57 protein-coding genes and 1 tRNA gene (1 of these 58 only partly in view) are annotated in these 56775 nt (G+C 66.6%); 35 read left to right on the top strand and 23 right to left on the bottom strand.

From position 1 onward, the window contains the following. Both LR393_RS08640 and LR393_RS08635 read right to left on the bottom strand, forming a co-directional pair. On the bottom strand, positions 1-446 hold the start of the coding sequence (locus LR393_RS08640; RefSeq protein ID WP_231483014.1) for a formylglycine-generating enzyme family protein. Its footprint begins 520 nt before the window's first position; the window shows 446 of its 966 coding nt (coding positions 1-446); it begins with the start codon at positions 444-446; its stop codon lies off the left edge, out of view. Between the two features lie 56 nt (positions 447-502). Next, positions 503-1048 (bottom strand): nucleoside 2-deoxyribosyltransferase, encoded by a 546-nt coding sequence (locus LR393_RS08635; protein WP_231483012.1) that lies wholly within the window; start codon positions 1046-1048, stop codon positions 503-505. Positions 1049-1642: 594 nt separating this feature from the next. Between LR393_RS08635 and LR393_RS08630 the strand changes: the two genes are divergently transcribed. The 5 genes from LR393_RS08630 to LR393_RS08610 are packed head-to-tail and all read left to right on the top strand — an operon-like array spanning position 1643 to position 7143. After that, a complete protein-coding gene (locus LR393_RS08630; protein WP_231483008.1) occupies positions 1643-2674 on the top strand; it encodes an ABC transporter substrate-binding protein in 1032 nt (343 codons plus the stop codon). A gap of 10 nt (positions 2675-2684) precedes the next feature. After that, complete coding sequence (locus tag LR393_RS08625) at positions 2685-3266, top strand: hypothetical protein (RefSeq protein ID WP_231483006.1); 582 nt, start codon at positions 2685-2687, stop codon at positions 3264-3266. A 26-nt stretch (positions 3267-3292) separates the two neighbouring features. Further along, positions 3293-4060 carry an ABC transporter ATP-binding protein gene (locus LR393_RS08620; RefSeq protein WP_231483004.1) on the top strand — a complete coding sequence of 256 codons (768 nt, stop codon included), beginning with the start codon at positions 3293-3295 and terminating at the stop codon, positions 4058-4060. A gap of 11 nt (positions 4061-4071) precedes the next feature. Further along, the gene (locus tag LR393_RS08615; protein ID WP_231483002.1) at positions 4072-5643 is read left to right on the top strand and encodes an ABC transporter permease; all 1572 of its coding nucleotides are present in this window, start codon (positions 4072-4074) and stop codon (positions 5641-5643) included. Between the two features lie 54 nt (positions 5644-5697). Further along, complete coding sequence (locus LR393_RS08610; RefSeq protein ID WP_231483001.1) at positions 5698-7143, top strand: GuaB1 family IMP dehydrogenase-related protein; 1446 nt, start codon at positions 5698-5700, stop codon at positions 7141-7143. On the opposite strand, the gene LR393_RS08605 is transcribed toward LR393_RS08610, so the two are convergent. Beyond that, positions 7107-7583 (bottom strand): SMI1/KNR4 family protein, encoded by a 477-nt coding sequence (locus tag LR393_RS08605; protein ID WP_231482999.1) that lies wholly within the window; start codon positions 7581-7583, stop codon positions 7107-7109. The genes LR393_RS08610 and LR393_RS08605 overlap by 37 nt on opposite strands. Positions 7584-7726: 143 nt before the next feature. On the opposite strand from LR393_RS08605, the gene LR393_RS08600 reads away from it, so the two are divergent. The 4 genes from LR393_RS08600 to LR393_RS08585 all read left to right on the top strand — a co-directional run bounded on the left by LR393_RS08600 (position 7727) and on the right by LR393_RS08585 (position 10792). Beyond that, positions 7727-8542 (top strand): hypothetical protein, encoded by an 816-nt coding sequence (locus LR393_RS08600; RefSeq protein WP_231482997.1) that lies wholly within the window; start codon positions 7727-7729, stop codon positions 8540-8542. A gap of 107 nt (positions 8543-8649) precedes the next feature. Next, positions 8650-9231, top strand: a complete 582-nt coding sequence (locus LR393_RS08595; protein WP_231482993.1) for a SigE family RNA polymerase sigma factor — start codon at positions 8650-8652, stop codon at positions 9229-9231. After that, on the top strand, positions 9228-10199 hold the full coding sequence (locus tag LR393_RS08590) for a hypothetical protein (RefSeq protein ID WP_231482991.1): 972 nt from the start codon (positions 9228-9230) through the stop codon (positions 10197-10199). Before LR393_RS08595 ends, LR393_RS08590 begins: the two co-directional genes overlap by 4 nt. 131 nt (positions 10200-10330) lie before the next feature. Then, positions 10331-10792, top strand: a complete 462-nt coding sequence (locus LR393_RS08585) for a pyridoxamine 5'-phosphate oxidase family protein (RefSeq protein WP_231482989.1) — start codon at positions 10331-10333, stop codon at positions 10790-10792. Between the two features lie 235 nt (positions 10793-11027). Here the strand turns inward: LR393_RS08585 and LR393_RS08580 are convergent, their stop codons facing one another. The 10 genes from LR393_RS08580 to LR393_RS08535 all read right to left on the bottom strand — a co-directional run bounded on the left by LR393_RS08580 (position 11028) and on the right by LR393_RS08535 (position 21140). After that, positions 11028-11411: a VOC family protein gene (locus LR393_RS08580; protein ID WP_231482983.1), complete on the bottom strand. Its 384-nt coding sequence runs from the start codon at positions 11409-11411 to the stop codon at positions 11028-11030. A 9-nt stretch (positions 11412-11420) separates the two neighbouring features. Beyond that, positions 11421-11939 carry an AAA family ATPase gene (locus LR393_RS08575; RefSeq protein WP_231482982.1) on the bottom strand — a complete coding sequence of 173 codons (519 nt, stop codon included), beginning with the start codon at positions 11937-11939 and terminating at the stop codon, positions 11421-11423. A gap of 102 nt (positions 11940-12041) precedes the next feature. After that, positions 12042-12182 (bottom strand): hypothetical protein, encoded by a 141-nt coding sequence (locus LR393_RS08570; RefSeq protein ID WP_231482979.1) that lies wholly within the window; start codon positions 12180-12182, stop codon positions 12042-12044. A 284-nt stretch (positions 12183-12466) separates the two neighbouring features. Then, a complete protein-coding gene (locus LR393_RS08565; protein ID WP_407937300.1) occupies positions 12467-15316 on the bottom strand; it encodes a DUF5682 family protein in 2850 nt (949 codons plus the stop codon). Further along, positions 15265-16377, bottom strand: coding sequence for an ATP-binding protein (locus LR393_RS08560; protein WP_231482975.1), 1113 nt, complete (start codon positions 16375-16377; stop codon positions 15265-15267). Before LR393_RS08560 ends, LR393_RS08565 begins: the two co-directional genes overlap by 52 nt. A 45-nt stretch (positions 16378-16422) precedes the next feature. After that, on the bottom strand, positions 16423-17838 hold the full coding sequence (locus LR393_RS08555; RefSeq protein WP_231482971.1) for a VWA domain-containing protein: 1416 nt from the start codon (positions 17836-17838) through the stop codon (positions 16423-16425). Beyond that, positions 17835-19175, bottom strand: a complete 1341-nt coding sequence (locus tag LR393_RS08550) for a hypothetical protein (RefSeq protein WP_345718693.1) — start codon at positions 19173-19175, stop codon at positions 17835-17837. The genes LR393_RS08555 and LR393_RS08550 overlap by 4 nt, the downstream gene beginning before the upstream one ends. Continuing rightward, a complete protein-coding gene (locus LR393_RS08545) occupies positions 19175-19669 on the bottom strand; it encodes a hypothetical protein (RefSeq protein ID WP_231482962.1) in 495 nt (164 codons plus the stop codon). Before LR393_RS08545 ends, LR393_RS08550 begins: the two co-directional genes overlap by 1 nt. Positions 19670-20386: 717 nt before the next feature. Then, a complete protein-coding gene (locus tag LR393_RS08540) occupies positions 20387-20926 on the bottom strand; it encodes a hypothetical protein (RefSeq protein ID WP_231482960.1) in 540 nt (179 codons plus the stop codon). A 67-nt stretch (positions 20927-20993) separates the two neighbouring features. Then, complete coding sequence (locus LR393_RS08535) at positions 20994-21140, bottom strand: hypothetical protein (RefSeq protein WP_231482959.1); 147 nt, start codon at positions 21138-21140, stop codon at positions 20994-20996. A 334-nt stretch (positions 21141-21474) separates the two neighbouring features. On the opposite strand from LR393_RS08535, the gene LR393_RS08530 reads away from it, so the two are divergent. From LR393_RS08530 to LR393_RS08500, 8 genes are all read left to right on the top strand, one after another. After that, on the top strand, positions 21475-21804 hold the full coding sequence (locus tag LR393_RS08530) for an Asp23/Gls24 family envelope stress response protein (RefSeq protein ID WP_231482958.1): 330 nt from the start codon (positions 21475-21477) through the stop codon (positions 21802-21804). Positions 21805-22056: 252 nt separating this feature from the next. Next, positions 22057-22653: a TetR/AcrR family transcriptional regulator gene (locus LR393_RS08525; RefSeq protein WP_231482956.1), complete on the top strand. Its 597-nt coding sequence runs from the start codon at positions 22057-22059 to the stop codon at positions 22651-22653. 260 nt (positions 22654-22913) lie between these two features. After that, on the top strand, positions 22914-23234 hold the full coding sequence (locus LR393_RS08520; RefSeq protein ID WP_231482954.1) for a hypothetical protein: 321 nt from the start codon (positions 22914-22916) through the stop codon (positions 23232-23234). After that, a complete protein-coding gene (locus LR393_RS36940; protein ID WP_407937299.1) occupies positions 23176-23988 on the top strand; it encodes a prolyl oligopeptidase family serine peptidase in 813 nt (270 codons plus the stop codon). The genes LR393_RS08520 and LR393_RS36940 overlap by 59 nt, the downstream gene beginning before the upstream one ends. Beyond that, the gene (locus tag LR393_RS08515) at positions 23948-24511 is read left to right on the top strand and encodes a GNAT family N-acetyltransferase (RefSeq protein ID WP_231482952.1); all 564 of its coding nucleotides are present in this window, start codon (positions 23948-23950) and stop codon (positions 24509-24511) included. Before LR393_RS36940 ends, LR393_RS08515 begins: the two co-directional genes overlap by 41 nt. A 77-nt stretch (positions 24512-24588) precedes the next feature. After that, positions 24589-24747, top strand: coding sequence for a hypothetical protein (locus tag LR393_RS08510; protein ID WP_231482946.1), 159 nt, complete (start codon positions 24589-24591; stop codon positions 24745-24747). A gap of 12 nt (positions 24748-24759) precedes the next feature. Then, positions 24760-25827 (top strand): MFS transporter, encoded by a 1068-nt coding sequence (locus LR393_RS08505; RefSeq protein ID WP_331282931.1) that lies wholly within the window; start codon positions 24760-24762, stop codon positions 25825-25827. Next, on the top strand, positions 25824-26690 hold the full coding sequence (locus tag LR393_RS08500) for an aminoglycoside N(3)-acetyltransferase (protein WP_231482944.1): 867 nt from the start codon (positions 25824-25826) through the stop codon (positions 26688-26690). Before LR393_RS08505 ends, LR393_RS08500 begins: the two co-directional genes overlap by 4 nt. A 678-nt stretch (positions 26691-27368) precedes the next feature. On the opposite strand, the gene LR393_RS08495 is transcribed toward LR393_RS08500, so the two are convergent. Beyond that, positions 27369-28526, bottom strand: coding sequence for an acyl-CoA dehydrogenase family protein (locus LR393_RS08495; RefSeq protein WP_231482943.1), 1158 nt, complete (start codon positions 28524-28526; stop codon positions 27369-27371). 137 nt (positions 28527-28663) lie between these two features. On the opposite strand from LR393_RS08495, the gene LR393_RS08490 reads away from it, so the two are divergent. The 3 genes from LR393_RS08490 to LR393_RS08480 all read left to right on the top strand — a co-directional run bounded on the left by LR393_RS08490 (position 28664) and on the right by LR393_RS08480 (position 30539). Next, a complete protein-coding gene (locus LR393_RS08490) occupies positions 28664-29281 on the top strand; it encodes a helix-turn-helix domain-containing protein (protein ID WP_231482942.1) in 618 nt (205 codons plus the stop codon). A gap of 679 nt (positions 29282-29960) precedes the next feature. After that, the gene (locus tag LR393_RS08485; RefSeq protein ID WP_231482941.1) at positions 29961-30284 is read left to right on the top strand and encodes a DUF6247 family protein; all 324 of its coding nucleotides are present in this window, start codon (positions 29961-29963) and stop codon (positions 30282-30284) included. Then, positions 30285-30539: a hypothetical protein gene (locus LR393_RS08480; protein WP_231482940.1), complete on the top strand. Its 255-nt coding sequence runs from the start codon at positions 30285-30287 to the stop codon at positions 30537-30539. It abuts the gene before it with no gap. Positions 30540-30613: 74 nt separating this feature from the next. On the opposite strand, the gene LR393_RS08475 is transcribed toward LR393_RS08480, so the two are convergent. The 6 genes from LR393_RS08475 to LR393_RS08455 form a co-directional block, all read right to left on the bottom strand. Continuing rightward, entirely contained in the window at positions 30614-31171 is a 558-nt protein-coding gene (locus LR393_RS08475; protein WP_231482939.1) for a Swt1 family HEPN domain-containing protein, read from the bottom strand. A gap of 29 nt (positions 31172-31200) precedes the next feature. Further along, on the bottom strand, positions 31201-31866 hold the full coding sequence (locus LR393_RS08470) for a DUF5343 domain-containing protein (protein ID WP_231482938.1): 666 nt from the start codon (positions 31864-31866) through the stop codon (positions 31201-31203). Positions 31867-31971: 105 nt separating this feature from the next. Beyond that, complete coding sequence (locus LR393_RS36935) at positions 31972-32670, bottom strand: Crp/Fnr family transcriptional regulator (protein ID WP_407937298.1); 699 nt, start codon at positions 32668-32670, stop codon at positions 31972-31974. 643 nt (positions 32671-33313) lie between these two features. Beyond that, positions 33314-34660 (bottom strand): deoxyguanosinetriphosphate triphosphohydrolase family protein, encoded by a 1347-nt coding sequence (locus tag LR393_RS08465; protein WP_231482937.1) that lies wholly within the window; start codon positions 34658-34660, stop codon positions 33314-33316. Between the two features lie 413 nt (positions 34661-35073). Further along, entirely contained in the window at positions 35074-36261 is a 1188-nt protein-coding gene (locus LR393_RS08460; protein WP_231482936.1) for a hypothetical protein, read from the bottom strand. Beyond that, a complete protein-coding gene (locus tag LR393_RS08455) occupies positions 36261-37232 on the bottom strand; it encodes a hypothetical protein (RefSeq protein WP_231482935.1) in 972 nt (323 codons plus the stop codon). Before LR393_RS08455 ends, LR393_RS08460 begins: the two co-directional genes overlap by 1 nt. 719 nt (positions 37233-37951) lie before the next feature. Here LR393_RS08455 and LR393_RS08450 point away from each other — a divergent pair. Then, on the top strand, positions 37952-38257 hold the full coding sequence (locus LR393_RS08450) for a hypothetical protein (RefSeq protein WP_231482934.1): 306 nt from the start codon (positions 37952-37954) through the stop codon (positions 38255-38257). On the opposite strand, the gene LR393_RS08445 is transcribed toward LR393_RS08450, so the two are convergent. Next, on the bottom strand, positions 38223-38666 hold the full coding sequence (locus LR393_RS08445) for a helix-turn-helix domain-containing protein (RefSeq protein WP_231482933.1): 444 nt from the start codon (positions 38664-38666) through the stop codon (positions 38223-38225). The two genes, LR393_RS08450 and LR393_RS08445, sit on opposite strands and share 35 nt — an antisense overlap. Positions 38667-38955: 289 nt before the next feature. Between LR393_RS08445 and LR393_RS08440 the strand changes: the two genes are divergently transcribed. The 8 genes from LR393_RS08440 to LR393_RS08405 all read left to right on the top strand — a co-directional run bounded on the left by LR393_RS08440 (position 38956) and on the right by LR393_RS08405 (position 45167). Next, positions 38956-39342: a hypothetical protein gene (locus LR393_RS08440; RefSeq protein WP_231482932.1), complete on the top strand. Its 387-nt coding sequence runs from the start codon at positions 38956-38958 to the stop codon at positions 39340-39342. Between the two features lie 116 nt (positions 39343-39458). After that, positions 39459-39659 (top strand): hypothetical protein, encoded by a 201-nt coding sequence (locus LR393_RS08435; RefSeq protein ID WP_231482931.1) that lies wholly within the window; start codon positions 39459-39461, stop codon positions 39657-39659. Further along, positions 39656-39895 (top strand): hypothetical protein, encoded by a 240-nt coding sequence (locus LR393_RS08430; protein WP_231482930.1) that lies wholly within the window; start codon positions 39656-39658, stop codon positions 39893-39895. Before LR393_RS08435 ends, LR393_RS08430 begins: the two co-directional genes overlap by 4 nt. Then, positions 39895-41448: an FtsK/SpoIIIE domain-containing protein gene (locus LR393_RS08425; RefSeq protein WP_231482929.1), complete on the top strand. Its 1554-nt coding sequence runs from the start codon at positions 39895-39897 to the stop codon at positions 41446-41448. The genes LR393_RS08430 and LR393_RS08425 overlap by 1 nt, the downstream gene beginning before the upstream one ends. A gap of 29 nt (positions 41449-41477) precedes the next feature. Then, complete coding sequence (locus LR393_RS08420) at positions 41478-41966, top strand: hypothetical protein (RefSeq protein ID WP_231482928.1); 489 nt, start codon at positions 41478-41480, stop codon at positions 41964-41966. Continuing rightward, a complete protein-coding gene (locus LR393_RS08415) occupies positions 41963-43810 on the top strand; it encodes a helitron helicase-like domain-containing protein (RefSeq protein WP_231482927.1) in 1848 nt (615 codons plus the stop codon). The genes LR393_RS08420 and LR393_RS08415 overlap by 4 nt, the downstream gene beginning before the upstream one ends. Further along, a complete protein-coding gene (locus tag LR393_RS08410) occupies positions 43807-44010 on the top strand; it encodes a helix-turn-helix domain-containing protein (RefSeq protein WP_231482926.1) in 204 nt (67 codons plus the stop codon). Before LR393_RS08415 ends, LR393_RS08410 begins: the two co-directional genes overlap by 4 nt. After that, positions 44010-45167 (top strand): tyrosine-type recombinase/integrase, encoded by a 1158-nt coding sequence (locus LR393_RS08405; protein WP_231482925.1) that lies wholly within the window; start codon positions 44010-44012, stop codon positions 45165-45167. Before LR393_RS08410 ends, LR393_RS08405 begins: the two co-directional genes overlap by 1 nt. 648 nt (positions 45168-45815) lie before the next feature. Here the strand turns inward: LR393_RS08405 and LR393_RS08400 are convergent. Beyond that, positions 45816-45888: transfer RNA gene (locus tag LR393_RS08400), tRNA-Lys, on the bottom strand. 310 nt (positions 45889-46198) lie between these two features. Between LR393_RS08400 and LR393_RS08395 the strand changes: the two genes are divergently transcribed. The 5 genes from LR393_RS08395 (at position 46199) to LR393_RS08375 (ending at position 52704) form a co-directional block, all read left to right on the top strand. Then, positions 46199-47215 carry a LacI family DNA-binding transcriptional regulator gene (locus tag LR393_RS08395; RefSeq protein WP_231482924.1) on the top strand — a complete coding sequence of 339 codons (1017 nt, stop codon included), beginning with the start codon at positions 46199-46201 and terminating at the stop codon, positions 47213-47215. Positions 47216-47394: 179 nt separating this feature from the next. Beyond that, positions 47395-49524: a glycoside hydrolase family 36 protein gene (locus tag LR393_RS08390; protein ID WP_231482923.1), complete on the top strand. Its 2130-nt coding sequence runs from the start codon at positions 47395-47397 to the stop codon at positions 49522-49524. Positions 49525-49551: 27 nt separating this feature from the next. Beyond that, positions 49552-50880, top strand: coding sequence for an ABC transporter substrate-binding protein (locus LR393_RS08385; RefSeq protein WP_231482922.1), 1329 nt, complete (start codon positions 49552-49554; stop codon positions 50878-50880). Between the two features lie 61 nt (positions 50881-50941). Further along, positions 50942-51871, top strand: coding sequence for a carbohydrate ABC transporter permease (locus tag LR393_RS08380; protein ID WP_407937302.1), 930 nt, complete (start codon positions 50942-50944; stop codon positions 51869-51871). Then, positions 51868-52704, top strand: a complete 837-nt coding sequence (locus LR393_RS08375) for a carbohydrate ABC transporter permease (RefSeq protein WP_231482920.1) — start codon at positions 51868-51870, stop codon at positions 52702-52704. The genes LR393_RS08380 and LR393_RS08375 overlap by 4 nt, the downstream gene beginning before the upstream one ends. A 10-nt stretch (positions 52705-52714) precedes the next feature. Here the strand turns inward: LR393_RS08375 and LR393_RS08370 are convergent, their stop codons facing one another. Next, the gene (locus tag LR393_RS08370; RefSeq protein ID WP_231482919.1) at positions 52715-54727 is read right to left on the bottom strand and encodes a putative bifunctional diguanylate cyclase/phosphodiesterase; all 2013 of its coding nucleotides are present in this window, start codon (positions 54725-54727) and stop codon (positions 52715-52717) included. A gap of 230 nt (positions 54728-54957) precedes the next feature. Here LR393_RS08370 and LR393_RS08365 point away from each other — a divergent pair. Further along, positions 54958-56775: MMPL family transporter (locus tag LR393_RS08365; RefSeq protein ID WP_231482918.1), on the top strand; the 1818-nt coding region annotated here is incomplete at its 3' end.

The raw sequence follows: 56775 nt of genomic DNA, 5'->3' as shown, positions 1-56775 counted from the left end.
AGGTCGTCGATCCCGGAGTGCCTGCCCTGCGGATGTTTCCAGTCCGCCGCGGTGACCCCGAGCCACCACGGGGTGGCCGGCGGCCGGCCGATGATGTCGGCCTCGTCGGCGGAGACGGCCAGGTGGAAGACGGCGGAGTATCCGAAGGTCTCGGCCTCGGTACGGTATCCGCTCGCCTCGGCGAACGCGGCCCAGTCGGTATTGGTGACGCTCGTCGCGTCGATGCTGAACGGCGACACGGTGACCGGGTGCACGGGGGTCTCGCCGTCGGCCCGTCGGCCGTCGCCGTGATGATCGCCCATCGCGAAGGTCTGGCCCGGGATCAGGCACTGCTCGATCGCGTGGTGCCCGGCGCCCGGCGCGAGAGACTGGGGAGGTGCCTCCTCGCCGGACGATTCGCGCGCAGGCGCGCAACAGGCGTGCTCGTGGCCGGTGTGCTCAGGCATCCGGACCACGATGACACACCCCCGGCCGGATTGACCGGCCAGGGGCGTGAATGTGATCAGGAAACGGGAAGTTTCCCGGCCTTGACGTCTTCCGCCACCTGACGGACGCAGTCCTCGAACGTGCCCTGCACAGCGGTGCCGCAGCAGGCCAGCATCAGGTTGAACGGCTGGCCGAAGTTCTCGATGGTCATGCCGTCCCGGTCGACCGCCGAGCCGTCCTCGTGTCGCGTGACCGGCGGATAGTGCAGCTCGGTGCGGTCGATCGCCGTGCTCGGGCCCTCGGTGTAGACGTAGACGGCCTTGCCCCGGCCGTAGCCGTAGCCGACTTCCCAGCAGGTGCCCGCGTCCGGGTCCGGCCCGCGGAACGGGTTGAGGTTCCCCACGACCGCGTCGGCCCGCTCGATCATCTCGACGTTGATGCGGAAGATGGCTGCGGCGAGGTCCGTGCCGCTCAGCTCGTCGAGGTTCGTGCTCTTGTCGCCGTCCAGCGGCGAGATCGGTTCCAGGCCGTGGTCGGCGCAGATCTGGCGCATCTTCGCGGCCCGCTGCTCGCCGTCGGGAGCGAAGACCTCGAAACCGGCCAGATAGAGACGTGCGGACATGAGGGAGCCTTCCGGTCAGGTGGATCTTGACGGGTTGGCCTGGCGATATCGAAGAGGATTGTCCAGAGCCGTCGGCCGGGAGTCGGCCGGAGCCGGGATCGTTACACGGCCGGCCCGGAGACGGCAACCAGCCCTCTGATCCTGACCAGAGGACGAGGTCGTGGCTTTGCGTTCATCGACCAGTACGCTGTGTGGGGGTTGCCGTTACGTTGGGGTTAATTCCGCTGCCCAAACCGGGCGCTGTCCATTTTCGGGGGATCGGATGCGGCTACCGTCGGCTCCGTATTCGAAGCGGGCTCATCAACGGCGGGTAGCGGGAAGGGTGGTGCGGCGATGCGGAGCGACTCTGGCTGCTGGCGCCTGTCCAACTCCCGGGCCCCTGGCCGCTCCTGACTTCTTCCGGGCTCTCTGCCTGATCTCGCACGACATGCCCTTTCTGAACGGGCTGTCGTTCGCCGGTCGTCACTGCTGACGATCTAGCTCCCCGCTGTTTACCGCGTACGTGAGCGCTTCCACTCCTCCCCCGAGTGGTGGCCGGCTCAATATGCCCCACGTCGTCGTCCCTGCCCGGGCGGCCCGGTGAAAGGTTTCTCCATGTCCCGCAAGTCTTTCCGCGTTCCACTGGCGATCGTCGCCGCGACCGGCCTGCTGGCCGCCTGCGGTTCCGGCAGCTCCTCGTCCTCCTCCTCGGCGAGCGGCACCACGGCCGCCACACTGCAGCTCGGCTGGATCGCCAACGTCGAGAACGCCGGCCCCTACACGGCGCTGGACAAGGGCTACTACAAGGACGCGGGTGTCGACCTGACGATCACCCCGGGCGGTCCGAGCACCACCGTCGAGCCCCTGGTGGCGAGCGGAAAGGCGCTCGTGGGGCTGAGTTCCACCGACGTCATCGCCCGCGCGGTGGCCGAGGGCGCGCCGTTGAAGATCATCGCGGCCACGCTGCAGCAGAACCCGACGAGCATCATGTCGCTGGACAGCAACCCGGTGAAGACGCTCCAGGACCTCAAGGGCAAGAAGCTGTGCTCGCAGACCAGCGGCCAGTCGGTGATCAACGCGGTGCTCAAGGGCAACGGCATCGACCCGGACGACGTCGAGATGGTGCCGGCCGACTTCGACCCGGCCCCGCTGGTGGGCGGTGACTGCGACGCGTTCGTCTCGCTGCTGAACAACCAGCCGCTGACGCTGAAGGCGCAGGGCGTGGACACGACCGTGTTCAAGCTCAGCGACTACGGGTACAACGCTTGGGGCAACGTGCTTTTCACCACCGATGAGGCGCTGGCCGACGACGACAGCCGCAAGGCTCTCGAGGGCATCGTGAAGGGCACGGCCAAGGGCTGGTCCGACGCGCTGGCCGACACCGACGCCGCGGCGCAGCTGATGGTCACCGGTCCGGGCAAGGACCAGAACCTCGATCTGGACCAGCAGAAGGCCGCCATGGCCGAGTTCGTCGACCTGATCCAGACCGACGAGACGAAGAAGAACGGCCTGCTGACGATGAGCGCGGACGGCATCGCGGGCAACGTGAAGACCATGCAGGACATCGACGTTCCCGGCGACGACCTCGCGTCCCTCTTCGACACCAGCATCCTCGAGGCCGTGTACGCCAACGGCACTGACCTGTAAGGAAAACATCATGCCCGTTCACTTCTCCGAAGACCCGTGGACCCACGTCAGCAGCAAGCGCGGCTACCCGGCCGACGAGCTGATCTCCACGCTGCAGAAGTCGATCCGCCGCGGTGACACGAAGCTGGCCCTGCTGATCGCCCGCGAGATGTACGAGAGCTCGGCGGCCCTGGAAGAGATGATGTGGGCGCGCCTGTGCGTCATCTCCTGCGAGGACACCGGTGACGGCACCTTCAGCGAGCCGGTCGTGCTGAACTCGCTCTACCAGATGCACGAGCGCCTGGACCGGAGCTTCGGCGACCGCTGGCTGTTCGCCGTGCACGCGGTGCGGTTCCTGTGTGACCGCACCAAGGACCGCTCGTCCGACGAGTGGGCGAACATCACGATGCACGAGATCAACTCGGCCGACAAGCCGTTCGAGATCCCGGAGTACGCGCTCGACGTGCACACCCGGCGGGGGCAGGAGTCGGGCAAGACGGTCGAGCACTTCTGGGCCAGCGCCTCCCACGTGGAGAACGAGCGGCCCGGGCGCGACCACGCGTTGCGGGACGAGATCCGCGCCCTTCAGAAGTCCGGGCAGTGGAAGGGCTGAGCGACACGTCACAGAACAGGCCATCGGTGGACACCGGTGGCCTGTTCGCGCGTGACGTGGTCAAGGATTTCGCGGGTCGCAGCGGTACCGTGCGGGCACTCGAGCACGTCGACCTGGCCACCCGCAAGGGTGAGTTCACGGCTCTGCTCGGCCCGTCCGGGTGCGGGAAGTCCACCCTGCTGAGGATCTTCGCCGGGCTGGACTCGGCCTCGTCGGGCCAGGCGCTGGTGCACGGCGGTGACCCGGAGGCGGCCCGGCTCGGGCATCAGGTGGGTGTGGCGTTCCAGGACGCCGCGCTGCTGCCCTGGCGTTCGGTGCGCTCGAACATCGCCCTGGCCCAGGAGGTCTGCGGCCGGAAGCGGGACTGGGCCGAGGTGGACGACCTGATCCGGCTGGTCGGTCTGGCCGGCTTCGAGAAGGCCCGCCCGAATCAGCTGTCCGGCGGGATGCGGCAGCGGGTCTCGCTGGCCCGGGCGCTGGCGGTGCGGCCCGAGATCCTGATGCTGGACGAGCCGTTCGGTGCGCTGGACGAGGTCACCCGGCACCGGATGAACCTGGAACTGCAGCGCATCTGGACCGAGCGGGCCACGACCACGCTGCTGGTGACGCACTCGATCAGCGAGGCCGTGTTCCTGGCCGACCGGGTGGTGCTGATGGCGGCCCGCCCGGGCCGGGTGGTGGAGATCGTCGACATCGACTTCCCGCGCCCGCGCACGGCCGAGCTGCTGCAGACGCCGCAGTTCCACGCGATCTGCGACCACCTGGCCAAGGGCTTGTTCGCGGAGCACGGCTGATGGGATCCCTGGTGAGCCGGGGACGGCCGGTAGCCCTGCTGGGCCGGGTGGCCCCCGTCGTCCTCTTGTTACTGCTCTGGGTTCTCGCCGCCGAGGTGTTCGCGGAACGCCGGGTCGTGCCCACCCCCTGGGCCGTGGCCCAGGCGTTCGGGCACGACTTCAGGGTCTACCCGGCGAACCTGCAGGTCACCCTGACCAACGCGGTCATCGGGTACCTCTTCGGAAACCTGCTGGCCGTCGTGGCCGCCGTGCTGTTCGTGCAGGTGCTCTGGATCGAGAGGCTGCTGCTGCGCATCGCCGTGGCCAGCTTCTGCGTTCCGCTGGTCGCGATCACGCCGATCCTCACCGTGACGCTGCCCGGCGACGCCCCGAAACAGGTGCTGGCCGGTTTGTCGGTTTTCTTCACCACGCTGGTGTCGTGCATCCTCGGGCTGCGCTCGGCCCCGGCGAGCACGCACGACGTGATCCGGTCGATGGGTGGCTCGGGCTGGGTCGAACTGCTCAAGATCCGGCTCTGGGCCATGCTTCCCGGGCTCTTCTCGGGTCTGCAGATCGCGGCCCCGGCCGCGCTGCTGGGCACCATCCTGGGCGAGTACCTGGGGTCGGCGAAGGGTCTGGGAGTGCTGCTCGTGCAGTCCCAGTCGTCGTTCGAGGTCCCTCGCACCTGGGCCACCGCGATGCTGATGTCGGCGCTGTCGGCCCTGGTGTTCGCTGTCGCGGGGTGGATCGGCCGGCGGTTGACGCCGTGGGTGGGGCACGACGTGACCACCAGTACCGGGGTGGCCGCCTCGGGTGCCTCCGCGAGCCGGCTGTCGTCCATTGTTGTTGCTCTTCTTGGCGTTCTGGGCTCGATCGGGATCGTCTGCGCGGGCTGGTGGGGGCTCATCCGGGCCTTCGACCTGAGCCCGTACTTCGCGAAGACCCCGCTGGACGTCTGGAACCACCTGGTCACCGACGCGGCGGCGGGGGAGAACCGGTCGTACGTGCTGTCGGGTCTGGGACTCACGATCAGGGACGCGGGTCTCGGGTACCTGATCGGGACCGTCCTGGCCTGTGGGCTCGCGGTGGCGGTCATGCAGTGGCCCCTGGTCGAGCGGTTCTTCATGCCGCTGGCCATCACGCTGCGGTCGGTGCCGCTGGTGGCGATGACACCCCTGCTCGCGCTGGTGTTCGGTCGGGGGCTGGTCGGGGTCACGGTGATCGTGTCGGTGGTGACGTTCTTCCCGACCCTGGTCAGTGTGGTTGCGGCCCTGCGGTCGGCGCCGGCCATCGCCTGTGACGTGGTGCGCTCGATGGGCGGTTCCAGCGTCACGGTGACGGCGAAGGTGCGTCTGCTGCACGCCGTGCCCGCGGTGTTCGCCTCGGCCCGGATCGCGGTGCCCGGTGCCATTGCCGGCGCCACCCTGGCCGAGTGGCTGGCGACCGGTCACGGGATCGGCAGCATGCTGGTGAAGGACTTCGCCGCCTCGCAGTTCAACGACATGTGGTCGGAGACGGTCGCGGTGATCGCCCTGTCGGTGATCGCCTACGCGGTCGTCGCCGCGGCCGAGAGGTTCGTCGCCACGCGGATGGGGACCGTTTAGCCGGTCCCGCTCGTTTACTGTGAAGTCCTCTACTTCGCTTTGTCTGGAGCACTCTTGCGTTTCCTCGACGGCCATGTGCCGCAGCGTGACCTGACCTACAACGACGTCTTCATCGCGCCGGGTCGTTCCGCCGTGACCTCGCGTTTCGACGTCGACCTGGCCAGTCCCGACGGCACCGGCACCACCATCCCGGTGGTCGTGGCCAACATGACGGCGATCTCCGGGCGGCGGATGGCCGAGACCGTGGCCCGCCGGGGCGGCCTGGCGGTGCTCCCGCAGGATCTTCCGCTCGACGTGGTCGCCGACGTGGTGGCCTGGGTCAAGCAGCGGCATCCGATCTTCGAGACGCCGGTCGAGGTGCACGAGCACGACACCGTGACCGACGTGCTGAACCTGCTGCCCAAGCGGGCTCACGGGGCGGCGGTGGTGCTGGACGCCGAGCGGCACGTGCTCGGCGTGATCACAGCGGCCGACTGCGCCGGCGTCGACCGGTTCACCCAGGTCGGTTCCGTGATGACGGCGGGCGTGGTCTCCATCGACGCCGACACCGCCGAGGCCGACCTGGAAGCGGCCTTCGCGGTGCTGCACGAGAGCCGTCGCCGGTTCGCCCCGGTGGTGCGGGACGGTGTGCTCGTGGGTGCGCTGACCCGCACCGGTGCGTTGCGTTCCACGGTCTACAAGCCGGCCCTGGACGCTTCGGGCCGACTGCGCATCGCCGCGGCCGTCGGTATCAACGGTGACGTCGCCGCGACCACGAAGTCCCTGCTCGACGCCGGGGTGGACACGCTGGTCGTGGACACCGCGCACGGGCACCAGGAGAAGATGATCGAGGCGCTGGGGGCGGTGCGTTCGGTCGACCCGCAGGTTCCGGTCGTGGCGGGCAACGTGGTCACCGCCCAGGGAGCCCGCGACCTGATCGCCGCCGGGGCGAACATCGTGAAGGTCGGGGTGGGCCCCGGCGCCATGTGCACCACGCGCATGATGACGGGTGTCGGGCGTCCTCAGTTCTCGGCTGTTCTCGAATGTTCCGAAGCCGCCCGCGAGGCGGGCGGGCACGTCTGGGCCGACGGCGGTGTGCGCCACCCCCGTGACGTGGCCCTCGCGCTGGCGGCCGGCGCCAGTGCGGTGATGGTCGGGTCGTGGTTCGCGGGCACCCACGAGAGCCCGGGGGATCTGGCAACGGACGCGTCCGGTCGCCCTTTCAAGGAGAGCTTCGGGATGGCGTCGGCCCGGGCGGTGGCCGCTCGGACCAAGGCTGACTCGCCGTTCCAGCGGGCCCGTAAAGGCCTGTTCGAAGAGGGCATCTCGAGCTCGAAGATGTATCTGGACCCGGCCCGGCCGGGTGTCGAGGATCTGCTCGACCAGATCACCTCGGGCGTGCGCTCGGCGTTCACCTACGTCGGTGCGCGCAGCGTGACCGAGTTCTCCGAGAAGGTCGTGGTCGGCACGCAGTCGCCCGCCGGTTACGAGGAGGGACGCCCGCTGCCCGCCGGGTGGTGAGGTGCGGTCAGTTCTTTCATCAGGGCGCTGAGACCTGGGAAGGGCCGGGGGTCTTCACCGTCCCCGGCCGCCCAGGCGTAGGCGAGCCACTCCCCGTTCTCGGCGGTGCGGGTGGAGTCGATGAGGCAGAAGAGGCCATCGCCGTCGTCGAGCACCACCAGGCACTTGCCGATCAGCTCGATGACCTCCTCGAAGCTGGACCAGGCGTCGAAGAGGTCGTGGGCCGGGTCCCGCGTCCAGCGCAGCTCGGTGGTGGAGCACAGGCCTTCGCCTTTCAGGCCGTTGCTGAAGGCCAGCAGGCCGCGGAGTTCTTCCGGCAGTTTCGTGCCCAGGCGGTCTTCCGCCTCCCGGAGTTCCGGCTCGGTGGCCGGTGGGCTGACACGGAGGTGGCCCAGGTGCTCCCGCCATGCGGTGGTGCTGCTGGGGCTCATGGTGTCCATGATCTCGATCGTGCGTTGTGTGGGCGATATGTCGGGTAAAAGTTTTTCGCTCCTCCCCCCAACCCCGCGACTGCCCCACCGTGTTCTTCCCGACAACAGCGCATCACGCGCTGGTCAGTCGAGGGTCGAGGGGGAGCAACGTGATGAAGAGGGTGACCACGGCGGGGGCGGCGGTCCTGGCCCTGTGCGCGGCACTGGTGGTCGGGTCGATGCCGGTGGCGCAGGCGCAGCTGGTGGCGACCGGCCTGCCCCAGACCGGTGACCAGCTGTCCTACGTGCAGCGGGGCGGGGCGGTGCAGGTGTACCGGTCCGGGGAGAGGCTGGCCGACGTGCGCGTCACGTCGGCCAGGCATCCCGAGGGCCGGGGCCGGCTGGTGCTGACGGTGAAGGCCCATCAGACCTTCGCCTTCCGGTTCGGGCAGTTCGTCTGGGCCGATGCCACCGGTGACCATGACGCGGTCAGTCCGCTGCGCAAGGTCAGGATCAAGGGCGGAAGTACCGAGAGCGTCTCGATCCGGTTCGACGGGGTGGAGAACGGCAACGTGCTCTGGTCGCCCCGGCGGGAGAACCCGGTCGGTGCCTGGAAGGTCTCGGGGCGCCGGATCACCGGCCTGTCGCATCTGCTGTCGCCCAGCTACGTGCAGAGGGACGCGGTGGTTTCGGTCTACAAGGCCGGTGCACCGGTGGCCCGGGTGACGGCGCAGTCGGCCGTGCACGCCGAGGGCAGGGGGGCGCTTCGGCTCGAGGTCGAGGCGCTGAAGAAGATCTCGCTGCGCCCGGCGGCATTCGTCTGGGTGGACGAGGCCGGTGAGCGACACCGGGCAGTGAATGCCCGGAAGGTCACCGTGGCACCGAAGACCACTCGCACCCTGACGTTCGGCTACCCGGATGTCGAGGCCGGCGAGGTCGTCTGGTCGCCGCGCGTCGGTGTGGTGGCCGGTGCCTGGGGTGTCGGCTGATCCGGCTGGGTCGGCGCATGGTGTGAAAGCGCCGGGCAGACGGAAAGCTGTCTGCCCGGCGGCCTGGGGGCAAGGAGAACGGCTGTCCGGGTGATCGCGGGGGACGGATGAGGCAGGACCTGAAAGACCGCTTCCAGCAGATGGCGCAGGTGGAGTTGCCGAGACTGCGGCGCTTCGCGTACACGATGTGCGAAGACTGGCACCGGGCCGACGACTACGTGCAGGGGGCGCTGGAGCGGATGTACGTGGCGTGGCCCCGGGTGCACGGGATCGCTTATCCGGGAGCCTATTTGCGGGCGATCCTGGTGCGGCAGATGCTGAACGAGTGGCGGCGGCCGTGGCGGCGTGAGCACAGCACCGACGAACTGCCCGAGGCCGGGTACGAGACCACCGGCGATGCTGATCTGGGGCTCGACCTCGCCCGGGCCCTGTCCGGGCTCAGCACCCGGCAGCGGGCGGCGGTGGTGCTGCGGTACGTCGAAGACCGGCCGGTGGCCGAGGTCGCGCAGATCATGGGGGCCGCGCCGGGTACCGTGAAGCGTCACTGCTCCGACGGCGTCGTCCGGCTGCGACACATCCTCGGTGAGAACTTCATCGACGATCGTCTGGGCGACCTGCGTGGCTCGTCGTCCGGTGGGCGACCTGTATCTGAACTCGATCTCGATGAAATCGGCAGAGGTGTCCGATGAACGCGGAACCCACTCCGCTGTCCGAGCGGCTCAAACAGCTCGACGCGGTGACGCAGGCGCAGGGCATGCCCGCGTTCGACCTCGACGCGGCCGTGCGTGGAGGGGAGCGGCGTCAGCAGCGGCGCAGCATCGCCGGCACTGCGGCCGCGACGGTGGGCGCGGGGCTGGTCGCGGCCGCGTTGTTCGCCGGCGGGGCGCACTGGAATGCTTTCTGGGATGTGGATTCCGACCCCGCCCCGAGCGCGGTGCCGGTCGACCTGGTCTATGCGCAGCGCGGTGATTCGGTGACGGTGTCCCGGGGGCGCGACCCGTTGGCCCGCGTCACGGTGACCTCTGCGGCGATCGACGCCGAAGGCCACGGAACGGTCGCGATGAGGGTCGAGTCCGATGCCGGGTTCGTGATCCAGCTCTCTGATTTTATCTGGGCCGGAGAGTCTCTGGACCGGTTGACGGCGGCAACGTCGATGACGGTCGACGGTTCCCAGACCATCAACTGGACGTACGACGGGGTGTCTGAGGGAGAGCTGGCCTGGGTGAGACCGGGGACCGACCGGCTCGCGGGCGTGTGGAGCGTGGGGGCCGGTGATAGTGGGGCTGTCGGGGCTGTGGCTGCCGACCGTTCCTGGTACCTCCAGGTCGGCAGCGCCGTGACGGTGTACGAGGGGGTAGAGCCACAGGCCAGGATGACGGTGTCGTCGGTTGCTGTCGGTCGTACGGTCGGTGCGGCGCATGTCAGCGTGACTGCCCATGACCGTTACGAGCTGAGGGCTGACGACTTCGTCTGGGCCGAGGAGAGCGGTCCCCAGCATGCCCCGCTGGCTGACGACTGGAGATCCTTGTCGGTGCGCGACGACGCGGTGAACACCGGTGATCTTCGCTTCGCCGGGGTGGGCGAGGGCTACCTGTTGTGGGCGCCGGACGGTCGGGAGACTGCGGGCGTGTGGCTGAGCCCGGCTGTGGCGGGTTGATCCGATTGCCCGTGGAGCCTTTGCCTGCGGAGCCTTGGGCCGTGGAGTCTTTGCCTGCGGAGCCTTGGGCCGTGGAGTCTTTGCCTGCGGAGCCTTGGGCCGTGGAGTCTTTGCCTGCGGAGCCTTGGGCCGTGGAGTCTTTGCCTGCGGAGCCTTGGGCCGCGGAGTCTTTGTCTGCGGAGCCTTTGTCTGCCGAACCGCTGGCGGCTGATTCGCTGCTGGGCGGTCGTCTTCAGCACGAGCAGGGCGCTTGGCTGTGCACGCTGCGGCCGGATGGCTCGCCCCATGTGACGCCGGTGTGGTTCGTGCATCTCGAAGGCTGCTGGTGGATCGGGAGCCGGGCGACGAACGTGAAGGTACGTAACGTGCAGGCCGATCCGCGGGTGGTGCTGACGCTCGAGAGCATCGATGAACCCGTCGTGGCGGAGGGGCGAGCCCAGGTAGCGCAGGCCGATGAGTTTCCCGAGGCCGTGGTGGAAGCCTTCCAGATCAAGTACGGCTGGAACCCCGCCACGGTAGACGGCAGTGAGGCTCCGCGGGTGCTGCTGCGGGTCGTGACCGGGCGGTGGCTGATGGCGGTGGCACCAGGCTGAATTCGGCGCTGATGGTGTTCGCGCTGCACCTTGCTCGTCTCGTTGGAGCGCGGTGACTATGAACGCCGGCCGCCATTTCTTTCGTGATCATGCGAACTTACCCCCGGGGAAGTGGGCTGCTCCCGGCCGGAGGCTCGGGGACCGCATGATCATGAACAGGTGGGCGCGGATCTCAATCGGTGAACGTTCAGGGCCACTGCGCAGAGCGAGTTGTCGGTTCCTGGTCGCTTCGGTCTTACTCCCAGACGGTGGACAAGCTCTGGAAGGTTTCCGGGTCGCTGTGCACGGGGATGACGCAGAGCAGGTGACCGCCGGGTGCTCTGAGCGTGCGGCAGTCTAGCCAGCGGCTGATCTCGACGGCGCCGAGGGTGAGGAGGCGGTTCGTCTCTGCGTCGAGGTCGTCCGTCTCGATGTCGATGTGGAAGCGCGGATCGCCGTCGTCCAGCGCCTGGATTGCCGTCACCAGAACCGGGAATGCTCCCTTGAGGCTCGTGAACTGCTCCTCTTCCGGTACCGGGGCGGCCGGTACGCCGAGGGCTGAAGACCAGAAGGTGGCCGCTGCGGGGACTTCGTCGCGGGGGACATCGATGAGCAGAGCGGAGAACCGGCTGCGATGCATGGCGGGACCTTATCCGCTCCGGAGGCCGATCATCTGCGTCATAAGGGTCAAAGTTTCTTCCTCGGTGGATGTCTCATCGACGACGAATTCGTTCAGGATGCCGATCAGATCTCTGTGGGTGTACCAGTCCCGCATCTGTTCGGCCGTGAACTCAGCAGCCTGCGGCCGCGTGGCATGACGGCGCACCGTCTCGGCGAAGCTGATGTCGAGGTAGAAGAAGTGGGTGGTGCCCCTGTGCTCGGAGGCCAGGGTTCGTAGCATCTCGCCGTACCGGCCGGTGAACAGAATTCCTTCGAGGATGACGTGATATCCGTGGTACAGAAGGAATCTGACGTTGTGCTCGATGAAGGCGGGGGCCAGGCCCGGTCCGCTGTCGCGCTCGCGGAGCACGATGCGGCGCAGGAAGTCCTGCCCGACCAGCGCCCATCCCCGTCCAGCTCGCAGACGTAGGTGCTTCGCGATGGTGCTCTTGCCCGATCCGGAGTTGCCACGGATGACGACCAGGTGTTGGGGCGAAGATGGGGTCATGGGTGCACCTCCGTGCAGCATCGCGCTGAACCGCTTCGGGGACGGTGGCTCATCCGCTCGAAGCATAGGCCCATCAGCCCATGGTTACCTGCATTCTAAAGACTACTCGGTGGAGAGGTTTTCGGATCCGATATAAGAGGGGACCTCCGCTGCGACGCTGATCGAGTCCGAGTCCGAGTCCGAGTCCGAGTCCGCGACCAAGACCGCGACCGCGACCGCGACCGAGACCGCGACCGAGACCATGATCGCGATGAGGGCGCCTTGCTATGACGCTCACCCCCGCACCAATCGTCCCACCAGGAGCCATCTCCCCGCAGCGTCTGGCCAAGCTGTCCTCGATGCCTCGATGCCTCGATGCCTCGATGCCTCGATGCCTCGATGCCTCGAGGCGTTCGTCCGGTCCGCTGGGACTGCCTTGTTCTCGGTGGTCAGGGCCTGGCGATCCGCCACGCACCGGCCTCGACGGCGGGCGACGTATCAGGGCGTGGCGGCCGGTGCTCATGTCTGACCCGTAGGAGCCGGTGTTGTCATCCTCCGATCAGGGAAGCCATGGCGTCTGTGGTGTCGGGGTGGGTTTCCCGGAGCTTCTTGGCGGGTCCGATGACGGCCGGTTCCTGGTCCGGAGCCGCTACGGCTGGGGCTGCCGACCACTCGCTGGTCCGTCCCAGCAGAGCGGCCACTCCCAGCGCGGTGAGGGGATGAGCATCGAGCAGTCGACGGGCTGTTGAGGCCGCCGGCACTGGTAACTGTCTGGGCGCTGGGCTCTTCTGCGCCATGCGGTTCCACGGTGCCGTCCAGGTGTCGAGGGCGGACAGCGTGCCGGGGAAGGTGCGGCCTGCCTCTCGGGTGAGCACCGGCACCAGTTCCGGCGCGTCTTGCTTCAGTGTGGTGATCAGCGTCGGCAGCCAGGGCAGGAGCACCGGATCGGGAAGACGGGCGAAGGCTTTGGAGAGGGTCTCGACGACGAACGGGGCCAGCCTCGGTACCGGCTCCAAGGCGTGGACAAAACCGCTGACGTAATGCGGGAAACTGGGCAGCACCAGGGGATTGGCCAGCAATTCGTCACAGTTGTGGCGCAGGTCGCCCACGGCCAGGTCGCCCAGCTGGTGGCGGGCCGCCCAGAACAGCGCCGTCTTCGCCGGGCCGTGCGGAACAGACTGCTGCACGGACATTTCCAGCTGGGTGCGCTCGCAGCCAAGGCTCAGGGCCAGGCTTTCCATGCTGAAGAGGAAGCCCAGCATCGCGGCGACCTGGCGTACCCCGGTCTCCTCGTCGGCGAAGGACATGGGCAGCAGCGTGCAGTAGTGCGCGTATCCGGCCTTGACGAACTGCTCGCACCAGCTCGGCAGGGATCCGCCGGGATGTGCGGGGCTCTCGAAGTAGGCGATCAGGCGGCGGATGCGAGCCAGGACCAGCGGGGCGTCGTCCACGGTGCGTTCGGCCGCCAGGAGCTCGACCGCCCGGATGCCGAGTTCGTCGCTGAGCCGGGGACTGTCGAGTAGCCGCAGGGAATCTTCGACCGCGTCGAGTGCGTCGGCAGCGGTCGCCTTCGGGTCTCGCACGGAGCGGCGAAGTCGCTGCTCCAGCACCTGCTCGGCCGTGACCCCCTCGTAGCCGAGCTCGATCAGGGTGCGCTGATGGCGGCCCAGATCGAGGTCCCAGCTCTCCTGCACGGACCTCTCGCCGAGCCGCCGCGACCCCATCACCGTGCGCACGGCGTGACCCGGCAGCAGGTACTGCAACCGCCACAGCAACCGGGAGCAACCCGCCAGCTCCGGGTTCGCCACCAGGTCGATCAGGGCCCGGCGGATCTTCCGGGCCTGAAGATCGAGCCCCAGCGGCTCCAGACGGTCGTGCACGTCTTTGGCCAGCGGAGGCAGCGCCTCGTAGCCGACCTGGCCGACCTTGTCGCCGCCGAGCAGGATCTCGCAGAGCCGGCGGACATCGCGGCGACCGGGCACCACATCCTTCTCGATGCAGGTGACCGCGGCGTCCTGGAAGTCGTACGGGGTGGGCCGCGCCCGGCCCCGCATGCTCGCCAGCAGCACCGATGTCTCGTAGACGGCGATGGCGTCGGCCGTGCTCGCCAGGTACCCGTTGCGCCGGGCCAGGCGGACCAGATCGACGCACCAGCCGCGCAGTTCCTCGTCGTCGAGCCCACCGGGGGCCGCGGGAGCGGCCAGATACTCGGTGAGCCGGTCCGTAGCCGGTTCCGCAGCCACCGCTGGGGGCAGAGCCTTCGCGGCCCGGCGGCGTGTGCCCTTCTGTCCCTGAAGACGGAACGGCTTCAGCCCGAACCGGTTCAGGCCCTTCTCCCAGGTGGCCGCCGCGATGGACACCGAGCCCGGCGCCAGGCCGAACTGCGCCTCGATGGCCGAATGACTGGACGGGATGAGCCCGTACAGCCAGGTGGTGCCGGAGCGCGGCGTGATCTCCAGATCGGGTGTGCCCGGCTGCGACCCGGCCTCTGCCACCCGGCTGACCGCGTGGAAGGCCCCGCACACGTACAGGCAGTCTTCCCGCTCGACCCCGGACTGTGCCAGATGGGAACGGATGCGGGTCCACATGAACCGCTCGCGTTCCTCGTCGGACTCCAGTCGCCGGGTGCCGGCCGGGGTCAGCCGCCGGAACAGGCTGCCGACCAGCGTCATCACCTGGCGGTAGGTGTCGTGGTCGGCGCCGGCCAGAGGTTGCTCGACGTACTGGTCCCACCACTCCGACCAGTGCCGTACCTGGCCGTGGTGCAGGAGATGCTGCTCCAGCTCGGCGAACCGGGGTCGCAGATCGCCGATCTCGACGCCGACGGCATCACCGTGCAGATCGTCTTCGGGCTCTTCCCGGTCTTGCCCGTCCGGTTCGTCGGGCGCCCACTGGAAGACGTGGTCGGCCGACCGGTCGACCAGAACCAGCTCCACACCGGGCGTCTCGAGGGCGTAGGCGATCGCCTGGTACTCGGCCGAGGCCTCCGTGACCGGGGCGACCACGCTGAGCGGGCCCCAGGTCGCGGGAAAACCCTCCAGCTCGGACGCGAACGCCTGCAAGGCCACGGGCAGCCGGCAGTTGCGCAGCTCCGTCAGCAGCGGTTGGAGGTCTTCACACAGCTCCAGATAGATCACCTTCGGCTGCTTCTCCCGCAGTCGGCGACCCATCGCCAGCGCCGAGGCAGGCGAGTGGTGGCAGACCGGGAAGATCTCCAGCGGCTCGGCCAGGGAGTGGTCCACGTCGTCCACCAGGCCGGCCAGGATCTCGGGCAGCGCGGCCGGACCGTCGGTGAAGGTGGAGGCGGCGTCGAGGAGCTGCTGCCGCAGGGGCTCGAAGACCTGGCTCACGACAGCACCGAGATCGCCTGGCGGCCACCCTCGAGGAAGCCGGTCCATTCGCCGCCCTCGTTCTGGCTGCGGGGCTCGATCACGCCGTGCCAGTAGGTGCTGAGGATGGCCAGGTCTTCGGGGCTACGGCGGGCGAGCGACCCGACCAGTGAACCGGCCAGCGTCTGCGCGGTGAGTTCACGTTCCCCGAAGAAGGTGCTGTGCAGCACGGCGTCTTCGAGCACACCGATCTGCTCGGCCGTGGACAGAGCCGATTCGAGCTTCTCGTCGTCGCTGGTCGCGGCGGCCGACGCGGTGCGCAGGTCGGCGAAGCTCTGCAACAACACGTCGAGCAAGGTGGGCGGGACCTCCAGGTCGATCGCGTGCCGGCGCAGCAGTTCCTCGGTGCGGAACCGGACGATCTCGGCCTCGCTCTTCTTGTTCGTGACCACCGGGATACGGACGAAGTTGAACCGTCGTTTGAGCGCCGACGACAGGTCGTTCACACCCCGGTCGCGGCTGTTGGCCGTGGCGATCACGGAGAAGCCGGGCTTGGCGAAGACGATGTTGTTGTCGTCGAGCTCCGGGATGGACACGTACTTCTCGGAGAGGATCGAGATCAGGGCGTCCTGCACATCGCTCGTGGACCGGGTGAGCTCCTCGAAGCGGCCGATCACCCCGCCCTCCATGGCGGTCATGATCGGCGAGGGGATCATCGAGTCACGCGACTGGCCCTTCGCGATGACCATCGAGACGTTCCACGAGTACTTGATGTGGTCTTCGGTGGTGCCCGCCGTGCCCTGCACGACCAGCGTGGAGTTGCGGCTGATCGCGGCGGCCAGCAGCTCGGCCAGCCAGCTCTTGCCCGTACCCGGATCGCCGATCAGCAGCAGCCCCCGGTCGGAGGCCAGTGTGACGATAGCCCGCTCGACGATGCTGCGGTCACCGAACCACTTCTGGGTGATCTCCCGATTGAGACCGTCAGCCCGTTCCGAACCGAGCACGAACGTACGCACCATCTTTGGGCTCAGGCGCCACGAGAACGGCTTCGATCCGGTGTCGACCGACTCCAGCCAGTCGAGCTCCTCGGCGTACTTGACCTCGGCGGGGGCGCGCAGGATGTCACTCATGGAAACTCCAAGTCAGATGAGTATTTGAGGAACAGCGGACGAGGATCAGCTCAGGAAGTTCTTCAGCTCGGTCACCAGCTTGCGCACGTGACCGGAGAGCACCGGCGTGCCCTGGTCTTTGAACCGCTGGCGGAACCAGGGATTCACGCTCTGCTGGCCACCGCTGGAGACCGACCCGACCGGGATGAGCTTCACCCCGGACCGGTGCAGCGCCTCCAGTCCGGTGAAGACCTCTTTCTCTTGCCATTCGTAGAAGTCGGAGATCCAGACCACGACAGTGTTGCGGGCGTCGGCGATCTTCGGGCGGGTCAGTTCCAGCGCAGCTCGCCCGTCCGTGCCGCCACCGAGCTGGGTGCGCAGCAGCACCTCGAACGGGTCGTGCACCCACGGCGTGAGGTCGAGAGCCCGCGTGTCGTAGGCGACCAGGTGTACATCGACCTTCGGGAGCCCGGTGAAGATCGAGGCCAGGATGGTGCAGTTGACCATCGCGTCGACCATCGACCCGGACTGGTCCACCACCACGATCAGCCGGGCCGGCTCGATACGCTTGGCCGTCTGCCGGTAGAACAGCTTGTCGACGTAGAGCTTCTCGTCGTCGGGGTTCCAGTTCGGCAGGTTCTTCCAGATCGTGCGGTTCAGATCGAGGTTACGGAAGACCCGCTTCGGCGGCACGGAACGATCGATCGTGCCGGTACTCGCCTGCGCCACCTGGGTCTTCAGCACCTCGGCCACCTGGTCGACGAACTGCCGGATCAGGGCCTTCGCGTTGGCCAGAGCCACACCGTCGAGGTTGTCCTTGTCGCGCAGCAATTGCTCGATCAGCGACATGCTCGGCGTGAGCTGCCTGGCCAGGCGGCTGTCGGCCAGTACCTCGCGCAGGTGCATGCGGCGCACCAGGTCGCCCTCGATGTTCGCGAGCACCGGAGCCAGCTTGTCCAACTGCCCAGGTGCGGTGCCGAAGCCGTTTCCGGGTTGGTTACCGGCACCCGGCCCCGCTCCGCGACCGTTGCCCTTGCCCCGCAACCCACCCGGCTCGAGCCCACAAGCTCGCTCGAACCACCCCGCGTCGGTCTGCCACCGCGACAACTGCCCGGCCGTGACCTCCCCGTTCCCGGTCGCGAACACATTGAGCAGCAACTTCGAGACCAATGCGGCCCGGCGCACCTCGTCGCTTCGCCCGGGGTCGGGAGCAGCCGTCGCATCTTCACCGGCATCTGCCTGACCGGGAGTCAGCAGTCCGTCGAAATCGGCTGCCAGGTCGGGAAAACGCTGCACCAGGCTGTCGACCGAGATAGCCGGGTCGAGCACGGCGGCGGGCAGCCCGAGTTCGTCGACGACCGCGAAGCTCGCGGTCTCCAGGGGGCGCTGCTCCTCGGGATCGAAAAGCCGGGCCAGAAGTCGCCAGTAGAGCACCTGACGCCGGTTCTCGGCCGCTGGGTCCAGGGCGTGGGGGTCGGTCATTTCCGCAGCAGCCTTCCTGCTCGCTCCCGCAGCACCTCGACCGCGACCCCGGCAGCGGCCTCCGCCTTGGCTGCCTTGGCCTCGGTCGGGCCGAGCGCCCAGTCGCCGGTGTGCATCGCCACCGCCTTCTTGCGCACGGTGGCCTGTACCGCGAGTGGACGCACGAACCAGCGTCCGGCGTCCCAGCGCAGCAGCCCGATACAGGCGGACGACGACGAGACCAGCGCGGGCGTCAGCGGGCCGGCGGAGGGAAGGGGATCGACAGCGACGACGGCGCCATCCACCTCCAGACTTTCGGGTGAGGCCGAGTAGCCCTCCAGAAGAACGGGTTCGGAGATCGCTGCCGGATGCCGGTCGAGCGGGGACAGCGATGACCCGACCGCGCCGCCGAGCTGGACCCGGGCCGTCGTGAACGGATCCGCAGCCTCACCGGCAGTGGCGAGGGACTCGTCCCACAGCAGGTCTCCGGAGGCGGTCACCCGCATGCCGTCGACCTCGACGGACTGATGCCCGGCGAGCGCACCCAGCAGCACGGGCACACCCGGGAACATACGCCAGACCGACGGCCCGGTGATGGTGTCGACCTTGGCCGCGGTCACGGTGGTGCGCACGACGCGCACCACCGCGCCGGCCTCGAGCAGACCGTGCACCTGCACCTGAACGGCAGTCGGATGCTCTCGAAGATCCGCTCCCAGCGGCAGGAACCGGCCCTTGACCGGTGCGGCCGGAACCTCGGCGGAGGACAGGGTCAGAGCCCGGCTCCAGAGGTCGGCCCAGCGCCGGGCCGGCACCTGGCTGAGCGTGGCCACCGGAGCTCCCGCCATCAGCTCGGCCGCGAGGCCGTCGACCAGCACGGCCAGCCTCCGTTGCCGGGGGTCTTCGAGAAGGCCGGGCACGGCCCGGGCCCCGGAGGCCGCGATCTCGTGGTCCACCCCCCGCCAGCCGGTGATGGCCAGCTCTCTCAGCCAGGAACGGATGCCCGGGGGAACCGAAACCTCGGCCGCGGTGACCGGGAAAGGTGCACGTACGCGTCCAAAAGCATGATCCAGACCGGACTGCAACGCATCGTGCACCGACCCCAGCAACGCAACCCGCGCCCCGGCCAGGGCCAGGAGGTGATCGTCGGTGACCGACCCGGCTGCGATCTTGCGGATGGACTCGGTGACCGGTTCGGCGAGTGGCGAACCAGCAAATACCGCAGCGACATTCGTCAGCGCCTGCAGATGCGTCTCGTCGGTACGGCCCAGGCCGTGCACGAGGGCGTCGTCCAGCCCGTCGATCAGCGCCAGTGTTTCGGAGAGCCCTTCGGGCGCGTCGGACAGCGCCTCGCCGAGCATCACTTCGGCACCGGACCGGCCGGGAACCACTGCATCTCGGGCAGCGGCTCGGTGCTGACGGGAATCTCCAGATAGGCGAGATGCCGCAGGAAACTGCTGAACACCTCGGCCGCGCGGCTGGGCGCCTGGGTCGGGTGCAGGCCACTGAACAGGGTTTCTCCCTCGGCGATCTCAATGGTGAGGTACCGCGCCACCCGGGCCGTGCCGAACTGCTTCTCGGCCTCGGCCAGCAGGCCCTGGATGTGCTTGCAGGCATAGGTGCTGCTCAGCCCACCGCACGGACGGTTGTTGTTGGTGGAGCAGCTCAGACCGTGATCGCCGGACGAGACGGACGAGACGTAGACCCGCTCGATGTCGGACCCGCTGGAGACGACCCCCTGCAACCGGCCCTCGGACAGCTCGAGGAACGGCACCTTGGCCAGCTTGCGTGGATTGACCGGCGGCACCTGCGGCGACGTGCTGCTGCGTACCGGTCCGGCTTCGTCTCTGTCCACAACCCCTGCGTCCACAACCCCTGCCTTCCGTGGCCCGGCCCCTCCGGGTGATCAAATTTCTATCGGAGCCCACCGACAAAATGGATGAAGCGCAGGTGGGAGTCCTGATCCCGATATTCGGTGGCTGAGCGACCAGCCTGGAGGGAGCCAGGGATCGCCGATCCAGGTGATAGGAACTTCCGTGAGTGTTACCGGCGTCAAGGCCCGGTGGGCCGTGATCACCCTCGTGCTCGTCGCGGGGATCGGTGGCCTGATCCTGGGTGGCTCTGTCGCGTCCGCAGTCGGGTCCTACGCCGTATACGTGACCTCGACCTGCTCGAACCGGTACTCAACCCGGTTCTTGAACGACGCCGCGTCGGGCCGGGAGCCGGACTGTCCGGCGGCGCCGATCAGGTGTCGGCGATATCGAAAACCGTTCTGTTCCAGAACGGACGGTCGTAGGTGGCGAAGCCGTAGGGCGCAAGAATTCCTAGGTCACCAAGGTGGGGTTGGGAACCAGGCTCGCTGCGGTGGCCGGTAAAATAGGGGACGACGTGACTTTCGATGCCTGGTGGCCCGAGCGTAAGCCTGCCAGCCTGCTGGAGCGGGTGACGCGGAACAGCCTGCCCGACCCGGATGTGAGGATCACGCTCAAGGACGGACCAGTCGGGTCCAGTCATCCAGGACTTCGACGTCTGCCCCATGTAGGGCGGACGGTGCTGTCCGGCTCGGTCTGGATCAGGTCGCCTGCAGCACCGTGAACGGCGGACGCACGCCATCGGTCAGTTCGACGGCGGCCTCCAGTGCCATCACCGTGCGCTGGCGGCTGTCGATCAGCGATGTGGCGGTGGAGTGCAGTGATCCCAGGGCGACGAGGTATCCGGACCCGACGGCCGAGTACCCGGCCATGGTGTGCCCGACCTGGTAGTCGGATCCGATGACGTAGAGCCGCCCGTGGATCCCGACCAGGAAATCGCCACCTTCTTCGCGCCCGTCCTCGGCTTTCGCGTAGCCGCCGTCGGTCAGGCACTGCCGTACGGCGTCGATGAAGGTGGTCGCCATGAACCGGTCGACGTCCCAGGTGTCGGGTTCGCCGATCTCCAGCGAGTAGCGCAGGAGCTGGCCCATCCGGTAGCTCGTGGTGAAGCCCATGATGTAGGGACCGACCTGGAACACCTTGGTGTCCGACCGGACCGCGACGTGCCAGCCGTCGCTTCCTGCGGAGTCGCCGCCAATGGTGACGGTGTGGCCGTCCGTGATGCCGACTATGCATGTCACGGGGCAATTCTACGGTCCGGCAGACCGGGGGCGGTGGGGAATATTGTTCTCCGCCGCCCCTCCCGGGTCAGCGGATCGTCATCGCGGTGACCTCGACCGGTGACTGGCCGAGCTGGGTGCCGACGCCCGACTCGAACGAGGTGGTGTGCTGGCCGCTGCCGTCGACGTAGGTGATGGCCAGGGCTGGAACGGCCGTCGCCACAGTTCTGATCACGGTAAAAGCATTGGTGCCAAGGGTAATTCGGGCATGATTAGTCATGCTGCCGTCACCGGATTGGAGGGCTGCCCGGGCTCGTTGTGTTCGGAAGTTCCGGCAGAGCTGAGAACTACGGACGAAGTCCCCGGTGAGCTTTTTGGTTCAGAATGACCTTCTATAGGCTCCTTGCGGGGTACCGCCCGGTATGCCCATGAGCTTCTGAACCGATGGGGCTGGGATGGACGAGCAGAGCACGCCTGCCGAGAGCGAGGCACCGGCCACGGCTGTGATCGAGGTGGCTCCGGCGGCCGAGCCCGAACGAGAGCCGGCAGTAGTGGGGACTGGAGTGACCATGGTTGAACGCGAAGTGGTGGAGAAGATCGCGGCAGCCGCGGCCCGATCCGTTCCCGGGGTGTCGGAGCTGGGCGGCGACGTCGCCCGCTTCCTGGACTCGGTGCTGGACCGGGTCGGCCTGACCGAGGTCGGAGACGCCACGCGAGGCGTTCACGCCACGGTGAACGGCATCGAGACCACCGTGACGGTGGTGCTGGTCATCAAGGCCGACGAGGTCGTTCCGGACGTCACCACCGCGGTCCGCACCTCGGTCACCCTGGCTCTGGAGAGCTACGGCCTGAAGGTCATCGCGGTCAACATCAAGGTCGACGACATCACCATGGCTTGAGCTCGAAGGACGGTGCTGGGCCCGGAAGGGCTCAGCACCGTCGCTATGATTCGATCGGATACGTGGGTGGATGATGGACGATCTGATCTCGCGGGACAGGCGTACCAGTGAGCGCCTTTCGCTGGAACTGGCTTTCGCGCGGGTGATCCTGCCCCCGCACCTCAATTGGTCGGGTCTGGGGCGACACCGGCAGCTACGCATCGTCCAGGATCCGCACAGCCAGCGATCGACACCCCGGATAAAGTGGACGTCATGAGCGCTCAACCACCCCTCGTGGAACGCAAGCAGCGTCAGGCGCGAGAGCGTATCGTGCGCGCTGCCGAGGAGCTGTTTCACGAGCACGGTTTCGACGCAGTCTCGGTCAGCGACATCGCTGAGCGCGCCGAGGTGGGCCGCACCACCTTTTTTCGCCACTTCGGGAACAAGCAGGAAGTCGCGTTCTCCAGGGAACAGGAGCTGCTGGACTCGCTCACGCATGCTGATCTCGGCGACACCAGCCGTCGAACCGGCACGGTGCGGGAAGCGCTGGCCCAATTGCAGCCGATCGTGCTGAATCTCTGCGCCAGGATCGCTACCGATTCCGAAAGTTACGTCCGGCATTTTGAACTCATTGAGCGCAACCCGGAACTGCAGGCCCGGGAGGCAATCAAGACTCAGCAGGCGGCCAATCTCTTCAGCGCCTTGCTGACGCGTCAGGGCTACGAGCAGGCAGTGGCAACCCTGTCCGGGCAAGTTGCGCTCGCCTGCTATCAAAGCGCGCGACGCCTGTCCGGAGACCCCCGAACCTTGGTGGACGACGCTCGGCAAGCATTCGATCGGCTGCTCGAAGAGGGCAAGCACCAGCGCTGACTACGCTTCGCCGCCGTTCGGTAGCTCCTGGCCCTCTTGCCGGGGAGAGGTCTGCCCATTATGGTACTCAGTACCAAATGGAATCGCGTTCCGATCCAAGGGCTACGCCACCGAAATCTCGTCCGAACACGATTCGTGAGCCACCCGTGGCCTTTTGGGCACGACGGCATCACCAAGATGCAGTACCGGGTCCCACCGTGGGGTGCCCGGTTGTGCCGGACGCTGGTACCGGCCTTCAGGCAACGTGAAGGGAAGAAGACATGTCGACAGCACCTGATCTCAACGGAGTCCAGACATTCATGGTGGTCGGAATCATCCGTGAGGATGCTGACCTCACGCGGTTCGCCGCCCTCCGCGATGACGAGCACCAGCAGCTCGACCTGCTTCGCCAGGAAAGAAAGGTTGGCGCTCACTATGTCTCGCCGGCCCGGCGTGCGACCTTCGTCGAAATTTTCGCAGCCGACGAGCAGGGTGCGCAGGAAACGTTGAGCACTCTTCCCTTTGCCCAGTTCTTCGACATCGATGTCTATCCGACCGCTCCTCCGGACGCTGCCGAGCTTGCTCATCGCGCACAACTCTGAACCGCCCGGACAGGGCCGGGTGACACGGCCAGGACTCATTCGGTTGACGGCGAGTTCCGCGGTGCCGGAGCGGCAGCCCGTCGGAGAAACGCATCGTGGAACTCGCCAGACACGTACTGCTCGGCCATCCACCACCACAGTGAAAAGGAATTCGCGGCGTCACACTGACGCTTGGGCGGGTGGCGGCAGCCAACGCGCTGGACTGGAAGATCCGCCATCGGCAGAGCGAGCGCCGACGGCGGGCTCCACCTCTCCATCGCCGGACCTTCTCGCTCGAGGACGTGATCCCCGCCCCGGTCGAACTCGAGGAAAGGGAACCTGGCCTTGGCCGTGGCCGGGACCCTGCCTACGGTCCTGGTCGCCGCCCACGCCACTCTCGTGCGTCCTCGTGAAGTGGCCATGGCCTCGGAGGTTTTCTGGTCCTGGACCCGGGAGTGGGGCCATACACGAGCGAGCTGCGGTTCTGGAAAGTGAGGGCCTGTCGCTGTCCTCCATCGGCCCGCAATGCCAGGTGCTTTTGAGCCACGGCCTGCTCGACGACCAGGTACCCTTCCAGCAGTCCGTCTCAGCGGCCCGCGAGCTCCGCCTGCGCCGAATTCCCTGCGAAATTGCCTTGTTTCCTGGTGCCGGACACTCGCTGGCCAGGGCCGACCGAACGAGCCGTTGGTACAAGTGGGTCCTTGACGCCCTGAACACGAGAGGAATCCGCCCTCATGGTGAAGAGAGTGGAACTGCGCATGGTCGCGGAGAGTGACCTTGATGTTTTCGACGCCGCGTTCCAGAGCGAGGCCGGCGCGAGTGAGTACCAATGGTTCGGCTTCACCCCCACCCACGGCCTGCGCGATGCCCTGCGGACCCGGGCCCTGCTGGCGGGTCCGGACAACATGCTGTCGGTAACCGTGGACGGTGAACTCGTCGGCCGCGTGGAATGGCTGGAACGCCGCTGGGGCCGCCGTGACACGTCGCTGTGCTGGGAGATCGCCATTGGCATCCTGCCTGAGCAGCGCGGCCGGGGGATCGGCAAGGCAGCCCAGTACCAGTTGGTCTCATACCTCTTCACCCACACCCGGGTGGAGCGGATCCAGGCCACGACCGATCCGGAGAACCAGGCCGAGCTCGCCTGCCTGAAGCACGTCGGCTTCGCTCACGAGGGCGTGGTCCGCCGGGCCCAGTGGCGCCTGGGCCGCTGGCATGACCAGATGCTCTTCTCCATCCTCCGTTCCGAGTTCGAGGCCGACACCCGGAACCCGCTGAGGGAAGGGATCATCGGCGTATGAGCGAGTAGAATCTCCTGTCAACCTGGCGTGACTCGCGTGAGTAGCCGGACGCCCGGCGCCTGGTCGTCGTTCACGTCGTGGACCGCATCGGTAACGGCGTCCAGTTCTCAACGCTGGCGATGTATCTCAACCGTCAGTCCGGGCTGAGCATCTGGCAGTTCGGCCTGGGGCTGGCCATCGGCGGAGTCTTCGGGCTGCTGTCCAACCTGGTCTTCGGCCGCCTCTCGGACCGTTAGGGCGGACGCCGTCTGCTGGCCACCCTCCTGATCGGCCTGGGCCTGACGTTCTTCCTGTTGCCACTAGTCAAGGGGAGCCTGGAGTTCGTCGCGTTCTCGATCATCTACTCGCTCCTGCACTTCTCCTGCGGTGCCCCGTTCATGTCCTTGATCGGTGACGCGTTCGGATCCGGCCAACGGGCCCAGGGCCGGGCCATGATCCGATCGCTCGGCAACGCCGGGATGACGCTCGGGGCAGGCCTTTCCGCGGTTTTTCTGGGCCTGGCCGCGACCACCTTCCTGGCCTGGGCCCCGGTGGTGAACGGGGTGAGTTTCCTGATTGCCGGGCTCCTGGTGATCCGACTGCGGATCGGTAGACCCAAGGCGGCGCCGGTGGTACTGGAGCCTTCCGCCGAGCCGGCGGTCGGGCCGGCCACCGCCCCTGCTCCCGCGGCCCCGCGCAGCCACTGGCACGCCGTCTTCGAGCGGGGGATGCCCGGCCTGATCCTGTCCACGGCTGTCCTGGGACTGCACTCCTCGCTCCTGGCCACCGGGATCCCGCTGTGGATCTCGGCGACCCACGTGGCGCCGTCCTGGATCATTCCCGTCCTAATCGGCCTGAACACTGTTCTGGTGGTGATGTTCCAGGTTCCGGCGGCAGCCCGTTCGGGGGAGTCGTTCACTTCCGCGATCAGCGGCTCCCGGCTGGCCGGGCTGATCGCCGTGGCAGCCTGCTGCGTGCTGTCCATCTCGCTGTGGCCGGACTCGACGGTGCTAGCCTCGCTCATCCTGCTGGCCGGGTTCCTCCTGCTCACCGCCACCGAACTGCTGCAGAACGGCGCGGCCTTCTATCTCGGGCTCAGCCTCGGCCCGGACGAGCGCAGGGGCGAGTACGCCTCGGCCTTCCACGTCACCCAGATCCTGGAGAGCATCGTCGGACCGCTCGCCATCGGCGCCGTGCTCTCCGGCCAGAACGGTTCCTCGTGGCTGATCTTCGCCGCCGTGATCCTCGTCGCGGTGGTGGTCTATCGGGTCGTGGCCTCCCGGGTGGCCTACCTGGTGGTAGACGACAACCGCCCGGACCTGGTCGCAAAACCATGATCCATCCGGCCGCAACCCCGGCTACCCCGGGGCCCTTCGGCGTTTTCGATCTGGTCGCCCACCTGCGCGAGATCGGTGTGCTCGAGGGGGATCGGCTGGTCCTGCACGTGTCGCTGCGGTCACTGGGCTGGGTCAGCGGCGGGCCCGTGGCCCTGCTGCAGGCCCTGCTTCAGGCGGTGGGGGAGGAGGGCACCCTGATCGTGCCCACCTTCACCACCTACCTCAACGACCCGCAGACCTGGCTCGCCCGGCCGGTGCCCGAAGACTGGATCCCGTCGGTGCGTGACACCCTGCCGGGTTTCGACCCCGATCTGCATGCGGCCCAGCCCGGGCTGGGCCGGTTCCCGGAACTGCTGCGAACGCACCCCCGGGCCCGGCGCTCCCGGCACCCGGTGTATTCGATGGCCGCGGTCGGGGCCGGGGCTGCCGAGTTGATGGACGATGCTCCGCTGGACTGGGCACTGGGTGAGCACGGGCCGCTCGGGCGGACCGCACGGGCCGGGGCCAAGATCCTCGCCATCGGCCTGCCGTGGTGGTCACGTTGCACCTGGTTCCATCTGTCCGAGCACCGCGCGCCCTACCCGGGTCGCCTGATGTACGAGATCCCGATGTGCACGCAGGAAGGCTGGGTCACGACCCGGCAAATTGTTTTCCATGACGGCGATTTCGAGGCGCTGGGTAGGGCCGGTGAGTCCGCTGTCCTCTCTCAAGGGTATATCGGGGCCGCCAGCAGCACGCTGGTCGACGGATCCCGTTTTTCCGCGAGCATCGAGCAGTGGCTACCTGTCGGCCGTGACCTGACCGGGTTTCGCCCACCGCCTCCCTTCGGCCAGGCCCGTCCCGCTCCGGCTCGGGTGCTTTGATGCTCTGAGCCCGGTCTGCCGCCTCCTGGAAGGCTGGGACAGATCCCGGCGGCCCCCATCGGAGGCTCCGGCGCCCTTCGGACCTCGTTCCGCGCCCCGTCTCCCCGCTCGATCTCACCCCGAAGACGAAGCCACGACCGTGGAGCAGGCGCATATCTCTTTGAGGGTGCTTGAGGTCGGGACTCCTGGCCCCATTGGTCTCACGTTGGCTTCACGGGAACCAGGGCGAATGGGCAGTGACCTACGACCTCCGCGCCCACGACCAGGTCCGGCTGCCCGCCGCCCGCCTGGCCCAGACCGTCCGCGATCAGGGGACCATCGAGTCCTGGCACTGGCCACTTTCCGTCACCTTCGGAAAGAATCACCACCGCGCTCCGCAGCGGCAACATCGCCGCCCTGCGCAACACCGCGATCGGTCTGTTCCACCTGAGCGGCACCACCCAGATCGTCCGCAACCTCCGCCGCCTGGCCGGCCACTCCGACCTCGCCATCAACCTCATGACCAGCGCTTATCCACCTTTGAACTGACCGTGAGGTCCAGGAGTCCAGACCAGCGGTCGACGGAGGCACGGCTGGCGTGTGTGACCCCGAGCTCGAGTCGCCACATCCACGCACTGACGTTCCATGGACCTCACCCAGCAGGCACGCCGGCCAGGATGCAAAACACGTTCTTACACATCAAAGCGTCGAAACAGCGGGTCCGGCGTTGAGCAGTACCCGGGCGTGATCCTCGGCGGCAATGTACGGATTGAGCCCCACGTAACGAGTACCGACGGCGACGTCTCGCCACACCCGCTGCAACGGCTCCTGCGGATCGAAACCGGCCGCGCCGTGAAGATCGAGCAGATATTCCATGGCGCTCCGGCAGGACCCGGCGGCCGACACCAGGTCCATTCGCCAGGTCGAGCGGAGCTCGGCCGACGGTTCTTGGCCAGGGCCAAGGCTGTCCAGCGCATCAGCCACCGCCAGAGTGTCTCGCTCCGCTGCCCTTACCATTCGCTCGGCGCGCGCGAAGTAGTCTCGCGCCAGGGGCGATTCGACCAGGCGGGCGTAGGTGGTACGGGAGGGAACGCGGTCGCCCGAAAACAGGTTTCGAGCCGCTTCCACCTGCCCCAGTGCCGCCCCCACCATAGGAGCCAGGTGGGCAATGATCGCCCCCAGCGAAACCACAGCAGGTGGCGGCCCCTGATGACCCACCGGTCCAACGACGCTGAAAGCGCTGTGCACCAAGATATCCTCAGCGACGAGTGCGTAACTACCGGTTCCCTGCAGCCCCGCCGAGCGCCAGGAACGGTCGATCTCAAGGTCTTTGACTCGCGTTAGGACAATGCCCGCCTCCACCGGTCGGCCGCTCTCGTCGAGCACGGAGACCACCAGGGAGGCCCAGGTCGCGACGTCGCATCCCGACGCCATCCGCCACCGCCCAGAGATCCGCAGGTCACCGTTGTCCTCCCGGACCGCTTTGCCCGTGCCGACCCCGCTGGCACAGGCGATTGCCTGCGGATCCTCGAAGAGCGCAACTTGGGCCGTCGGTCCCAGCATCGGTCCGACCATGGCCTTGGCCGCATTCGAAAGAGAAGCGACCCAGCCTACGGACGGACACCCCTTCCCCAGTTCCAGGGCGACCCGGGCCTGCAATCCCAGGCCGGCCTCCAGGCCACCAGAACTCCGTGGCGCGGTCAGCGCGAGAAGTCCCGACTGCTGAAGGGCCGCGACGGCGGCGGGAGCCGGTCGACCGAGTTTCTCGGTCTCGGCAGCACTCGCAAAGATTTCTGCCGCAACCTTGCCGGCCTTGTGCAGCAGATCGGCGAGGTCGTTGAAGTCGTCGATGGGCAAAGCATTCCAGTCTCGTTCGGGGGATCCCGCTCATGAGTGAGCAGCGCGGCGAGCCAGGTCGGGCGCCGTTATGAGGATCATCAGTGGCAGTCAGGCAGATCTGCCATTTTCTTTGCGGATATGGCAAGGTGACGGCCGTGAAGTCAGACGAACCGGGCGTCCTGACCGACTCCGTCGGCCCCCGGCTGCGGGCGGTCCGGAAGCGCAGACAGATGAGCCTGGAGTCGGTTTCGGCTCTGATCGGGGTGTCGGCCAGTACCCTTTCGCGACTGGAGTCAGGCAAGCGCCGGGCCACTCTCGAAGTGCTCATCTCCCTGGCCCGGACGTACGGAACCACCCTCGACGAACTCGCCACCGACGAGCACCTGGGAGATCCCCGCCTCAATCTGCGCTCGGTCGCGCACGGGCCGATGGCGGTTCTGCCTCTCAGCCGTCACGCCGGCGGCGTCAACGCTTTCAAGGTCGTGCTCCGTCCTGGTCACGCCGAACCAAGCCCCGAGCACCGCAGTCACGAGGGCTGGCAATGGTTGGTCGTCCTCGAAGGCCGGCTGCGCGTCACCGTGCACTTCCGTGAGGTCGAACTGGGACCGGGAGAAGCCGCCGAGTTCGACACGCACCTACCTCATCACTTCGAGGCCGCCACTTCCCGGCCGGTGGAATACCTGGTTCTGTTCGGAGCTCAGGGAGAGAAGGTCTCCCTGCGGATGACAACCCGCCCCCAGGCCAGCACTCCATTCCCCGATCAACGAGACTGAGACCATTGCCGGCCGGGCCTGCACGGGGCGCTGCCGGCCGCCGGGCTGCCGGCCAAACGCAGGTGATCCTGGAACGGCGCCCTGATCGAGACCGACCGGATCCACACCCGGCGTGGACCTGTGGTGCTCAGGCAGCGCCAGCGCCACGGCGGCACAGTTCGGTGTTCGGTCAATACCGAACACCGAACAGTGCGAACTCGTGGCCCAAACCATGGCAGCACTCGTCGGAGGTTCCAGTCCGTGTCGGACCTCGCTCCGCACCCGTCTCTATGCTCGATGCCGCACCCGGAGACGGAGCCTCGATCTTGGAGCAGGAACTTGCCCCCTGGGGGCGCTACGTCGAGGAAAATCCGGCCTCACGTTGGCCTCACGTTGGCCTCACAAGGATCATGAGGCCTACGACACCGAAGCGTTCTTGCAGTTCAAGCCGGGTGGGCCCCCGGGGGATCGAACCCCGAACCCGCGGAAACTCGGACTGATCTTGTGGTTGGTGGGCAATAGTGCCGCTGACCTGCCAACTCTTCCCGGAGAAGCTGTCATCTGCTGGTGTTGTTTGTGGTTATCTGGAGCTGTTACGGGACCCTAAAGTGTCCCGTCCCCGTCCGGCCGGCCGCTTGGGGACTGGTGACGTAGCGTCAACCGGCTTCGCTGGCCTCCGTACCTGTTCTACCGTAGAGGCATGTCTGTGGCTGCTTCGCCGGGCTCCGATCCCGCTGCCCCGCTGAGCGGGAAGCTGGCGCCTCGCTCGATCCGTGGTCGGCTGCTGCCGGAGGATGCCGGCGACTTCGACCGGGAGTATCGGCGGGTGATGGCTGAGGCCACGGAGACGCTGGACCTGAAGCCGGTCCTGGACGCGCTGACGCGGTGGGAGCGGGTGGCGTTCCTGACCGAGCGGGACCCGGAGGCCTACCGGCGGATGCTGCGGACTGCTGAGCGGCTGAACGCTGGTGAGGACGTGGAGACGATCCCGTGGGAACAGGTGAAGCGGGAGCTGGGTCTGTAGGTGTACGCGGTCGAGCTCCTGCCGGAGATGCGGGAGCAACTCGAAGACCTGTCCGTTTCTGCGGTGGCCTCGTTCACCGAAGTCCTTGTGATGCTGGAAGTTGGCCCTTGGAGCGGCGACTCTCTCAATCGAGAACGGCCGGAGAACAACATGAGGTCTGTAGCCTTCGGGCCGGAGCGGCAAGGGCTGGTCGTGTACCTGATCTTGGAGGACCAGCGGCGGGTGATCCCGCTCAGCCTTACCTGGATTGAGTAGTGTCGCCTCGCAGTCGTTGATTCCTCTATGCGCTCGTGGCCGCATTTTGTTGCATTGTATCGATTCGGCTTGGCTTATTCCATTTGGCGGAACCAATCGCGCACCGAGAGATGTAGGCGCACCACTTCGTCTTCTGCGAGAAGCGTGCAGTGGGCGATAGGGCCTCGCAGCGTGTTCAGATTAGCCATGATCCGGGCCACTGCTTTCTCGCTCTTAAAGAGAGCGCCAAAGACGTCCCAGTTTGACGTTATTATCTGCCCCAGCTCTCCAAATGTAGAGAAATCAAGTGGGTCTTCCGATCGAAGCGTTACGCCTGCATCCCCTTCTCGTTTCAAACGATTCTCGCAATCATCCTTGATTCTTTGAGGAACCCTGGACGAGCTACTCCACCACGAGGGACCATCGGCCGCCACTAGTGAATCCGCAACGAGCGTCCGGATTGTTCGCTCAAGGGAATAGAAGACCTCGTAATGGGGTGCCATTTCCCTGGCCTCCGCCCGGAACGCCTGTTCGATCTGCGGGTAGTAGCTTGCCGCCTCGCCTGCAGAGTCCTTTCGGATTCGCCCGAGATCCAAATTGAAAGTCCGTTCAATTCGGTCGAGATCTTCTTCAATGAGCTGCGATGTCATCATGAATATCTTGAGATCTTCGCCCGGAGTTATCACAGGAGGTTCTCGCGCAGGCTCTTGAAGATGGCGTGGAATACCGAGATATCATTCGTTGCAGGGAGATTCAGGTTGATTGTGTACCCCAGTCGGAGGGAGGCTCCTGCGCCCGCGAGCGGAGCGCGCGTCTCAATGGCCTCATAATCGCCGACAACCTCTTCGGAATCTGGTCGAGGGATGGGCGGTAGGACCGTTTCGCCCGCGAAGTCGGCGTAGTCCTTCAATGCGTTGAAAGACTGGACCATGGCTGGCACAAGCTTCGAGTCCTCCTCCAATCCTGTAACTTGAAGAATCAAACCTTTCAAGTCCTTGTCGCTGGCGTCATGAATGTACTCGTTAGCCACATATAGTTCCGAGTAGGCATTCCTTAAAGCCTGGGCGCTTGCGGCGCCTCTAAGAGAAGGGTTTCGAAACTGCTTGTACAGGTCGGATGGTGTTCCGTCTGACGACAGGAAGCCAGCTCTCTTCAGGAACTTGATTACTGGACGGGCGCCTCCGCCTGGCATGTCTAGGGTAGTTGCGAGAAAGTCTTGCGTAAATTTCGGTGGCACAGTCGCTTTCGCGATTCGTTCCAATGCCTTCTTGATGTTGCCGTACGCCTGTAGGTACGGCACTTTGCTGCTCGCATCGTCTGCCACGACGAGACTCCCCTGTCTACTCATGCGAATAATCCTGTGCCCGGCGAGCCGCATGCCCGACCTCGCCGCTATGGCAAGTGTTGCGACCCAACGACTGACGAACTCCCGGATTTCCGGGAGAACTGGCCCCTATCTGGCTCGTTCTGACAACCAGCGGCGCAGCCCTGCTACGTCAGTCACGACGAAGAGACGTCGTGCAGTCACAACCAGGCCAGCACGGCGGAGGATAGTTAGGACATCATCAACTGACTTCTCCGACGCAGCAACAACCTGAGATAACTCCCGGCGACTCGTCCTAAGCTGGATTCTTATGCCCTCTTGGGTCTCAACCCCGTATTGCGCTGCCCACTGAAGGAGGGTCGAAGCAGTCCGATACGGGACATCTTGCGAAACATAAGACAAGCGTTGAATGTCGGACTGATATAGACGCCGGCCTACCACAGCGAGCATTGCTATTAGCATTTCCGGATTAGCGAGAGCGGATTGCCGGAATTTTGGAGCGGGTATTTTGAGCAGCGTGCCGCCCTCGTGGCCCACAATGTTTCCTGTCCGAGGGGTTCCACTGAGGGCTGAGTTCTCCCCGAGTAGCTCACCAGCCGAGCGAAACCCAAGAATGACTTCGTGGCCCCCGGACGACAAAGAGGTGATCCGCACGATGCCCGAGATTAGTAGAAAGACTACGTCGGGCGGTGAGCTTTGGTGGGAAATGATTTCCCGAGGCTGGAAGCTTATCTGCCGCCCCAGAGACAAGACTAAGTCTTTGATGGCTGGTGGTAGACGGTAGAGGAACGAGAGGTCATTCTCGCTCTGGGAGTCTCGGTCGGACACTCGGCTATCGGATCATAGACCTGTCGAAGCTGTCGTCAGTGACAGACCGGGTAATCGGAGTATTCGAGGCAACACGAATAACTTTCGGTACCTAAATTAACTTAGAGAACAAACTGCGCGTGGCGGCTAGCATCTTAGGCCGAAGTTAGCTATGCCAGCCTGCGCGGGCCGTATGAGGCAAACAGGCCGAGTGGCGTTACCGTCGAGCGAACTTGTTGTGGCCTGTGACGACAATCAGGTCTTCTGAGAGCAGTTCGTTGTAGGCTCGGCTGATTGCGCTCACTGGAAATTTGCTTTCCATGGCAGCTAGAACGCCCGCTATCGGCGCGTCTGCGGAGGTCGCTGCGATCTGGAGCAGAGCCACGCGAGCTGCTTCTACATTTCTTGCGAATTCATCCTCAATGCTACGAACGGCTTGAGTTGCCCGAGCCATCGCGTCTCCCCGTCCCTCGCACTCATCTCGTCGGCATACGCCTTCCAGTGGGTATCGTCCGCTGAGCGCCAGAGCTTGAGCCATGGGCGGAGGCTACCCACTCGCGCCCCCAAACAACAAAAATCGGCGGCCAAAAGGTGTAAATCGCTGTATTTCCGAATCGTCGCGCATCCACGTTTTGCGAAGCTCTGAACGCTAAACGCGGGCGGGTTAGTAGCTTACCCAAGGAGCCATGGCGGACTGCCGCCCGCGCCCAAGCAGTCGCTCCGCCAAACTGGATGCTTGAACTTCCGTCAATGACGAGACGTAATCCACAACTGCGCGCACAGCGCGATTCCTCTGGGGCATCCAGTGAGCCTGCGAGTCTTCTTCCGCTATCGTCACTAGACGACGCAGGTTCGCTGGCCAGCGCATCTTCCCCTCTACGTCATCGTAGGTAGCCAACACCCATCGAATCAACGTGTTGGTCAACTCGCGGACTAACACCACCTGGCCTTCTTGGATAGTCGCAAGCTGAGGATCATGGATGATGTACCTCCATGTAAGCTGCTTTAACAATTCTACCTCTATGCGTGCGGAGGTTGGAACATGTATTGGATCCTTTAGCGAAATGAACTCGATGCATTCTACGTACTTGTTGATCAGGTTGCTGCAGGCCTGTCGTAAGTGGGCTATATCGGGAGCGGTAGTGTTGGGCATGGCAAAATCCGAGAATGCAATTCTTAATTGAGCCCGAATGTCTTGTCCAATATTCGTCCAATCTGGCGCGGATTGGCCCGAGATAGCAATTATTTTATGGACTTTATCTTGCACTCGCCCTAAAGCGTATTCGTAGAATCTCGCCCACTCTAGTGACTCGCTTCCTGGCTGTTCACCAACTCCTGAGCCGCTAATAAGGAGCGAAGTCAGTGGAACTTTTCTGGCGCGGATGAAGTCTTCAAGATCGTGAACGGCATAGGTGATGTCGTCCGCCCAATCCATGATGGAGGCCTCCAGGCTTTGGGCGCCACTCGAGGAGCAGAACTGTTGAAATGTATCTCTTTCGGTCACGTAAGCGTTCCACTTGCTGGCACCTTGATGCTCACCTACGCGAAGCCAGGGGTACTTGACTACTCCCCTCAAGGTGATTGGTGATGTGACAAGTCCAGGGGTCGAGGGCTTCCGCTGGGCAATCTTGACTAGAATCCTAAATGTCTGTGCATTTCCTTCGAAGCCGTCCAGTCCCCATTTGCGGCAGATCTTGTCCAGTTCATGTTCCGCTATATGGCCGAACGGTGGGTGCCCTAGGTCGTGGGCTAGGGCGGCCGCCTCTACCCCAGCGACGTCGATCCGCCTAGTTGCGGGCCTGCGGGGCAAGTGGTTAGCGTTGATACTCTCGGCGATTCGACGAGCTAATTGCTGGACCTTTAAAGTATGGGTAAGCCTATTGTGGAATAAGGGCATTTCGTCAGCTGCAAAGACTTGCGTGACACCAGCAAGGCGGCGAAGCTCGTCCGAATACATTATTCGGTCGCAGTCTTTTTCGCAGGCGCTGCGCTTGTCTTGTGTGCGGCTCATGAGGGTTGCCTCCTCGAGGGACCCGACAGCAGTCGGACTGCCTCCAACTGAACTCGGTCGGGGGAGGCGGTGGCTTGAGGCATACCAGCGGTCCGCAACATCTTGATCCAGAAGAGAGTTTTTCGGCAGTGCACGACCTTGGCTGGTGTCGCCCTGCCGGGTGGCCCGTCGGGTCGGTGCCGTAGGTGCCGCATGCCCGGCGGGGCATCCCGGCCTGACTCTCACCGGGCCGGGTCGAGCTGCGCCGGTCTCTCGCGTTGGTGATCGCTCGTGTGTTCGGCAACAGCTCGCTGAGTGCTACCTGGGGGGATGAAGACCTGAGGCTCCGCCGGTCGTTCGGCAATTGCGGCCTAAGACAAAGACTGAGGTCAGAGGCGCCTCGTGAGTGCCCGTGACCTCTGTTGCCGCGTGGTTCAGGCTGTGCGGAGCACGATGGGGGCTCCGTCGCCGCCGAAGGTGGGACCGGCCGGCCAGAGTTCGGCAAGCTCGGTCGGGGTGAGCGGCTGGTGGTAGCACGCGGTGAGGACGGCCTTGATCGTCTCAGCGTCGGCCTGTTCCCCGAGCTGCATGAACCAGTCGGTACCGGCGGTGTACGACCACAAGTAGGACCGCAACAGCGGCTCGGTGCCCCGGTCGGAGAGCAGGTTGCCGATCTGGTCAAGGCTGAGCCAGGGGGCACGAATTAGGACGTGGTCGGCGATGGCCCGGAGAGGGTGGCCAGCGTTGATGGCGCGGTGGACTTCTCCGCGCACGAGGTGCATGTAGTGGTTGAGCTTGGCTTTCGCCATGAGCGGCTGGTTATGCGGCTCGGTGTAGATCGGCCACGCCGTCGCCAGACCCTCCAGCAACGGCTGGTAGGGCAGGTGGGTGGTAAGGGTGCGGACCCAGTCGACGTCTTCGGTCTCGGCGGTCTGGGTGAAGCTGGAGCACTGGAGGGCGTGGCCGAGGAGTTCGTGCTGGGCGAAGAACCGTAGGCCGTCCTCGGTGAAGACGGCGTTGCGCTGGTTGAACCGTAGGCGGGAGGTGTGGCCGGCGCCGTTGACCCAGAAGGCCCAGTAGTCATCGATGTCGACGACCTGGACGTTGGCCGTGTAGGTGGCGGTGGTGCCGGTCAGCGCCCGGACGGCGGGTTCGGCCTCGTCGGCTAGAAGTTTGACCTGCACAGCGGCGCGTTCCAGGGTCATGGGGGTTTCGAGCTGGAACACCTCGTCGGCCAGCCTCGGGCCCCAGGTCACGCCGAGATCGGCGTAAGCCTTCCGGGCCTTGTCACCCAGGTCGACGATGTAGTCCTCAGACCAGCCGGCGGTTCCGCACCCTTGGGTGGCGCGCATGTACGCGTCCAGCTCAGGGCGCTCTCCGAGCACGCACGCCAAATAGGCAAGGTGCGCGCCGGTGGTCTGCTCGACCTTGGTCTCCCCGTCGGCCTGAGCCTGAGCGTGGAGGGCGGTGAGCTGGTCGTAGACGTCGATGCGGCTGCTGGCCGGGGTGATGGGGGCGTCGGTGGGGGCGCAGTCGTAGTCGATGACCTGCCGGCCGCCGCGTGATTCCTCGTAGGCGCCCCAGGAGCGGGCGAGGGCTTCGACCTGGTCACGCAGTCGCATCAGGCAACGTCCCATCGCACGGTGACGCTCTGGTTGGACCGCAGGTTGCGGCGGTTCAGGTCGATCACGATCCCGGTCCCATCGTTCGGCAAAGACAAGCTCTCCATCGCGGTCAGCTCCGAGCCGTCGAGGCGATCCTCAACCGCCGAGCAACCGCTCAGAGCGTCCACCCCTTGCAGGCGGATCCGCAAATGGATGTGCTCGGTGGGAAGGAAAACCGTGTGACGCCAGTACAACTCGTCCATGAACCGGCCACCCTTGCAGGAGTAGCCGATCACCGCAGTCTCGCCGGGGTTGATGGCGGGGAAGATCTGGCAGGCGAACTTGAGCTGGACGCCGACGTCGTGGATGGGCTTGATGAACACGTTCCGGTCCGATGAGGGCAGCGCGGTGACCTTCAGGGCATTGGTGACGTGCTTGAACCAGAACTGACGCACCAGCGCCGTGACCGGCGTATCGCCTCGGTTCTCGACGTGGTGCTCACAACTGACGGTCACGCTGCCGTCCGGCTCGATGTCCAGGAACGCCTCAAGACGGGTATCAACCAGTTCACCGGTAGCCCAGAGGCCGGACGGGGAGGGGCCGGGCGGCAGGAGTGAGCTGGTCTGCGCGGAGACACCGGCGCCGACAGCGGCGGCGTGCGCCGGGACGGCGGTCAGCGTGCGGTGCTGGTCCTGCTCTTCCCAGTGCCGGGGGATGAGGCCGAAGAAGCTGCCGGGGATGTGGATGCCGTCGCTGATGTGCTCGATGACGTCGATGGTCTGCACCCGATCCAGGTTTCGGATCAGCCTGCTGACCCGAGACTGGGTGAACCCCTCGATCGGGGCCGCGATCTTGTCCTGGCTGACGCCGTCCCACTGCTGGAGGAGGCGGAAGACCTTGCCGACATCGCGGGACCGGCATGCGGCCTGAAAGTCCTCGCGGGCAAGGAGGAGCTCGGAAACGGTGTAGGAGCCCTCGATCTCTGCCACTGGTGCTGCCCTCCTGCCAGAGCCGACTGCTGCTTCGTTGCGAACGGTAGCCGGTAGGTTACTGTGCCCAAGTCAACCCTGTATGGCCGGGTTGTCGTTTTTCAAGCGCTCGCGCGCCGGGCAAGCGTTCGGCAACCGCCGACGTCCCTCGCCCGAAGTGGGGATTTCAGGTCGAGCCGGTATAGGCAGTGACCGCGTTTCGCCAGGTGACGCAGCGGATCAGGGTTGTCGTACCGGCCTTTCCCGGGTCGACTCACCCGTCCCCGGGAGAGGCCGGCTCCAAGGCCAGACGACTGGCCGGGTGACGAGATGTGGCGGAAGGGCTCATGACTACCCTGTGCGGATCCTGTGACGACGAACCTGGCCGCAGTGGCCGGCGGGTGCTCAGCGACCAGCAGAGGACGCGTGACGGCCGGGCTTTGAAGCCTCGCTCGGCCCCGCTGGGCCGATTGGCTCGGCTGCGGCAGAGCTGGCCTAGTCCGCAGGTGCGTCGGGTGGTGATTCCCCGGCAGCGGAAGGCTCCCGGCCGCTGAGCGGCCTGGGGCGGCGCCTGTCCCTTCCCGGCATCCCTCCGCTGAGGTTGTGGAAGGCGCCGGGGTGCGTGTCGGTCCGGGCGCGATGACCGGCACGCACCCAATCAAGACTGCCCGCGCGTGCCCTCGACGGGGAAGGGCACGCGCGGGCTTCTTCATGCCAGAACACTTCTCGGGGGAGCCACCATGGACGGCGAACACCTGGCAGAACTGCTGAGCGCTCACGACATCGACGTACGGCGCGTTCTGGAGCTGCCCCGAGCGGCCGGTCACGTCCCGGCCTGGGCCCTCTTCCTCGACCCGACCCGCAACCAGCGCATTCCCGCACGTGCCTGCCTGCGGACACTCCCGGGCGTCGCATCGGTGACGTTCTCCAACGTCAGCCCGTGGGTGCTGTTCGTAACTGCCGGCTCCCGGTCCATCAAGCATCCTCGGCACCGGCAGGCACCGCCGACGATCAGCGTTCCGGTTGTTGCTCCTGGCCGGAAATAACTGCCCGAAAGTCTTTCTCGATCCCGGTGAGCCGGTCGGTGAGCTGGCGGACGTGGTCCTCGATACGCTCCAGGACTGCCATAACCGCTACATCGGCCACGCTCGCTGAAGCCGGATGGGGCTGCGGAGTAACAAGAATCCCGATCAGGTGATCGGCCGGCCAGTCCAGAGCGCGGCAGATGGCTTCCAGGGTCTTGTTCTGCACCCGGCGGCTGGCGCCGTGCTGGAGCATCCGTAGCGTCGATACCGACACCCCCGACAGCCGGGCCAGCTCCTGCTGCCCGATCCGGCGGGCTGCCATCCGCTCGTTCAGCGCCGCAGCAACCGCCGGCCAGTCCTCCCCGTCTACCTGGCCGCGTGCCGTATACACGGCGCCCGAACGCTCGCGCTCGCCTTCCCGATCAGCCATGCCCTGAATAGTAACGGCCAAAAACCGGCATTCCTCGACCCCCGGAACTGATTTTCCAGCTCCATGCAGACCCTGCATATCCGGGCGCCGGTAAAGCATGTCGGGGCTGCATGGAAAATGCATACTCGACCTGGTAGCGCCTGCATAACTGTTGAAGCGCGGTTGCCAAGCGGTTCACGATGTTCTCGCAGCTCAGAGGAAAGCTGAAACCGCAGGGAAAGCATTTCTTTCGCTCGCTGGGAGCGGCCGGAATGCAGGCGGTTGAATATCGAGATCTGGAGACGCTGAAATGGCTGTTGAGGGCCGCATCAATGTTCGTCACGAGGACGTTTTCACGCAGCCGATCCTGGTTCTTTCGGTGGACCCGGTGGAGGACTTCGACAAGAAGCGGGCGGGGAATGTCGACCCGCAGGATCTGGACAAACAGACCGGGATGCGTTTGTGGTCGGTGTCCGTCCTGGACCCCACGGCCGGGCAGGGCCGGCGCGAGATCAAGGTGAAGATCGCCGCCGACGTCTCCCCGGTCCCGCCGTCCGGGCTGATGGCTCCGGCGGAGTTCGACGGGTTGCAGGTGATCCCGTACCTGGACTCCAACCGGGCCAAGCCGCGGGTCGCGATCGCTTACCGGGCCGCTGGTTTCAAAGCTCCGGCGCGGGCTGCACGTCAGGCCTCGTAACCGGCCTCTTGCTCAAACACATCGGGGGTGCCCTCGGCTCGGCTGGACCCCGGGCCGAGGGCCGCACCCCGACACCAACTACCCCTGATCGCTGAACCGTGAGAGTGAGGCCGAAAGTGCGTTCCCACCGTAGCAACACCTCCCGGCGCTGGCCGTCGTGCAAGCCGTGCCGCACCTGCACCGAGATACACCCGGTCGGTGCCCTGTTGTTCGGGCAGTGCCCGGACTGCGCTCACCTGGTCGCCCTGCCCCTGCGGGGTGAGGGTGGCCGGTTCATCTCGCTGCGCCCGATGGCGGGCCTGGACGGTGACCTGTGAGCGGGTACGACTGCGGCGCCGTCGCCGAGCACAAGCGACACATGGCCGACCTGTTCTCGACCTGCCACGCGATCGGCCGACTGGAGTTCCTCATCGACGTCAGCGGTGACTCCGCCGATCAGCGGCTCGCCCGGGTCGCTGAGATTGTCGCCGACCTGCGCCGCGACCTCGGAATGTCCGCAAACCCTCTCTCCGCCAACCGCAATGCCACCTCCACGGATGGGAGCACCCTCTGATGCTGGTCAACGGAACCCGCGTGGAAGACTTGGCCGGCACTGGCCTGACCACCAAACAGCGCTACGTCATCCCGCTGTGGGTCACCATCCCCCTGTTCCTCCTCAAGCACGCATCCCGGGCGGCCGGGTGGCTGATCCGGCAGGCCCGCGTGTATTGGGGCCTGTCCGTCCCGGCCCTGGTGCTCCTGATGATCTGGGCCCGGTTCGGCCGTCTGGCAGCGATCACGGCGCTCACCTGGTGGCTGCTGCTCGGCCTGGTCTGGGCTTACCGGTGGCCGGCCTCGTTCAACACGTCCGTGATGCAGCCGTGCCGGGGCGTGTGGCGGTGGTGGACCACCTACCGGCGTCGTTGGCATCCCGCAATGGACGGCACCGGCCTGACCCGCACCACCCCTGATCGTGAGGTGTACGTCCCGGCCGTCACCCGCGTCCGCTCCACCCGCGTGGTCGACACCCTGCACGTGCGACTGCTGCACGGCCAGACCCCGGCGGACGTGGCGGCCCGGGCGGAAGGGCTGCGGCACGTGTACGGCGCGCACCGATGCTCGGTGATCGAGGACGGTCCCGGCCGGGTTCGGGTGTTGTTCTACTCCAAGGATCCCCTGCGGCGGCTCGTCGTCCCGCAGGTTCCGGCCGCTGCGCCAGTTCTGAATGGCCTACCGGTGGCGCTCGTGGAGGACGGGGAACTCTTCCTGCTGTGCGTGAAGGGCCGGCATGTCCTGATCGCTGGTGCTTCGGGGGCGGGGAAGGGCTCGGTGATCTGGTCGACCGTCCTGGCCCTGGCCCCTGCCGTGGCGGCGGGAACCGTCCGGCTGCGCGGGGTAGATCCGAAGGGCGGGATGGAGCTGTACCCGGGGCGGGCGTTGTTCGCCGAGTACGCCGATGAGGACCTGGGCGACATGGTCGCGCTGCTGGAGCGGGCGGTAGCGGACATGAACAACCGCAAACGCCGGTTGAAAGCTGCTGGTGTGCGGGTTTTCACGCCTTCGGTGGAGGATCCGCTGGAGGTGATCCTGGTCGATGAGTTGGCGTTCCTGACCGCCTACGCCCCGAAAGACGTCAAGCTGAAAGTTGCTGCTGCCTTACAGGTTCTGCTGTCCCAAGGGCGCGCGGTCGGGTTCACGGTGATCGCGGCGTTGCAGGACCCGCGCAAGGAGGTGCTCCCGTTCCGGGACCTGTTCACGTACCGGATCGCCCTGCGGTTGGCAGAGGACTCGCACGTGGACATGGTCCTCGGGGACGGGGCCCTAGACCGGGGCGCGGCCTGCCACCTCATCCCGGCGAGTCTGCCCGGCATCGGCTACGTGCACGTTGAGGGCGCTCACGAACCGGTCCGGGTTCGGTTCGCTTACCTGTCCGATGACGACATCGTCGACATGGCCTCGCAGTGGCCGGCCCCGGAAAACCGCGATTGGGCCCCTACCCCTACCCGGGACGCTGACGCGCCGGTGCGGGTCGAGCTGCCGGACACCGGTGAGGACGCCGGGCCGCTTGGGCTGGGCGAGTCGTGCCCGTTCCGCTTCTGGACCCGCCGGGAAGGGGACGACGCGTAAGCGAGAACCCGGCCACCCCAGGAACGGCCATGCCGGAACCCGGCCCGGACCAGAACCCGACCGGGCAGACCATGCCCGCGCCCGCCTGGTGGTCCCGTCTCCACAGCCCCGCCGAATCCAGCCACGCCGAAACCGCCGGCATGGCCGAAGAACCCGACACTGCGGACAGTCCCGAAGACCCGACCGCCCCGGCTACCGAACCGGACAGCACCGCGGACAGCGGCCCGGTCACCTTCCCGGACATCGTTCCGGTCACGTGGCCGACCGACTGGAGCGTGATCCATCCGGTCGGCTCGATCGTCACCGATGTAGGCGTCACGTTCTCCCTTGCCCCGGAGAGTCTGACCGATCGTCCGCTGATGGTGCGGTGCACGTCCTGTGACTGGGACGCCACCGCGCCCTACCCGCAAGCCGTCGACCTGGTCCGCGTCCACGCGCTCCGGCACATCGCCGACCCGCGTCCCCGGATCGAGCACCTTCCGTCCTGGCTACCCTGGCTGAAAGGACACCGCCGATGACCACCCTGCCCAACCAGCACCACCGGGCCGATACCACCCCGATGGCCTCGGTCGAACCGCAGCGGATAGAGCGACAGACTTCTAATCTGTCGGTCGCAGGATCAAATCCTGCCGCGAACGCCCTGAACAACCCGATGCAGCCGCTCGGGGCGTCCATCGGCAACCTGACCCGCAACAGCCGCGCCGAACGCGCCCGCATGCCCGTCGCCCTGCATGTGGCCGAAGACGTCGCCATCACCCACGGCGTCTGCATCCGTCCCATCACCCAGCGGGTCACCGACACCCTGACCGGTGAGGTCACCCTCGTCGACGTCCCGTGCGGCGCAACCCTCGAATCCAAGTGCCCACCCTGCGCGCAACGGGCTCGTCGGCTGCGGATGCACCAGTGCCGGGCGGGATGGCACGCCGAGACCGACCCGATCCCGGACGAGGATCCCTCGACCGACCCGCAGCGTGACCTGGTCGCCGTCCGGGCAGACGTCACGGCGGCCCGGGATGAGTTCATCGCCCTGGGCGACCACGAGGCAGCAGAAGCGGCGGCCGAGAGCCTGGACGCCATTGACGCCGAACTGGCCGAACTGGGCATGCGCGGGCACCTCGAACCGCAGAAGCCTGAGACTGCCCGGCGGAAGCGCTCGACCCGTCGGCGCCAGGACGCCCCGAACCTGCCTCGCCGCGCCATGGCGAAAACCACTGTGGGGCAAACCTTCACCGGGAATGGCGGGAAGGTCTACCGGCCCTCGATGTTCGTCACGGTCACCCTGCCCGGGTACGGGCGCGTCGACCAGAACGGGACCCCGGTCGATCCGGGGCGGTACGACTACCGACGCGCGGCGCGGGATGCGATCCACTTCCCGAGGCTGATGGATCGCCTCGTGCAGAACCTGCGCCGGGTCGCGGGCTACGAGGTGCAGTACTTCGCCACGGTCGAACCTCAGCGGCGCCTGGCTCCGCACGCGCACATCGCGATCCGGGGCACGATTCCCCGGGCCCTGGTCCGTCAGGTGATCGCCGCGACCTACCACCAAGTGTGGTGGCCGACCGCCGAAACCCCCTTGTACGTGCGGGAAGACGAAATCCCGTTCTGGGACGAAGAAGCCGACCAAACCGACGCGGCCGGCAACCCGGTCGGGGACAGTGTCGGATACCTCGACCCCACCACCGCGGCCGTCCTGCCGACCTGGGAGGAAGCACTGGACGACCTCGACGAGATCGAGGGCCTGAAGCCACAGCACGTGGTCCGGTTCGGCATCCAGTCCGACATTCAAGGCCTGCTCTCCGGCTCGCCGGACGCTGACCGGCGGATCGGTTACCTGGCGAAGTACCTCACCAAAGCCATGGGCGCAGCCCACGGTGAAGCCACCGACGCCGCCGTCACGGCGCACGTTGACCGGTTCGTGTCCGCGCTGAAGTACGAACCGTGCTCCCCGGGCTGCGCGAACTGGCTCCGCTACGGAGTCCAGCCGAAGAACGCCCGGCCCGGGATGGTCCCCGGCTCGTGCAAGGCGAAGGCTCACCGGCGCGAGCACCTCGGCTACGGCGGCCGGCGCGTCCTAGTCTCCCGGAAGTGGTCCGGCAAGACCTTGACCGACCACCGTCATGAACGCCGCGCGTTCGTCTTGGCCCTGCTCGGCGTCGACCCCGACGAAGCCACCGGCGGCGACAAGACCAGCGACCGCTACGTCTGGGAACCGGTCAACCCGAACGAGCTGCCACCGTTGTCGACCCGGCTCCTGCACGCGATCAGCCAACGTCAAACCTGGCGCTCGGCCTACGAAGCCGCAAAAGACGGTGAGCCACCAAAACCCAACGACCGCAGACAGACCATGGAAGGTGCGGCATGAACACCAATCAGCCTCGTCGGATCGCTCCGCTGTGGAGCGTCGCGGACGTGTCCGAGTACCTCCAAGTTCCGGTGCAGACCCTCTACACCTGGCGGTCGCAGGGCGGCGGGCCGCCGGCGCGGAAGATCGGCAAGTACCTGCGCTACCTGCCCGATGACGTCGTGGCCTGGGTCGAGGGTCTCGGGACGGAGGTCGCCTGATGGCTCGTCCGTCGTTGCCGCTTGGGACTGCGGGCAGCATCAGCGTCCGACAGGAAGGCAAGGTGTGGGTCGCCCGGACCAAATATCGTGACCTGGACGGTGTGGTGCGGAAGGTCAAGCGCACCGGCAAGTCTCAGACGGCAGCCGAACGCGCGCTCAAGGAAGCCTTACGCGACCGAGAAGCCCCGGCGAAGGAATCGGAAGTCACCCCGTCCACGAAGATTTCCAAAGTCGCGGAGCTGTGGCTGGCCGAGTTTGAGGAGGCGATGGATGAGGGCCACCGCAGTCCAGGCACGTTCGACACATACAAGTCCGTCTACCGCAACCACGTTCAGCCTGCGTTGGGTTCGCTGACCGTCCGCGAGGTCACCATCCCGGTGGCCGATCGCGCCCTGTCCACAATCAAGAAGAAGTCGACCAGTCGTGCGCGAACGGCCAAGATCGTGATCTCCGGAATCATGAAGTACGCCGCTCGGCACGGCGCCGTGACGTTCAACCCGGTCCGCGAGGTGGCCCGGATCGACAGCAAGCCGAAGCGGCGTCCTCGGGCGCTGACGGCTCAGGAACGGCAGCAGTGGCTGGAAGCCCTGGAGGCGAGTAAGAAGGCGCGCACATGGGACCTGCCGGACCTCACGCGCATGATGCTGGCTACTGGGTGCCGGATCGGCGAGTGCCTGGCTATCGGATGGTCCGAGGTTGACCTGGAGGACGAGACGGTCGACATTGCCTGGCGGTTGGTCAGGAAGACCGGGACGGGCCTGCTGCGCATGCCCTCGACCAAGACCGGAGAACAAGGGGAACGGCTGATCCCGTTGCCGGCGTGGGCCGTGGTGATGCTGAATGAGCGCCGGAAGCGGATCGGGGATGACGTCGAGCCGATCTTTCCCGACTCGCTCGGTGGGTGGCGGGACCCGTCCAACGTCCGTCGGGTCTGGCGCGAGGTCCGGGACGGCGCCGAGATGACCGGGCTGGTCAGTCACACGCTTCGAAAGACGGTGGCCAGCTTCCTGGACGACGCGGACGTGTCGACCCGGAAGATCAGCGACCAACTCGGGCACTCCAAGGTGAGCATGACGCAGGACCGGTACCTTGGCCGGCGGCTGACGGACCGGCAGACTGCCGATGTTCTGGATTCGATGTTCGGAGACGGAAAATAGCTGTCTAGCAGTCAAGATGGTTCCTGGCTTCGACGTCTTTCGAGCCAACCGAAGACCTTCGCCACGATTGAACCGATCGCGCCCCAGAACGAACGCGTGTAGTGGGCGCCGTCGCGGAGACTGGCGGAGGTCTTCGTGCGTTCCACAAGGAAGCGGCCGAAGCGTAGGTGCTCGCGCCAGCAGTAGACGCAAGCGAGCGCGACCACGAGAACGGTGAATTGCGCGAACGGCATAGCTGCCCCTCATCTCCTGGCTCCCGGCGCGCGAGGAGTTGACGGGTCAGTCAATCCGCGTTGGTGTTTTCAGGAGCGAGATGGGTGCGTGGCTGCTGCAACAACTCACGCATACCGCTGACGAACCGAACTCCGCCGGAGAGTCGGTCCGGTCTGCGGAACCAAGTCGATCCCGGGGCCTCCGCCGGGGGCGTACAGCAGGGGCTCGACGGTTGGTAGGCGCCGAAACCCGCCCGGTTGGTTAGTCCGGGCGGCCCGCGCAAATCAGACATCCTGTGACTGGGTGGAGTCAAATCGCGTGTGCACAGATTGTGTACAGACCGAGGGTGTGGGCGATGTGGAGCGGGAAAGGGGACCGTAAAGTCCCCCCGCATACTTGCAGGCCAGAGCCCTAAGGCTCTGGCCTGCCGTGTTGTGGGCCCCCGGGGGATCGAACCCCGAACCCGCGGATTAAAAGTCCGCTGCTCTGCCGATTGAGCTAGAGGCCCTTGGGACAACACTGACCCGCCCCACAGGTTAGGGCAGGGACGCCCGGTCGGCAGCCGACCGGCGTGCAATCCCACCGACAGATTACCGTGCGGTAGGCCGAACGGTTGGCCTACCCGCCGGTTTGCTGCCAAATCCGAGCCAAAATTACCTTCACCCGTGTCCCTGTCGACAACGGGCAACCACGGGACGACGCAGCGGAGTGCCCCAAGGAGTCAAGTGCCACATCGTGAACGCCGGGGGGCAAGGGGCGTCCGAACGCTCCCGAGTGACCGCTCCCACCACCCGAACCGCTGAGTTAGAGTCGCGCCCGTGGAGAGGCAGAAGCGGCGCCCGGGCATTGCTGACGTCGCCCGTGTCGCCGGTGTCTCCGTCCCGACCGTGTCCCGGGTACTCAACGGCACCGCGCGGGTCAGTGAAAAGCGCCGTGCAGTGGTGCTCGAAGCAGTGAAAACCCTGGGCTACCACCCGAACGCGGCTGCCCTCGCGCTCGTGACGGGGCGTCCTTCGCTGGTCAGCGTGCTCACCAGCGACACCATGCGCTACGGCTACGCCTCGACGATCCAGGGGGTGGAGGAGGCGGCCCGGGCGGCCGGGCGGGTTGCGGCCATCACCGTCGTCGGTTCCTCGTCGGCGCAGGAGCTGCGTCAGGCCGTCGACCTGGCACTGAGCCAGCCGGTGGCCGGGGTGATCATCCTGGAGTTCGACGAGTCCGGGGCCCTGGCGATCCAGCAGATTCCGCGTTCCGTCCCGCTGGCGGTGGTCTCGCCGGCCCCCCACGTCGATGTCCCGCATGTGCTTTTCGACGACCGCAGCGGTGGGGCCGAGGCCACCCGCTACCTCCTGGGCCTGGGGCATCGAACGGTGCATCACGTCTCGGCGCCGTCGACGGGGCACACCAGCGGACGTCTGCTCGGCTGGCAGGACGCGTTGCGTGAGGCGGGGGTCGTGGCCCCCGAGGTGGTGCCGGCCGACTGGAGTCCCGCGTCCGGGTACGAGGCGGGTCTGAGGCTGGCCGGCCAGGACGGCGTCACCGCGGTGTTCTGCGGCAACGACGAGATCGCCTTCGGCGTGATCCGGGCCTTGCAGGCCAGTGGTCTGCGCGTTCCCGAAGACATCAGCGTGGTGGGTTTTGACGACCATCCTCTGGCCCCGCTCTGGACTCCGTCGCTGACGACGATCTCGCAGGACTTCGTCCAGCTCGGGCGCGCGGCGGTCCGGCTCCTGCTGGACACCCAGGAACCGGCGGAGGACGCGGGTCCTCTCGCCGGGGAGGGCCCCGTGCCGCACCTGGTCGTGCGGGAGAGCTCGGCTCCCCCTTCCCGCTGACTTCCCGCTGACTTCTCCCTGAATCTGAGTAATCACCCGCTGACCTGTGATGACGAGCATGGGCCGACTCACGCACGGTTCATGAAAACGTTCATCAAAACTTGCCCGAAGCTCTTGCGCGATCGGCTTGATAGACGTTTTCATAACTGTCGTTGCGCACTTCGACGGCGAAGGAAGCCATGACTGCAAGCACAGTGTTCCTGGACGGTTCCGGTCTGGACGTCGTCCTGGACCTCGCACCGGGGCGCCCCGCCGGCTTCCGGCGGCTCACAGCGGCCGGCTCGACGAGCCCGGCCGACTCCGAGCCCGACCTCCGTCCCCAGCCCCTGGTGGAACTGCTCGTCCTGGGGGAGGGGCGGTCCCTGACCAACACCCGGCTGTCCCACACGGCGGTCGGATCGCGTCTGCGGCCGGTGGGCGAACACCGCACGGACGACGGGGCCTGGCGGCAGTCCCGGATCCATCAGCGTGACGACGTCACTGGTCTGGAGACCGTGACCGTGCTGCGCTGGCTGCCCGACGGTTCCGCCCTGCGCACCTGGAGCGAGGTCATCAACACCTCGGACCGCCCGTACGTACTCCAGGCACTCTCGTCGTTCGCCACCGGAGCGCTGCTGGAGGCGGACGAACGGGTCGAGGATCTGCTCCTGTACCGGGCCCGTTCGGAGTGGTGCGGCGAGAGCCGCTGGATGTCCACCGGCGTGCACAGCCGGGACGGGCTGGCCGACATCGACGTCGAGGTTCACCATCACGAGGGCCGCGGTGTCGTGGCCACCACGAGCCACAGCACCTGGTCCTCCGGCGAGTGGCTGCCCACCGGCCTGCTCGAGAACACCGCCACCGGCCGGGCCTGGGCCTGGCAGGTGGAGCACAACGGCGCCTGGCACTGGGAACTCACCGCTCGCGCCGACGGCACCGGCGCCCTGGCCCTGGTCGTGTCCGGACCCGACGACCTGCACCACGCGTGGACCACGACGCTGGAACCCGGGCAGACCTTCGCCTCGGTCCCGGTCTCGATCGCGGTCAGCCAGGAGGGGTATCAGGGCGCGCTGGCCGAGCTGACGCGCCACCGGCGGGCGCTGATCCGCGTGCAGCCGGGTGATGCCGGCTACCCGCTGATCTTCAACGATTACATGAACACCCTGATGGGCGACCCGACGACGGCCAAGCTGCTGCCGCTGATCGACGCCGCCGCCGAGGCCGGTGCCGAGGTGTTCTGCATCGACGCCGGCTGGTACGACGACGGTGGCGCCTGGTGGGACAGCGTCGGGGAATGGGAACCCTCCACCGCGCGGTTCCCCGACGGCGGGCTCCGGCGGGTACTCGACCGGATCCGCGAACGCGGTATGAAACCAGGACTCTGGCTGGAGCCGGAGGTGATTGGCGTGCGTAGCCCGGCAGCCGCCCGGCTTCCGGACGACGCTTTTCTCCAGCGGCACGGGCAGCGGGTCGTGGAACACGACCGGTACCTGCTGGACCTGAGGCACCCGGCGGCGGTGCAGCATCTTGACACCGTGGTCGACCGGCTGGTGAATGATTATGGTGCGCGGTATTTCAAGCTCGACTACAACGTCACACCCGGGGCCGGCACCGATCTGAACACCTCCAGCGTGGGTGAGGGTCTGCTGGGTCACAACCGGGCCCACCTCGCCTGGCTGGAAAGGGTTCTGGAACGTCACCCCTCAGTGATCTTCGAGAACTGTGCCTCCGGTGCCATGCGGATGGACTACGCGATGATGTCGCTGCTCCAGCTCCAGTCCACCTCGGACCAGCAGGACGCGCGTCTGTACGCGGCCATCGCCGCCGCCGCGCCGGCCTCCCTGGTGCCGGAACAGGCCGGGAACTGGGCTTATCCGCGGGCCGGCGACCCACTCGAAGACACCGCCTTCACCATGGTCAACGGCCTGGTCGGCCGGCTGTACCTGGCCGGGCACCTGGACCGGATGGCTGCCGACGAACTCGCGCTGGTGCACGAGGGAATTGCCGTCCACCGCGTCCTGCGTGACGAACTGCCGCAGACCGTGCCGTTCTGGCCGCTGGGCCTGCCCGGCTGGTTCGACCCGACGGTCGCGCTCGGTCTGCGAGGGGTCAAGTCGGACGTACTCGCCGTCTGGCAGCGCGAGCCCGCGTCGGCGCCCGTCCTCGTGGAACTGTCTCATCTACACGGACGCGACGTGCGGATCGAGACCCTCTACCCCCGCTCCCTCCCCTCCTGGGACGTCTCCTGGGACGCCACCACCGGCGTCCTCACGCTGGTTCCGCTCGCCGCCGGCCCGTCGGCTCGGCTGTTCCGCATCCTGCCCTCCTGAACCCACTGCTCCTGAGAGGAAACCTCAATGAAGAGGACACGCCGATTCGCCTCCCTGATGGCGGTCACCGCGACGGTCGCGTTGCTGGCGACCGGTTGCTCGGCTGCCAACCCGGGAAGTGACGACGACTCGTCCGGCGCGGCCGCGGCCACCTGGCCCGAGCCCACCGCGAGCCTGAAGGGCGTCACGCTCACCTACTGGACGGCGACCCAGACGGCCACCATGGCCGATAAAGTCATCGCCGCCTTCGAGCAGCAGACCGGGGCGAAGATCAACAAGGTCATCATCCCGGACGTGTACGAGACCAACGCCCCGACCAAGCTCGCCACCGGGGCCAAGCCCGACCTGGCCACCTGGCAGCCGACCGGCAGCGAACTGGCCCTGCTGAAGCCGGCGACCGGCCTCCAGAACCTGGACGGCGCACCCTGGCTGGCGAAACAGACCGACGCGGTGCAGAACCTCGGAACGGTCGACGGTAAGCACTACGCCGCCTTCGTGAACGTGCCCTCAACGCTCGGGATCTTCTACAACAAGCAGGTTTTCGCCGACGCCGGAATCACCGCGACGCCGAAGAACCTCGACGAGTTCCTCGCCGACGCGAAGAAGATCAAGGCCAAGGGCGTTGCCCCGATCTTCGGCGCGGCGGGCGACCAGTGGCCGACCCAGTGGTGGCCGCAGGTGCTGCTGGCCGAGGACTCCAAGGCCGGCCTGTGGGACAAGGTGAACAAGAACGAGGACACCTTCGAGGGTTCCGCCATCCTGGGCGCCATCAAGACCTACAAGAGCATGCTCGACGACGGCCTGTTCAACCAGGACAACGCCACGTCCACCTACAACGAGTCCGGCCCGGCGCTGCTCGACGGCAAGGCCGGCATGGTTCTTCAGCTCACCTCGTTCACCTCGCTGCTGCAGTCCACGGCCGACGCCACGACCATCAACGACAAGATCGGCTGGTTCCCGATCTCCAAGAGCGGCAACGTCGCCACCTCGGTGCCCGGCGGGGACAACGCCCTGGTGGCCTTCAAGACCGGTGACTCGGCCAAAGAGGCTGCGGCCCGCCAGTTCCTGAGGTTCTGGCTGGAGACCGACTACCCGACCTACGTGAAGGAGGCCGACGCGGTCTCCCTGGACCCGGCGGTGAAGACGCCCTCCACGGTGCCCCAGGTGGCCGTCGACGCCTCCGACGCCCTGGCTGATGCGGCCGGCTCGATGCAGCAGAACGCCGTGGCCAACCCGGACTTCTACGTGAACCTGGCCAACATGGTCAACGGCAAGGCGACCCCCGAGCAGGTCGCCAAGGTCACCCAGTCCCAGTTCGCCCAGATCGCCAAGGCGCTCGGAACCTCTGGGTTCTGATCACCTCGACGGGCCGGGACGCGCGAGCGCGTCCCGGCCCGGAAGGAGCACCCCCTTGAGCATCGTCACCGCCGAACGGGTGTCCAGCGAGCCACCGGAGACCACGCGCCGGGTGAATCGCGGGCACCGCACCTCGGACTACCCCCTCTGGTTCCTGGCCCCGGCCTTCGCCGTCCTGGGCGTCTTCTTCTTCCTGCCGACGGTTTTCAACTTCGTCTACGCCTTCACCAACTGGTCTTCGTTTCACGACGACATCGCCTTCGCCGGTTTCGACAACTTCCAGTCGCTGTTCTCCGACGGCACGCTGGTGCGGGCGATCCGGATCACGCTCGTCTACGCCGTGCTGGTCGCGATCATGCAGAACCTGTTCGGCCTGGGCCTGGCGCTGCTGCTGGAGCGGGACACCCGGCTGAACCGGGCCCTGCGGGTGGTCTTCTTCATCCCGGTGCTGATGTCGGCACTGGCCGTCGGCTACATCTTCCAGGCGCTGCTGAAGCCGGACGGCGGCCTGAACCAGATGATCGGCGCGCTCACCGGCACGGATGTCTCGATCGCCTGGCTGGGCAGCACGACCTGGACGATCGTGGTCGTCGCCTTCGTCAACTCGTGGAAATGGATGGGGCTGGCCATGGTGATCTACCTGGCCGGGCTGAAGTCCGTTCCGGAAGACCTGATGGAGGCGGCCGTGGTCGACGGCGCGGGTCCCTGGCGGGCCTTCCGCTCGATCCGCCTGCCCCTGCTGGCCCCAGCGATCACCTTCAACGTGGCCACCGCCCTGCTGGGCAGTCTCAACGGCTTCGACAGCATCCAGGCAACCACCCAGGGCGGCCCGGCGCAGACCACCGAGGTCGTCGACATCTTCATCTTCCGGATCTTCGGCTACGGCCTGTTCGCCCAGGCGACCGCGATGAGCCTGGTGCTCTTCCTGCTCGTCACGGTGCTGGCCTTCCCGGTGATCGGGTACCTGCGCCACCGGGAGCGTGTGCTGTGAACCGAGCGACCAACCCGACTGTGCGCTGGGTGCGACCCGTCGCGTCCATCATTCTGGCCGTCGTGGTCATCGGGATCCCGCTCTGGCTGGCGCTGGTCACCTCGGCGAAATCGCAGGGTGAGGCCAATCTGCCCGACCTGTCCCTGCCGGACTCCTGGCACATCGGGGACAATTACCGGCAGGCGTTCGAGCAGGGGCACATGATCAAGGCCCTGGCCGGCAGCCTGCTGGTGATGGTTCCGGCCGTGGTCGGCGTGCTGATCTGCGGATCGCTGGCCAGCTGGGTGCTGGCCCGCCGGGCCGGACGGATGACGTCCTTGCTCTACTCGGCCGGTATCAGCGGCATCGTGCTGCCGCCGGCGGTCGTGACGATTGTGCTCCTGCTGCGCCAGCTCGGTCTGGCCGGTACCGCAGGCGGCATGATCTTCGTCTACATGGGCATGTACATGTCTGTGGTGATCTTCTTCATCACCGGGTTCGTCCGGACCATCCCGATCGATCTGGAAGAAGCGGCGCGGATCGACGGAGCCCGCCCGCTCACGGTTTTCGTCCGGATCATTCTGCCGCTGCTGCGGCCGGTGATCGCCACCGCGACCATTCTGGTCTGCCTGTACGTGTGGAACGACATCTTCTACTCGTTCTTCGTGCTCGGTGGCGGTTCGGTGACGACGCTCCCGCTGAACCTGTATTCGGTTGCCAGCAATAATCTCTACCAGAACAACTGGAACCTGATCTTCGCCTACGTGATCATGATGTCTCTGCCGTTGCTGGTGGTGTTCGCGGTCGCACAGCGGCGGATCATTTCGGGGATCACCGGTGGCGCGGTGAAATAAATTGATCAGCCTAGGATTTCGCCTGCGGCTGGGTGGATGCCGCTCGGGTGCCGGAATGGAGGACGAGGTCCCTCGCCTCAGTGGCCGGCATCGGCCGGGCGAAGTGGTAGCCCTGTCCGCGCCGGCACCCGAGCAGGGTCAGTTCGTTCACCTGGCCCTGGGTCTCGATACCTTCGGCGATCGTGTCGAGGTGCAGGGCCTGGCCGAGGCGGATCACGGCCTCGGCCACCGCCGAACCCTCGGGCTGGCCGTTCAGTTTCGCGACGAAGCTCTGGTCCAGCTTGAGGATGTCGACCGGTAGCTGGTTCAGGTAGCTGATGCTGGAGTAGCCGGTGCCGAAATCGTCGACGGCGATCCGGATCCCGGCGTCCCGCAGCTCCTGCAACTGGCGCAGGGCGGCGGAGCCCTTGACCAGGGCGGTCTCGGTGACCTCAAGCACGAGGCCGGTCGGGGGGTAGCCGGTGCGGGCCGCCACCTCGAGGATCTCCTCGACCAGGTGAGGCCGTTCCAGCTGGCGGGGCGACACGTTGACGCTCACGGAGAGAGCCGGAACCCGTTCGCGCCACTCGCGGACCTGCCGGCAGGCCTGCTCCAGCACACTCATGCCGAGTCCGTGGATCAGGCCGGTCTCCTCGGCGATCGGGATGAACAGGCCGGGGGAGAGCATGCCGCGGGTGGGGTGACGCCAGCGGATCAGGGCCTCCAGACCGACCAGGTCTCCGCTGTTCAGGTCCATGATCGGCTGGTAGTAGGCCTCGATCTGCTCGTCCGCGACGGCCCGGCGCAGGTCTTCGCGCAGTTCCACGAGCTGCTCGTCCGCCTCCAGCCCGCCACCGTCGGCGAAGAGCTGCCAGCTGTGGGTGCCGGCCCGCTTGCTGGCGTACATCGCGAGGTCGGCCTGGTGCAGCACCTCGCGTTCGGCGGTGGAGTCCGAGCCCTGGGGAAAGGCGTGGACGGCGATACCGATGCTGGTCCGGACCTGGACCGCGGTACCCAGGACGACGAGCGGCGGGGTCAGGCCGGCCCGGATCCGCTCGGCGATGACCACCGCCTCGGTGGCGCTCTCCAGACCCTCGATGATCATGGCGAACTCGTCCCCGCCCAGGCGCACCACGGTGTCCGAGCTGCGCACCGACTCACGCAGGACATCGGCGAAGTGCTGGAGCACGTGATCGCCGCCGACGTGCCCGAGCGTATCGTTGATCTGCTTGAACGCGTCCAGGTCGAGCAGCATCACGGCGACCTCCCGGCCGGACTCCGCGGACCGGTCGGCCGCCTGCGGCAGCACCTCGGCCAGCATCAGCCGGTTGGCCAGGCCGGTCAGCGGGTCGGTCCGGTTCAGCGTGCGACTGCGCCGCAGCGCGAGCAGGCCCCGCACCGTGACGCCGAGCAGGGTCAGCGCCATCAGGACCGCCAGCATCGTCAGCGCCACCGTGAGGTCGCGGGACCGGGCGTACGAATGACGGGCGGCGAGCATCTCGGCCTCGGAGTCGGCGTCGATGCTGGCCCGCAGCCGGTTCAGTGCCGCCTGGGCGGTGTGGGTGAGCGGGGCGGTGAGGTATTCACGCAGTTCGAGGAAGGTGTTGGCGTCGCTGGGGACGTCGGAGGCGACCGGCAGCAGCTCACGCTTGAACACGGCCCGGTACTCGTACAGCGCGTTGGCGAAGATGGTCCGGTCGGTGTCCAGCTTCGTGCCGGGAAGGGCCGCGAAGTCCTTCCAGGACGCGTCGATCCGCGCGTTGGCCGCGGCGATACGGCTCAGAACCTGGTCGAGGCCTTCCTGGTCGTCGGCCAGGACCAGGTTGTCGACGTCGTAGAGAACCTGCTCGTAGCCCAGGCTGACCGCGTTCAGCGCCTGACCGGCCAGGTGGTTGTTGCGGTAGATCTCTTCCAGGCGGTCCTGGGTGCGGCCGACCTGTTCCACGGCCATCACACCGAGCACGATCAGCACGGCGCACAGCAGTGTCACGACGGCCGTGAGGTAGCCGGCGACCGGCCGGTTCCTCGACACCCCGAGCGCCACGACCGATACCCCGTCCCTCCGGCGACTGCATTTCATCGACGGTCCGGGAGGGGTTCTTGACCTCGACCGTCGCGATCCCGCCGCCCGTCACGCAGGGGTACAGGGCCTGAGCCGGGCGGGTTCCCCCTCCCCGGTTCCCTCAAGCACGGGTGCCTCACGCTCCGATTCCCCGCAGGAGTGCGTGCCGGCCGAACCCGGTGCCGAATCATCACCACCTGAGAGGTTCTTCCATGGCGTGGCACTTGTTCCGGTTGGGACGCTGGTCGTTCCGTCACCGTCGGATCGTCGCGGGTTTCTGGCTCGCCGTCCTGGTTCTCATGGGCGTGGGATCGGCCACCCTCTCCGGCGCGACGAACGACAACTTCTCCCTGCCCGGGCTGGAGTCGACCGACGCGTTCAGCCTGATCGAGGAACGCAGTCCCGGTGCCTCACCGGACGGTGCCACGGCTCGCCTGGTCTTCGAGGCGCCGGAGGGCCAGACCCTCAAGCAGAACCAGAAGGCGATCACCCAGGCCCTCGCGACGGTGAAGACGGACGACGTGCAGTCGATCGCCGACCCGTTCACCTCCGGCACGGTCTCGGAGAACGGCAAGGTCGGGTACGCCACCGTCACCTACTCCAAGTCGTCCGTCGATCTGACCGACGCGGACAAGGACGCCCTCGAGGCGGGCAAGAGCGCAGCGCAGGACGCCGGTCTGACCACTGCGATCGGTGGAGACGCCCTGGTCGCCGCGGGAGCCGCGCCGACCGCCGAGCTCATCGGTGTCGTAGTCGCTTTCATCGTGCTGATCGTCACCTTCGGTTCGCTGGTCGCGGCCGGGATGCCGCTGATCACGGCGATCGTCGGGGTCGGGATCGGTGCGGCGGGCATCACCACGCTGACCGGATTCGTCGAGCTGAGCTCCACCACCCCGGCGCTGGGCTCGATGCTCGGCCTGGCCGTCGGCATCGACTACGCCCTGTTCATCATGTCCCGCTACCAGCACGAGGTGAAGGCCGGGCGGGACCAGGAGGAAGCGGCCGGGGTCGCGGTCGGAACGGCCGGCTCGGCCGTGGTCTTCGCCGGTCTCACCGTGGTGATCGCCCTGGCCGGCCTGTCGGTCACAGGCATCAGCTTCCTCACCCAGATGGGTATCGCCGGGGCCGCGATGGTCGCCGTCGCCGTGCTCATCGCCCTCACCCTGCTGCCCGCCTTCCTCGGGTTCGCCGGGAAGCGCGTGCTCACGGGCGGCATCAAGGGCCTCAAGCAGAGGGACGCCGAGAGTGACGGAACCGTACGCACCAACGGTTTGCGCTGGGTCGGGGCGGTCAGCCGGCACAAGGTGATCGCCCTGATCGGCGGCGTCGCCCTGGCCGCCGTCATCTCGATCCCGGTGACCAAGATGGAACTGGCGATCCCGGACGACGCCACTGCCCCCTCCGGCAGCGACACCAACATCGCCTACAACCTGATCGCCGACAATTTCGGCGCCGGCGCCAATGGCCCCCTGGTCGTGGTGGTCGACACGATCGACGCCACCGATCCCGTCGCCGCGGTGAACACGGTGGTGACGAAGCTCCAGGCCATCGACACCGACGTGGCCGCGGTGGTGCCGCCGGTGACCGGTGACACCGCCGAGGCGCAGGCCGCTTTCGAGCAGCAGCTCCAGGCCGTGCACTTCGCCACCGTCACGGTGATCCCGAAGAGCGGACCGGCCGACGCCTCCACCAAGGACCTGGTGCAGACCATCCGGGACGACCTGGCCTCGCTGCCGGGCGACACCGGCGCGAAGGCCATGGTCACCGGCCAGACCGCCGTCGGCGTGGACATCTCGCAGAAGCTGACCGACGTGTTCCCGCTCTACCTGATCGTGGTGGTGGGCCTGGCCTTCCTCCTGCTGATCCTGGTGTTCCGCTCGATCCTGGTACCGCTCAAGGCCGCCCTGGGCTTCCTGCTCTCGGTCGGGGTCGCGCTGGGTTCCACAGTGGCGGTGTTCCAGTGGGGCTGGCTGAACAACCTGATCGGCCTGGACGTCACCACCCCGGTCGTGTTCATCCTGCCGCTACTG

It is taken from the genome of Kineosporia mesophila (genome assembly GCF_021129235.1).
GTDB lineage: Bacteria > Actinomycetota > Actinomycetes > Actinomycetales > Kineosporiaceae > Kineosporia > Kineosporia mesophila.
Note: the sequence above shows the minus strand (reverse complement) of the source record. Positions and strands in the feature narration are given on the sequence as shown.

Bases quoted from the DNA above. Each gene is read 5' to 3' on its own strand.
- LR393_RS08595 (WP_231482993.1), top strand. From the start codon at position 8,650: ATGAGGCAGGACCTGAAAGACCGCTTCCAGCAGATGGCGCAGGTGGAG.
- LR393_RS08470 (WP_231482938.1), bottom strand. From the start codon at position 31,866: ATGAGTAGACAGGGGAGTCTCGTCGTGGCAGACGATGCGAGCAGCAAA.
- LR393_RS08570 (WP_231482979.1), bottom strand. From the start codon at position 12,182: ATGGTCTCGGTCGCGGTCTCGGTCGCGGTCGCGGTCGCGGTCTTGGTC.
- LR393_RS08410 (WP_231482926.1), top strand. From the start codon at position 43,807: ATGAACACCAATCAGCCTCGTCGGATCGCTCCGCTGTGGAGCGTCGCG.
- LR393_RS08420 (WP_231482928.1), top strand. From the start codon at position 41,478: ATGCCGGAACCCGGCCCGGACCAGAACCCGACCGGGCAGACCATGCCC.
- LR393_RS08450 (WP_231482934.1), top strand. From the start codon at position 37,952: ATGGACGGCGAACACCTGGCAGAACTGCTGAGCGCTCACGACATCGAC.
- LR393_RS08460 (WP_231482936.1), bottom strand. From the start codon at position 36,261: ATGCGACTGCGTGACCAGGTCGAAGCCCTCGCCCGCTCCTGGGGCGCC.
- LR393_RS08525 (WP_231482956.1), top strand. From the start codon at position 22,057: ATGAGCGCTCAACCACCCCTCGTGGAACGCAAGCAGCGTCAGGCGCGA.
- LR393_RS08515 (WP_231482952.1), top strand. From the start codon at position 23,948: ATGGTGAAGAGAGTGGAACTGCGCATGGTCGCGGAGAGTGACCTTGAT.
- LR393_RS08630 (WP_231483008.1), top strand. From the start codon at position 1,643: ATGTCCCGCAAGTCTTTCCGCGTTCCACTGGCGATCGTCGCCGCGACC.
- LR393_RS08530 (WP_231482958.1), top strand. From the start codon at position 21,475: ATGGTTGAACGCGAAGTGGTGGAGAAGATCGCGGCAGCCGCGGCCCGA.
- LR393_RS08590 (WP_231482991.1), top strand. From the start codon at position 9,228: ATGAACGCGGAACCCACTCCGCTGTCCGAGCGGCTCAAACAGCTCGAC.
- LR393_RS08440 (WP_231482932.1), top strand. From the start codon at position 38,956: ATGGCTGTTGAGGGCCGCATCAATGTTCGTCACGAGGACGTTTTCACG.
- LR393_RS08555 (WP_231482971.1), bottom strand. From the start codon at position 17,838: ATGACCGACCCCCACGCCCTGGACCCAGCGGCCGAGAACCGGCGTCAG.
- LR393_RS08575 (WP_231482982.1), bottom strand. From the start codon at position 11,939: ATGACCCCATCTTCGCCCCAACACCTGGTCGTCATCCGTGGCAACTCC.
- LR393_RS08565 (WP_407937300.1), bottom strand. From the start codon at position 15,316: ATGGACCGGCTTCCTCGAGGGTGGCCGCCAGGCGATCTCGGTGCTGTC.
- LR393_RS08385 (WP_231482922.1), top strand. From the start codon at position 49,552: ATGAAGAGGACACGCCGATTCGCCTCCCTGATGGCGGTCACCGCGACG.
- LR393_RS08600 (WP_231482997.1), top strand. From the start codon at position 7,727: ATGAAGAGGGTGACCACGGCGGGGGCGGCGGTCCTGGCCCTGTGCGCG.
- LR393_RS08550 (WP_345718693.1), bottom strand. From the start codon at position 19,175: ATGCTCGGCGAGGCGCTGTCCGACGCGCCCGAAGGGCTCTCCGAAACA.
- LR393_RS08415 (WP_231482927.1), top strand. From the start codon at position 41,963: ATGACCACCCTGCCCAACCAGCACCACCGGGCCGATACCACCCCGATG.
- LR393_RS08465 (WP_231482937.1), bottom strand. From the start codon at position 34,660: ATGAGCCGCACACAAGACAAGCGCAGCGCCTGCGAAAAAGACTGCGAC.
- LR393_RS08625 (WP_231483006.1), top strand. From the start codon at position 2,685: ATGCCCGTTCACTTCTCCGAAGACCCGTGGACCCACGTCAGCAGCAAG.
- LR393_RS08580 (WP_231482983.1), bottom strand. From the start codon at position 11,411: ATGCATCGCAGCCGGTTCTCCGCTCTGCTCATCGATGTCCCCCGCGAC.
- LR393_RS08390 (WP_231482923.1), top strand. From the start codon at position 47,395: ATGACTGCAAGCACAGTGTTCCTGGACGGTTCCGGTCTGGACGTCGTC.
- LR393_RS08605 (WP_231482999.1), bottom strand. From the start codon at position 7,583: ATGGACACCATGAGCCCCAGCAGCACCACCGCATGGCGGGAGCACCTG.
- LR393_RS08475 (WP_231482939.1), bottom strand. From the start codon at position 31,171: ATGATGACATCGCAGCTCATTGAAGAAGATCTCGACCGAATTGAACGG.
- LR393_RS08485 (WP_231482941.1), top strand. From the start codon at position 29,961: ATGTCTGTGGCTGCTTCGCCGGGCTCCGATCCCGCTGCCCCGCTGAGC.
- LR393_RS08500 (WP_231482944.1), top strand. From the start codon at position 25,824: ATGATCCATCCGGCCGCAACCCCGGCTACCCCGGGGCCCTTCGGCGTT.
- LR393_RS36940 (WP_407937299.1), top strand. From the start codon at position 23,176: ATGTCTATCCGACCGCTCCTCCGGACGCTGCCGAGCTTGCTCATCGCG.
- LR393_RS08445 (WP_231482933.1), bottom strand. From the start codon at position 38,666: ATGGCTGATCGGGAAGGCGAGCGCGAGCGTTCGGGCGCCGTGTATACG.
- LR393_RS08425 (WP_231482929.1), top strand. From the start codon at position 39,895: ATGCTGGTCAACGGAACCCGCGTGGAAGACTTGGCCGGCACTGGCCTG.
- LR393_RS08405 (WP_231482925.1), top strand. From the start codon at position 44,010: ATGGCTCGTCCGTCGTTGCCGCTTGGGACTGCGGGCAGCATCAGCGTC.
- LR393_RS08520 (WP_231482954.1), top strand. From the start codon at position 22,914: ATGTCGACAGCACCTGATCTCAACGGAGTCCAGACATTCATGGTGGTC.
- LR393_RS08560 (WP_231482975.1), bottom strand. From the start codon at position 16,377: ATGAGTGACATCCTGCGCGCCCCCGCCGAGGTCAAGTACGCCGAGGAG.
- LR393_RS08635 (WP_231483012.1), bottom strand. From the start codon at position 1,048: ATGTCCGCACGTCTCTATCTGGCCGGTTTCGAGGTCTTCGCTCCCGAC.